Origin of the sequence: Streptomyces sp. NPDC088746, assembly GCF_044751065.1 — a bacterium.
Lineage (GTDB): Bacteria > Actinomycetota > Actinomycetes > Streptomycetales > Streptomycetaceae > Streptomyces.
Map to the genome: position 1 here is coordinate 284,212 of NZ_JBIVLA010000008.1, position 54,363 is coordinate 338,574.

General features: G+C 70.6%; 59 protein-coding genes and 1 pseudogene (2 of these 60 cut by a window edge). 25 read left to right on the forward strand and 35 right to left on the reverse strand.

Annotated elements, in window-relative coordinates; genetic code table 11:
• From ACIP63_RS30900 to ACIP63_RS30910, 3 genes are all read right to left on the reverse strand, one after another.
• Window positions 1-1,027, reverse strand: the 5' portion of a protein-coding gene (locus ACIP63_RS30900) for an APC family permease (RefSeq protein ID WP_401522194.1). It extends 542 nt beyond the left edge of the window; 1,027 of the gene's 1,569 nt are visible here — the first part of the coding sequence; the start codon lies at window positions 1,025-1,027; the stop codon falls past the left edge of the window.
• Window positions 1,028-1,279: 252 nt separating this feature from the next.
• Window positions 1,280-3,202 carry an AMP-dependent synthetase/ligase gene (locus ACIP63_RS30905; RefSeq protein WP_401522197.1) on the reverse strand — a complete coding sequence of 641 codons (1,923 nt, stop codon included), beginning with the start codon at window positions 3,200-3,202 and terminating at the stop codon, window positions 1,280-1,282.
• A 122-nt stretch (window positions 3,203-3,324) separates the two neighbouring features.
• Entirely contained in the window at window positions 3,325-4,602 is a 1,278-nt protein-coding gene (locus ACIP63_RS30910; protein WP_401522484.1) for an acetyl-CoA C-acetyltransferase, read from the reverse strand.
• A 74-nt stretch (window positions 4,603-4,676) separates the two neighbouring features.
• On the opposite strand from ACIP63_RS30910, the gene ACIP63_RS30915 reads away from it, so the two are divergent.
• Window positions 4,677-5,999: a 3-oxoacyl-ACP reductase gene (locus ACIP63_RS30915; protein ID WP_401522200.1), complete on the forward strand. Its 1,323-nt coding sequence runs from the start codon at window positions 4,677-4,679 to the stop codon at window positions 5,997-5,999.
• 4 nt (window positions 6,000-6,003) lie between these two features.
• The gene (locus ACIP63_RS30920; RefSeq protein ID WP_401522203.1) at window positions 6,004-6,846 is read left to right on the forward strand and encodes a MaoC family dehydratase; all 843 of its coding nucleotides are present in this window, start codon (window positions 6,004-6,006) and stop codon (window positions 6,844-6,846) included.
• Window positions 6,847-6,857: 11 nt separating this feature from the next.
• Here the strand turns inward: ACIP63_RS30920 and ACIP63_RS30925 are convergent, their stop codons facing one another.
• From ACIP63_RS30925 to ACIP63_RS30940, 4 genes are all read right to left on the reverse strand, one after another.
• Complete coding sequence (locus tag ACIP63_RS30925) at window positions 6,858-7,478, reverse strand: TetR/AcrR family transcriptional regulator (RefSeq protein WP_401522487.1); 621 nt, start codon at window positions 7,476-7,478, stop codon at window positions 6,858-6,860.
• A gap of 160 nt (window positions 7,479-7,638) precedes the next feature.
• Entirely contained in the window at window positions 7,639-7,962 is a 324-nt protein-coding gene (locus ACIP63_RS30930; protein WP_401522205.1) for a helix-turn-helix domain-containing protein, read from the reverse strand.
• A gap of 61 nt (window positions 7,963-8,023) precedes the next feature.
• Window positions 8,024-8,386 (reverse strand): hypothetical protein, encoded by a 363-nt coding sequence (locus ACIP63_RS30935; protein ID WP_401522208.1) that lies wholly within the window; start codon window positions 8,384-8,386, stop codon window positions 8,024-8,026.
• The gene (locus tag ACIP63_RS30940) at window positions 8,383-8,634 is read right to left on the reverse strand and encodes a hypothetical protein (protein WP_401522211.1); all 252 of its coding nucleotides are present in this window, start codon (window positions 8,632-8,634) and stop codon (window positions 8,383-8,385) included. Before ACIP63_RS30940 ends, ACIP63_RS30935 begins: the two co-directional genes overlap by 4 nt.
• Before the next feature lie 338 nt (window positions 8,635-8,972).
• Here ACIP63_RS30940 and ACIP63_RS30945 point away from each other — a divergent pair, with 338 nt between their 5' ends.
• Window positions 8,973-9,950 (forward strand): helix-turn-helix transcriptional regulator, encoded by a 978-nt coding sequence (locus ACIP63_RS30945; protein WP_401522213.1) that lies wholly within the window; start codon window positions 8,973-8,975, stop codon window positions 9,948-9,950.
• A gap of 62 nt (window positions 9,951-10,012) precedes the next feature.
• On the opposite strand, the gene ACIP63_RS30950 is transcribed toward ACIP63_RS30945, so the two are convergent.
• Genes ACIP63_RS30950 through ACIP63_RS30960 form a run of 3 tightly spaced genes read right to left on the reverse strand, consistent with a single transcriptional unit; the run spans window position 10,013 to window position 13,412 of the window.
• The gene (locus ACIP63_RS30950; RefSeq protein ID WP_401522216.1) at window positions 10,013-11,284 is read right to left on the reverse strand and encodes a cation:proton antiporter; all 1,272 of its coding nucleotides are present in this window, start codon (window positions 11,282-11,284) and stop codon (window positions 10,013-10,015) included.
• 20 nt (window positions 11,285-11,304) lie between these two features.
• Complete coding sequence (locus ACIP63_RS30955; RefSeq protein WP_401522219.1) at window positions 11,305-12,471, reverse strand: ABC transporter permease; 1,167 nt, start codon at window positions 12,469-12,471, stop codon at window positions 11,305-11,307.
• A complete protein-coding gene (locus tag ACIP63_RS30960; protein WP_401522222.1) occupies window positions 12,468-13,412 on the reverse strand; it encodes an ABC transporter ATP-binding protein in 945 nt (314 codons plus the stop codon). The genes ACIP63_RS30955 and ACIP63_RS30960 overlap by 4 nt, the downstream gene beginning before the upstream one ends.
• A 103-nt stretch (window positions 13,413-13,515) precedes the next feature.
• On the opposite strand from ACIP63_RS30960, the gene ACIP63_RS30965 reads away from it, so the two are divergent.
• Both ACIP63_RS30965 and ACIP63_RS30970 read left to right on the forward strand, forming a co-directional pair.
• Window positions 13,516-13,932 (forward strand): hypothetical protein, encoded by a 417-nt coding sequence (locus tag ACIP63_RS30965; protein WP_401522225.1) that lies wholly within the window; start codon window positions 13,516-13,518, stop codon window positions 13,930-13,932.
• Window positions 13,929-14,243 (forward strand): transcriptional regulator, encoded by a 315-nt coding sequence (locus ACIP63_RS30970; RefSeq protein WP_401522228.1) that lies wholly within the window; start codon window positions 13,929-13,931, stop codon window positions 14,241-14,243. The genes ACIP63_RS30965 and ACIP63_RS30970 overlap by 4 nt, the downstream gene beginning before the upstream one ends.
• A gap of 290 nt (window positions 14,244-14,533) precedes the next feature.
• Here the strand turns inward: ACIP63_RS30970 and ACIP63_RS30975 are convergent, their stop codons facing one another.
• From ACIP63_RS30975 to lxmK, 6 genes are all read right to left on the reverse strand, one after another.
• Window positions 14,534-14,698, reverse strand: a complete 165-nt coding sequence (locus tag ACIP63_RS30975) for an LxmA leader domain family RiPP (RefSeq protein WP_401522230.1) — start codon at window positions 14,696-14,698, stop codon at window positions 14,534-14,536.
• Window positions 14,699-14,749: 51 nt separating this feature from the next.
• Complete coding sequence (locus tag ACIP63_RS30980) at window positions 14,750-14,905, reverse strand: LxmA leader domain family RiPP (protein ID WP_203729111.1); 156 nt, start codon at window positions 14,903-14,905, stop codon at window positions 14,750-14,752.
• 56 nt (window positions 14,906-14,961) lie between these two features.
• On the reverse strand, window positions 14,962-15,117 hold the full coding sequence (locus tag ACIP63_RS30985; RefSeq protein WP_401522233.1) for an LxmA leader domain family RiPP: 156 nt from the start codon (window positions 15,115-15,117) through the stop codon (window positions 14,962-14,964).
• 196 nt (window positions 15,118-15,313) lie between these two features.
• Window positions 15,314-16,669: an NAD(P)/FAD-dependent oxidoreductase gene (locus tag ACIP63_RS30990; RefSeq protein WP_401522236.1), complete on the reverse strand. Its 1,356-nt coding sequence runs from the start codon at window positions 16,667-16,669 to the stop codon at window positions 15,314-15,316.
• Between the two features lie 29 nt (window positions 16,670-16,698).
• The gene (locus tag ACIP63_RS30995; RefSeq protein ID WP_401522238.1) at window positions 16,699-17,658 is read right to left on the reverse strand and encodes a T3SS effector HopA1 family protein; all 960 of its coding nucleotides are present in this window, start codon (window positions 17,656-17,658) and stop codon (window positions 16,699-16,701) included.
• Window positions 17,658-18,776 carry a class V lanthionine synthetase subunit LxmK gene (gene lxmK / locus ACIP63_RS31000; RefSeq protein WP_401522241.1) on the reverse strand — a complete coding sequence of 373 codons (1,119 nt, stop codon included), beginning with the start codon at window positions 18,774-18,776 and terminating at the stop codon, window positions 17,658-17,660. Before lxmK ends, ACIP63_RS30995 begins: the two co-directional genes overlap by 1 nt.
• Before the next feature lie 158 nt (window positions 18,777-18,934).
• Here lxmK and ACIP63_RS31005 point away from each other — a divergent pair, with 158 nt between their 5' ends.
• The 9 genes from ACIP63_RS31005 to ACIP63_RS31045 all read left to right on the forward strand — a co-directional run bounded on the left by ACIP63_RS31005 (window position 18,935) and on the right by ACIP63_RS31045 (window position 27,908).
• Entirely contained in the window at window positions 18,935-20,212 is a 1,278-nt protein-coding gene (locus tag ACIP63_RS31005) for a M16 family metallopeptidase (protein ID WP_401522243.1), read from the forward strand.
• Window positions 20,209-21,477 (forward strand): M16 family metallopeptidase, encoded by a 1,269-nt coding sequence (locus ACIP63_RS31010; RefSeq protein WP_401522246.1) that lies wholly within the window; start codon window positions 20,209-20,211, stop codon window positions 21,475-21,477. Before ACIP63_RS31005 ends, ACIP63_RS31010 begins: the two co-directional genes overlap by 4 nt.
• Window positions 21,478-21,534: 57 nt before the next feature.
• Entirely contained in the window at window positions 21,535-22,524 is a 990-nt protein-coding gene (locus ACIP63_RS31015; RefSeq protein ID WP_401522249.1) for an LLM class flavin-dependent oxidoreductase, read from the forward strand.
• Complete coding sequence (locus ACIP63_RS31020; RefSeq protein ID WP_401522252.1) at window positions 22,521-23,138, forward strand: flavoprotein; 618 nt, start codon at window positions 22,521-22,523, stop codon at window positions 23,136-23,138. The genes ACIP63_RS31015 and ACIP63_RS31020 overlap by 4 nt, the downstream gene beginning before the upstream one ends.
• Window positions 23,135-24,115, forward strand: coding sequence for a hypothetical protein (locus tag ACIP63_RS31025; protein WP_401522255.1), 981 nt, complete (start codon window positions 23,135-23,137; stop codon window positions 24,113-24,115). The genes ACIP63_RS31020 and ACIP63_RS31025 overlap by 4 nt, the downstream gene beginning before the upstream one ends.
• A 37-nt stretch (window positions 24,116-24,152) precedes the next feature.
• Window positions 24,153-24,458 carry a transposase gene (locus ACIP63_RS31030; protein WP_401522258.1) on the forward strand — a complete coding sequence of 102 codons (306 nt, stop codon included), beginning with the start codon at window positions 24,153-24,155 and terminating at the stop codon, window positions 24,456-24,458.
• A 37-nt stretch (window positions 24,459-24,495) separates the two neighbouring features.
• A complete protein-coding gene (locus ACIP63_RS31035) occupies window positions 24,496-26,292 on the forward strand; it encodes an ABC transporter ATP-binding protein (protein WP_401522261.1) in 1,797 nt (598 codons plus the stop codon).
• Between the two features lie 80 nt (window positions 26,293-26,372).
• Complete coding sequence (locus ACIP63_RS31040; RefSeq protein ID WP_401522263.1) at window positions 26,373-26,522, forward strand: hypothetical protein; 150 nt, start codon at window positions 26,373-26,375, stop codon at window positions 26,520-26,522.
• A gap of 183 nt (window positions 26,523-26,705) precedes the next feature.
• Entirely contained in the window at window positions 26,706-27,908 is a 1,203-nt protein-coding gene (locus ACIP63_RS31045; protein ID WP_401522266.1) for an alpha/beta hydrolase family protein, read from the forward strand.
• Window positions 27,909-27,974: 66 nt separating this feature from the next.
• Here ACIP63_RS31045 and ACIP63_RS31050 read toward each other — a convergent pair whose 3' ends face one another.
• The 5 genes from ACIP63_RS31050 to ACIP63_RS31070 all read right to left on the reverse strand — a co-directional run bounded on the left by ACIP63_RS31050 (window position 27,975) and on the right by ACIP63_RS31070 (window position 32,525).
• Entirely contained in the window at window positions 27,975-29,330 is a 1,356-nt protein-coding gene (locus ACIP63_RS31050) for a dicarboxylate/amino acid:cation symporter (protein WP_401522269.1), read from the reverse strand.
• Window positions 29,331-29,724: 394 nt separating this feature from the next.
• Window positions 29,725-30,021, reverse strand: coding sequence for a DUF4229 domain-containing protein (locus ACIP63_RS31055; RefSeq protein WP_401522272.1), 297 nt, complete (start codon window positions 30,019-30,021; stop codon window positions 29,725-29,727).
• Between the two features lie 85 nt (window positions 30,022-30,106).
• Window positions 30,107-30,670 (reverse strand): GNAT family N-acetyltransferase, encoded by a 564-nt coding sequence (locus tag ACIP63_RS31060; protein WP_401522275.1) that lies wholly within the window; start codon window positions 30,668-30,670, stop codon window positions 30,107-30,109.
• A gap of 143 nt (window positions 30,671-30,813) precedes the next feature.
• Window positions 30,814-31,977, reverse strand: a complete 1,164-nt coding sequence (gene mqnE, locus ACIP63_RS31065) for an aminofutalosine synthase MqnE (RefSeq protein WP_401522490.1) — start codon at window positions 31,975-31,977, stop codon at window positions 30,814-30,816.
• Window positions 31,978-32,069: 92 nt separating this feature from the next.
• Window positions 32,070-32,525 (reverse strand): Lrp/AsnC family transcriptional regulator, encoded by a 456-nt coding sequence (locus ACIP63_RS31070; protein WP_104786757.1) that lies wholly within the window; start codon window positions 32,523-32,525, stop codon window positions 32,070-32,072.
• Window positions 32,526-32,646: 121 nt separating this feature from the next.
• Between ACIP63_RS31070 and ACIP63_RS31075 the strand changes: the two genes are divergently transcribed.
• A complete protein-coding gene (locus tag ACIP63_RS31075) occupies window positions 32,647-32,796 on the forward strand; it encodes a hypothetical protein (RefSeq protein WP_393758489.1) in 150 nt (49 codons plus the stop codon).
• Between the two features lie 10 nt (window positions 32,797-32,806).
• Here ACIP63_RS31075 and ACIP63_RS31080 read toward each other — a convergent pair whose 3' ends face one another.
• Entirely contained in the window at window positions 32,807-33,472 is a 666-nt protein-coding gene (locus tag ACIP63_RS31080) for a UbiX family flavin prenyltransferase (protein WP_401522493.1), read from the reverse strand.
• 113 nt (window positions 33,473-33,585) lie between these two features.
• Here ACIP63_RS31080 and ACIP63_RS31085 point away from each other — a divergent pair.
• A pseudogene (locus ACIP63_RS31085) lies at window positions 33,586-34,190 on the forward strand (rhomboid family intramembrane serine protease).
• 3 nt (window positions 34,191-34,193) lie between these two features.
• On the opposite strand, the gene mqnP reads toward ACIP63_RS31085, so the two are convergent.
• Entirely contained in the window at window positions 34,194-35,117 is a 924-nt protein-coding gene (mqnP, locus tag ACIP63_RS31090) for a menaquinone biosynthesis prenyltransferase MqnP (protein ID WP_401522280.1), read from the reverse strand.
• Window positions 35,096-36,553, reverse strand: a complete 1,458-nt coding sequence (locus tag ACIP63_RS31095; protein ID WP_401522283.1) for a menaquinone biosynthesis decarboxylase — start codon at window positions 36,551-36,553, stop codon at window positions 35,096-35,098. Before ACIP63_RS31095 ends, mqnP begins: the two co-directional genes overlap by 22 nt.
• An 88-nt stretch (window positions 36,554-36,641) precedes the next feature.
• Here ACIP63_RS31095 and ACIP63_RS31100 point away from each other — a divergent pair, with 88 nt between their 5' ends.
• On the forward strand, window positions 36,642-37,082 hold the full coding sequence (locus tag ACIP63_RS31100; protein ID WP_401522285.1) for a PLD nuclease N-terminal domain-containing protein: 441 nt from the start codon (window positions 36,642-36,644) through the stop codon (window positions 37,080-37,082).
• Window positions 37,083-37,115: 33 nt separating this feature from the next.
• On the opposite strand, the gene ACIP63_RS31105 is transcribed toward ACIP63_RS31100, so the two are convergent.
• Window positions 37,116-37,556, reverse strand: a complete 441-nt coding sequence (locus ACIP63_RS31105; RefSeq protein WP_033301617.1) for a MarR family winged helix-turn-helix transcriptional regulator — start codon at window positions 37,554-37,556, stop codon at window positions 37,116-37,118.
• Between the two features lie 167 nt (window positions 37,557-37,723).
• Between ACIP63_RS31105 and ACIP63_RS31110 the strand changes: the two genes are divergently transcribed.
• A complete protein-coding gene (locus ACIP63_RS31110) occupies window positions 37,724-38,419 on the forward strand; it encodes a type 1 glutamine amidotransferase domain-containing protein (protein ID WP_401522289.1) in 696 nt (231 codons plus the stop codon).
• Window positions 38,416-39,741, forward strand: coding sequence for an aldehyde dehydrogenase family protein (locus ACIP63_RS31115; protein ID WP_401522292.1), 1,326 nt, complete (start codon window positions 38,416-38,418; stop codon window positions 39,739-39,741). Before ACIP63_RS31110 ends, ACIP63_RS31115 begins: the two co-directional genes overlap by 4 nt.
• Before the next feature lie 64 nt (window positions 39,742-39,805).
• Here ACIP63_RS31115 and ccsB read toward each other — a convergent pair whose 3' ends face one another.
• The 7 genes from ccsB to hemL all read right to left on the reverse strand — a co-directional run bounded on the left by ccsB (window position 39,806) and on the right by hemL (window position 47,460).
• Entirely contained in the window at window positions 39,806-40,888 is a 1,083-nt protein-coding gene (gene ccsB, locus ACIP63_RS31120) for a c-type cytochrome biogenesis protein CcsB (protein WP_401522295.1), read from the reverse strand.
• A complete protein-coding gene (locus ACIP63_RS31125; RefSeq protein WP_401522298.1) occupies window positions 40,885-42,579 on the reverse strand; it encodes a cytochrome c biogenesis protein ResB in 1,695 nt (564 codons plus the stop codon). The genes ccsB and ACIP63_RS31125 overlap by 4 nt, the downstream gene beginning before the upstream one ends.
• A 4-nt stretch (window positions 42,580-42,583) precedes the next feature.
• On the reverse strand, window positions 42,584-43,348 hold the full coding sequence (locus tag ACIP63_RS31130; RefSeq protein ID WP_401522496.1) for a cytochrome c biogenesis CcdA family protein: 765 nt from the start codon (window positions 43,346-43,348) through the stop codon (window positions 42,584-42,586).
• A gap of 5 nt (window positions 43,349-43,353) precedes the next feature.
• The gene (locus tag ACIP63_RS31135; protein ID WP_401522300.1) at window positions 43,354-43,959 is read right to left on the reverse strand and encodes a TlpA family protein disulfide reductase; all 606 of its coding nucleotides are present in this window, start codon (window positions 43,957-43,959) and stop codon (window positions 43,354-43,356) included.
• 67 nt (window positions 43,960-44,026) lie between these two features.
• Entirely contained in the window at window positions 44,027-45,280 is a 1,254-nt protein-coding gene (locus ACIP63_RS31140) for a hypothetical protein (protein WP_401522302.1), read from the reverse strand.
• 186 nt (window positions 45,281-45,466) lie between these two features.
• Window positions 45,467-46,156, reverse strand: coding sequence for a histidine phosphatase family protein (locus ACIP63_RS31145; protein ID WP_401522304.1), 690 nt, complete (start codon window positions 46,154-46,156; stop codon window positions 45,467-45,469).
• Window positions 46,153-47,460 (reverse strand): glutamate-1-semialdehyde 2,1-aminomutase, encoded by a 1,308-nt coding sequence (gene hemL / locus ACIP63_RS31150; RefSeq protein ID WP_401522307.1) that lies wholly within the window; start codon window positions 47,458-47,460, stop codon window positions 46,153-46,155. Before hemL ends, ACIP63_RS31145 begins: the two co-directional genes overlap by 4 nt.
• Window positions 47,461-47,752: 292 nt before the next feature.
• On the opposite strand from hemL, the gene ACIP63_RS31155 reads away from it, so the two are divergent.
• Entirely contained in the window at window positions 47,753-48,349 is a 597-nt protein-coding gene (locus ACIP63_RS31155) for a hypothetical protein (RefSeq protein WP_362927964.1), read from the forward strand.
• Between the two features lie 43 nt (window positions 48,350-48,392).
• Here the strand turns inward: ACIP63_RS31155 and ACIP63_RS31160 are convergent, their stop codons facing one another.
• Complete coding sequence (locus tag ACIP63_RS31160; protein ID WP_401522310.1) at window positions 48,393-49,895, reverse strand: SulP family inorganic anion transporter; 1,503 nt, start codon at window positions 49,893-49,895, stop codon at window positions 48,393-48,395.
• A 343-nt stretch (window positions 49,896-50,238) separates the two neighbouring features.
• Here ACIP63_RS31160 and ACIP63_RS31165 point away from each other — a divergent pair, with 343 nt between their 5' ends.
• The gene (locus ACIP63_RS31165) at window positions 50,239-50,649 is read left to right on the forward strand and encodes a MerR family transcriptional regulator (protein WP_401522313.1); all 411 of its coding nucleotides are present in this window, start codon (window positions 50,239-50,241) and stop codon (window positions 50,647-50,649) included.
• 153 nt (window positions 50,650-50,802) lie between these two features.
• Window positions 50,803-51,114, forward strand: a complete 312-nt coding sequence (locus ACIP63_RS31170; protein ID WP_401522316.1) for a hypothetical protein — start codon at window positions 50,803-50,805, stop codon at window positions 51,112-51,114.
• Here ACIP63_RS31170 and ACIP63_RS31175 read toward each other — a convergent pair.
• The gene (locus ACIP63_RS31175) at window positions 51,047-51,619 is read right to left on the reverse strand and encodes a TIGR03086 family metal-binding protein (protein WP_401522319.1); all 573 of its coding nucleotides are present in this window, start codon (window positions 51,617-51,619) and stop codon (window positions 51,047-51,049) included. The two genes, ACIP63_RS31170 and ACIP63_RS31175, sit on opposite strands and share 68 nt — an antisense overlap.
• A 73-nt stretch (window positions 51,620-51,692) precedes the next feature.
• Between ACIP63_RS31175 and ACIP63_RS31180 the strand changes: the two genes are divergently transcribed.
• Both ACIP63_RS31180 and ACIP63_RS31185 read left to right on the forward strand, forming a co-directional pair.
• Window positions 51,693-52,529, forward strand: a complete 837-nt coding sequence (locus ACIP63_RS31180; protein ID WP_401522322.1) for a DUF6597 domain-containing transcriptional factor — start codon at window positions 51,693-51,695, stop codon at window positions 52,527-52,529.
• 213 nt (window positions 52,530-52,742) lie between these two features.
• Complete coding sequence (locus tag ACIP63_RS31185; protein ID WP_401522499.1) at window positions 52,743-53,492, forward strand: Mut7-C RNAse domain-containing protein; 750 nt, start codon at window positions 52,743-52,745, stop codon at window positions 53,490-53,492.
• A 21-nt stretch (window positions 53,493-53,513) separates the two neighbouring features.
• Here the strand turns inward: ACIP63_RS31185 and ACIP63_RS31190 are convergent, their stop codons facing one another.
• A complete protein-coding gene (locus tag ACIP63_RS31190; protein ID WP_401522325.1) occupies window positions 53,514-54,086 on the reverse strand; it encodes a TetR family transcriptional regulator in 573 nt (190 codons plus the stop codon).
• Window positions 54,087-54,194: 108 nt separating this feature from the next.
• On the opposite strand from ACIP63_RS31190, the gene ACIP63_RS31195 reads away from it, so the two are divergent.
• On the forward strand, window positions 54,195-54,363 hold the 5' end (the start) of the coding sequence (locus ACIP63_RS31195) for an FAD-dependent oxidoreductase (RefSeq protein WP_401522327.1). It continues 1,319 nt past the right edge of the window; the window shows 169 of its 1,488 coding nt (coding positions 1-169); it begins with the start codon at window positions 54,195-54,197; its stop codon lies beyond the right edge, outside the window.

Sequence of the window (54,363 nt, forward strand, 5' to 3'; positions counted from 1 at the left end):
TCTGCAGGCTCGCGGCGGCCGAGGCGAGCACCGCGACGAAGAGCAGGATGCCGAGGCCGGGGCCCATGACCGGTCCGGCCAGGGCCGCGAAGACGTTGTCGGAGGTCTCCGGGTTGGCGAGGCCGAGGCCCGCGTCGCCGGTGCCGACGGCCATCTGGGCGGCGATGCCGGTGGCGAGGTAGGAGCCGACCAGGACGACCATCGCGATGAGTGCGGCACGGCCGGGGGTCTTCTCGCTGCCGGTGGTCTCCTCGTTGGCGGTGAGACAGGTGTCCCAGCCCCAGAACATGAAGATGGAGAGGGACAGCCCCGCGGTGAAGGCGCCGAAGGACTGGACGGCGAACGGGTTCAGCCAGGACCAGGAGAAGTCCGTCGAGGTCGCGGCCAGTTCGCCGCTGCCCGCCTTCTGCACGGCCATCGCGACGAACACCGCGAGGACCACGAGCTGGAGGGCCACGAGGGTGTACTGAATGCCCTTGGTGGCCGTCATCCCCCGGTAGCTGATGGCCGTCGCCACGGCGATCAGGAGGAGGCACGTGAGGATGTGGACCGGTTTGCTGTCGTCCAGTGCGGCCACCGAGCCGCTGCCGGTGATCTCACCGGCCAGCAGCCAGAAGTAGGAGGTGGCGACGCCCGCGAGGTTCGACAGGACGATGATCGTGGCGATCACCAGGCCCCAGCCGCACATCCAGCCCAGGCGCGGCCCGAAGGCCTTCACCGTCCAGGTGAACGAGGTGCCGCAGTCCGGCACGGCCTTGTTGAGCTCCCGGTACGCGAAGGCGACCAGCAGCATCGGGAGGAACCCGGCCAGGAACACGGCGGGCATCTGCGCGCCGACCTCACCGGCGGTGGAGCCGAGGGTGGAGGTCAGGCAGTACACCGGGGCGACGGTGGAGATGCCGAGGACGGCACTGCCCATCAGGCCGACGGAGTTCCCGCCGAGCCCCTTCTCGCGTACGCCACCGTCGGCCGGGGCACTTCCCCGTACCGTGTCTCCGGCCTGTGGCCGCGCGTCCAGCTCTGTCATGGAGAGGACGCTATGCGCTGCGTTTTCCACATCCGGAGGATGAGACTCCGACGTCTCACCCTTGATTACGCACACCACGGCGGGACTTGAGCACATGGATCGAAAGCTTCAGGTGAACATGACCTTGCATTCAATGACCCACACGAGGACGAGCAAGCGTACGGGAATCGCACCACCGTCCCTTTTGTGGTGATTCAAAATTTGTCCGTCGCGTGGTTGCGCCCGGGCCGGCCGGACGCCCCCACGGCCTCGCTACCGCTTGCGGTACAGCTCCTCGATCTCCGCGTCGAAGTCCCGGAGGATCGCGTCGCGCTTCAGCTTCAGCGACGGCGTGAGGTGACCGCTCTCCTCGGTGAAGTCCTTGGGCAGGACCGTGAACCTACGGATGGACTCCGCGCGCGAGACCAGCCGGTTGGCCTCGTCCACCGCACGCTGCAGCGCCGCGCGCAGCTCCTCGTCCTCGACGAGCTCGCGCAGGGGGACGCCCTCCTTCTTCCGCATCCGGCGCCAGTGCGCGAGGCCGTCCGGCTCCAGGGTGATCAGGGCGCTGATGAACGACCGGTTGTCCCCCACGACCATGCACTGGCTGACCAGCGGGTGGGCGCGCAGCCAGTCCTCCAGCGGGGCGGGGGTGACGTTCTTGCCGCCGGACGTGATGATGATGTCCTTCTTGCGGCCGGTGATCGTGAGGTAGCCGTCCTCGTCCAGAGCCCCCAGGTCGCCCGTCGCGAACCAGCCGTCCTCCAGATACGGGGTGGCCTCGCCGCGCTCGGTGTCCCAGTAGCCCCGGAAGACCTGGCCCCCGCTGAGCAGCACCTCCCCGTCGTCCGCGATGCGCACGGCGGTGCCCGGCAGCGGCCATCCCACCGTGCCCAGGCGGGGCTTGAGCGGCGGGGTGACCGTGGCGGCGGCGGTGGTCTCGGTCAGGCCGTAGCCCTCGAAGATCTGCATGCCGGCCCCCGCGTAGAACGCGGCGAGCCTGCGTCCCAGCGGGGAGCCGCCGCAGATCGCGTACCGGACGTGGCCGCCCAGCGCGGCCCGGATGCGCCGGTAGACCAGCGGGTCGTAGAGGGCGCGGGCGGCGCGGAGTCCCAGGCCTGGGCCGGGGCCCGTGCCGTGTTCGGCGGCCTCGACCGCCTCGCCGTAACGCCGCGCGATCCGGGCCGCACGGTCGAAGGACGAGGCGCGCCCCATCTTCTCGGCGGTGGCCCGGCCGGTGTTGAAGACCTTCTCCAGGACGTACGGGATGGCCAGCAGGAACGACGGCTTGAAGCCTGCCAGGTCCGCGAGCAGGTCCTCCGTCCGGATGGACGGCGCGTGCCCGAGCCGTACCCGTGCCCGCATGCAGCCGATCGCGACCATCCGGCCGAAGACGTGCGAGAGGGGCAGGAACAGGAGGGTGGACGCGGGGTACTTGGAGACCGACTTGAAGACCGGGTGGAGCAGCTCGATGGCGTTGTCGACCTCGGCGAAGAAGTTCCCGTGGGTCAGGACGCAGCCCTTGGGCCGGGCCGTGGTCCCGGAGGTGTAGATGAGGGTGGCGGGGCTGTCCGGTTCCAGGGCGCTCCGCCGGGCGGTGACGGCCGCGTCGGGTACGTCCTTGCCGAGCGTCTTCAGCCGGCCGATCGCGCCCGTGTCGAACTGCCACAGATGGGCGAGGTCCCCGAGCTGCTGCCTCTCCTGGCTGACCAGCCGCCCCTGCTCCTTGGTCTCCACCGCGCAGGCGACGGCGCCGGAGTCCTGGAGGATCCAGCGCGTCTGGAAGGCCGACGAGGTGGGGTAGACGGGCACGGTGACCAGCCCGGCCGCCCAGGACGCGAAGTCGAGCAGCGTCCACTCGTAGGTCGTACGGGCCATGATCGCGACCCGGTCACCGCTCTGCAGGCCCTCCGCGACCAGGCCCTTGGCGACGGCCAGCACCTCGGCGGCGAACTCGGCGGCGGTCACGTCCTGCCAGCTGCCGTCGGCCTGCTTGCGGCTGAGGACCGCCTCGGACGGGGCCTCCCGGGCGTTGTCGAAGGGGATCTCGGCGAGCGAGCCACGTCGCACGGCCGGCGCGAGCGGCGGCACGGAGACTTCCCGTACGGAGCCGTCGGCCGCCCTGACCTTGGTCGGCTCGACCAGGACCGGAACGGTGGGCGCGGCGGGTACGGCGGCGGGGGCGGGCGTGGTCACGAGCGGCTCCTCGACGTGGGGTACGGCGCCGGGCCCCGTCCCTGGGGTCCGGCGCCGAGGCGGCTGCTGGGTGCGCGGGGTCGTTCACGTACGGATGGCGGCTGAGGGGGCTGCGGTTGCGGTCAGGGGCGTTCCAGTACGGCGGTGACCCCCTGGCCGCCCGCCGCGCAGATCGAGATCAGGCCCCGGCCTGGCGCCCCCCGCTCGCCGAGGAGCTTGGCCAGGGTCGCCACGATCCGGGCGCCGGTCGCGGCGAAGGGGTGGCCGGTGGCGAGGGACGATCCGACCACGTTCAGCTTGTCCCTGTCCACGGGCGCGAGCCCCTGCTCCTCCCAGGACGCCAGGGTGGCGAGGACCTGGGAGGCGAAGGCCTCGTGGATCTCGACGAGGTCGAAGTCCTCCATGGTGAGCCCGGCGCGCTCCAGCATGCGCGGCACGGCGTACGCGGGCGCCATCAGGAGCCCGTCCTCGCCGTTCACGTGGTCCACTGCGGCCGTCTCGTACAGCGACAGATACGCCAGCGGTTCCAGGCCGTGCGCCTCGGCCCACTCCTCGCTCGCCAGCAGGACGGTGGCCGCGCCGTCGGTGAGCGGGGTCGAATTACCCGCGGTCATCGTCGCGTCGGGATGATCCGCGCCGAACACCGGCTTCAGCGTGGCGAGTTTCTCCACCGTGGAGCCGGGACGCAGGTTCTGGTCGCGGTCCAGGCCGCGATACGGGACGACGAGGTCGTCCAGGAAGCCGCGTTCGTAGGCCGCGGCGAGCCGCTGGTGGCTGGTGGCGGCCAGCAGGTCCTGGTCCTGGCGGCTCACCGCCCACTTCCGGGCGGTGACCGCCGCGTGCTCGCCCATCGAAAGGCCGGTGCGGGGCTCGGAGTTGCGGGGGATGTCCGGGACGAGGTGCCCGGGGCGTACGGCTGCGAGCGCCTTGATCCTGGCCCCCGCCGACTTGGCGCGGCGCGCCTCCAGCAAAATCCGGCGCAGCCGGTCGTTGACCCCGAGGGGCGCGTCGCTGGTGGTGTCCGCGCCTCCCGCGATCGCCGAGTCGACCGCACCGAGCGCGATCTTGTTGGCCGCGGCGACGACGGCCTGCAACCCGGTGCCGCACGCCTGCTGGATGTCGTACGCGGGCGTGCGCGGGTCCAGGGCGGAGCCCAGGACGGTCTCACGGGCCAGGTTGAAGTCCCGGCTGTGCTTGAGGACCGCGCCGGCGACGAACTCGCCGACCCGCTGTCCTCGCAGGCCGAAGCGCTCGACGAGTCCGTCCAGCGCGGCGGTCAGCATGTCCTGGTTCGACGCCTGCGCGTACGGGCCGTCGGAGCGTGCGAACGGGATGCGACTGCCACCGATGACCGCGACCCGGCGCGGCTGCGGAAGTGCGAGGGGAATCAACTCGACCAGCTCATCTCGACAACTCCTGACCCTTGAGTAACCTTACTCTGGAGTAAATCTACGACCGAGCAGGAGTCCAGACAATGGCCGATCGCTATCTGCACTTCACCGGCACGGCACCCGGCCGCTTCCTGACCCGCACGCTCGGCCTGCCGCAGCCCGCCCCGCTGCGCCGCTGGACACTGGAAACCCCGTCCCTCGACGGGCCGTTGCTCCACCTCACCGCAGGCAGCTCCGCCCACTCCGGCACACTCGGCCCGGTACTCGCCGCGACCGGGCTGAAGGTCACCGACCGGGCCGAACGCCCGGCCGCCGTCGTCCTGGACGCCACCGGAGTGACCACGGCCGCGGGACTCGCCGACGTACACGCCGCCCTCCACCCCGTCGTCCGCTCGCTGGCCGGCGGCGGCCGCGTCGTCGTCCTCGGGACCACGCCGTCCCCCGACGACCACCACCAGGCGGCGGCACAGCAGGCCCTCGAAGGGTTCGTACGCTCGCTCGGCAAGGAGATCGGCCGGGGCGCCACGGCGCAGTTGCTGCGGCTCGCGCCCGGTGCGGGCGCCGCCTCCGCGGAGTCCACCCTCCGCTTCCTGCTCTCCCCCCGCTCCGCCTACGTCAGCGGCCAGGTCGTCGAGCTCACCGCCGACGCGCCCGGCGAGGTCGCCGACTGGGCGGCGCCGCTGTCCGGGCGCACCGCCCTGGTCACCGGCTCGGCGCGCGGCATCGGCGCGTCCGTCGCCTCCGTCCTCGCCAGGGACGGCGCCCAGGTGATCTGCCTGGACGTCCCGCAGGCCCAGGAGGAGCTCGTCCGCACCGCGGACCGCCTCGGCGCCACCGCCCTGCCGCTGGACATCACCGCACCGGATGCCGCCGAACTGATCGCCGCCGCCGTCCCCGACGGCCTCGACATCCTCGTCCACAACGCCGGCATCACCCGGGACCGCAGGCTCGCCAACATGCCGGCCGACCGCTGGGCCTCGGTCATCGACGTCAACCTCGACAGCGTCCTGCGCACCACGGACGCCCTCATCGGGTCGGGCACCCTGCGCCGCGGCGGCCGGATCGTCGCCACCGCGTCCATCGCCGGGATCGCGGGCAACAACGGCCAGACCAACTACGCGGCCAGCAAGGCCGGAATCATCGGCCTGGTCCGCTCCCTGGCCCCGCGCGCCGCCGCCGAACACGGCATCACCGTCAACGCCGTCGCACCGGGCTTCATCGAGACGAAGATGACCGCCGCCGTACCCCTCTTCATCCGGGAGGCCGGGCGCCGGATGAACTCCCTGTCCCAGGGCGGCCTTCCGGTCGATGTCGCGGAGACCACCGCCTGGTTCGCCCAGCCCGCGTCCGGAGCGGTCAACGGCCAGGTCGTACGGGTCTGCGGCCAGAGCCTGCTGGGGGCGTGACGCCATGAACGGCCTGAGCCTCTCACTCGTCCGCGGAGCAGTCACCTCACCCTTCAAGCGGGCCGGGCGCCCCGGCGCCCCCCTGCCCCCGGCCCGTGAGGTGATCCCGCCCGGACGCATCGCCCCCGGCCCCCTCGCCGCGTACAGCAGGCTCTGCGGCTTCGCCGAATCGGGCCCGCTGCCGCTCACCTACCCGCACGTCCTGGGCTTCCCCCTGGCCATGCGGCTGATGACGGGCCGCGGCTTCCCCCTGCCGGTGCTCGGACTGGTCCACACCTGGATCGAGATCACCGCACACCGGGCGTTGCAGCCGACGGACGCGCTCGAACTCACCGTGTACGCCGACGGGCTCACGCCGCACCGGCGCGGCACGGAGGTCACGATGGTCACCGAGGCGCGGATCGCCGGGGCACTCGTCTGGGAGTCACGCAGCGGCTACCTGTCCCGGCACGCGACCGGAGCGGAGGCAGCACCGCCGCCCCCTTCCCATGCCTCACCCCCGGAGCTGCCCGCCGTGGCCGAATGGCGGCTGCCCGCCGACCTCGGGCGGCGGTACGGGGCCGCTTCGGGCGACCGGAACCCCATCCATCTCCACCCTCTGACAGCACGGCTCTTCGGCTTTCCCCGGCACATCGCGCACGGCATGTGGACCGTCGCCCGCTGCCTGGCGGAGGCCGAGGGCGGGAGCGACTCCGTCGGGACGGGCCGGATCCGGTCCGTGCGGGCGGACTTCAAAGCGCCCGTCCTGCTGCCCTCCACCGTCACGTACGCCACCGACGGCACCGCCTTCCAGGTGCGCGGCGGCAGCCGCGTCCACCTCACCGGCAGCGTGGTCCGGGAGGGCTGAGAAGCTTCCGCTCAATCCCCCCGGGACTGCCAGCCGCGCCCGTGCATGAGGTTCTCCAGGCCCGCCCACGAGAAGTTCATCAGGGTGGAGGCGGCCTCCTTGGCCGAGACTCCGGGAGTGGCGTTCGCCCACCCGGCGAGCGCCTCCGCCGCCCCCACCAGCGCCTGCGCGAGTCCCGCCACATCCCGGTCGGGCAGCGCCGGATCGCTGTGCGCCTCACGTGCCGCCGCGCCGATCAGACCCGTCACGAACGCAACGATCTCCTCACGCAGGGCCCCCACCTCGCTGACGAACGGCTCCCCGTGCGAGCTCGCCTGCTGGTGGAGGACCGCCCATCCGTCCGGGTTCTCCGCGGTGTGTGTGAAGAACCCCCGCAGCCCCGACCACAGTTGCCGGTCAGCCGGAATCCCCGGCTCCACAGCGGCCTGCACGGCCTCCACCAGCGCTTTCGACTCCCGGCGGATGCACGCGGTGAAGAGCTCCTCCTTGGAATTCAGGTACAGATAGACCAAGGGCTTGGACACACCGGCCAGTTCCGCGATCTCGTCCATCGAGGCGGCCCGGTACCCGCGCTGCGCGAAAATCCGCACGGCCGCGTCCATCATCTGCTGCTCACGCACCGCGCGCGGCATCCGTTTGCTCTTCACTGCACTCACGTCAGACGTCCCTCCCGCCCCCCACTGCCTACTCCTCGGTAAGAGTACGGCGCGGCCCCGCCCGCCGTCGTAGGGGCGGAACGGGGCCCGGCCACGATGGCCGGTAGTCGTCCCACCGGGCCGGCGGGGGCGGGGCTCAGCCCGCGAGGAGCGGGCGTCCGGAGCCCGGGGCCTGCCGCTGCTGGAGGTGGACGGCCGGGCCCTGCCGGGCGGCCGGGCGGGCGAGTGCCCGGCGCATCGCCTGGTACTGCAGATAGGAGTCGCTCAGGGCCTTACGGAGCTGGTCGACCTCTGCCGCCAGCTCCTGCTCCCGTACGGCGGTGGGGGCGGGGGCCGCCTCCAGGCCGGTCCTGCCCGCTTCGATGAAGCGCTTCTTCCAGACGCTGATGGCCTGGGCGGACACGCCGGCCCGGCGGGCCGCGTCGGCTGCTGTGATCTCACCGGCCAGTATGGCGAGCAAGATCGAGACTTTCTCCTCCGGAGGCAACGCGGGCGGCCTCGGCATGCCACGTCTCCCTTGTCTAGGCGTCGTGTTCTACGGGGGAACTCGTCCATCCGGTCAGTGCCCGGCCGCGCACGATCTCCTCGACGGTGCGCTCGACCTCGGGCGCGGACACCGCGCCCGGAGGCGTGACCGCGATGACGGCCGCGCCGTCGGCGCACTCCACGATGGCCCCCGTCCATGGCGCGGGCAGCAGGGTGATCAACCGGACAGCGGCGGTCTCGGGGGCGGCGCCGGCGGGCGCGGCTGCCGAGACCGCGATGCGGAAGTGGTGGGCAACGGTCACGTTGCTCTTGCCCTCTCGGTATGGCCTCTCGGGGCAGGCCGTGCCGGGCAGCCGGCCCGCGTCGTCGCGGGCCCGGCGGCTCCGGGGACGGCTCATCCCCAGTCGTGCACGTCCCCGGTGTCGATCACGATCTCGCCCAGGAGGTCCTCGATCAGGCCGATGGCGGGCCCGAACGGGACGTCGCAACAGAGAGCGGTGGCATCCGGCCCCGGTGCGGCTCCCCCGTCGGCGGCGGCCGTCCCCGCGCCCAGGAGGCACAGGGCGAGCGCCGCGGTGACCGAGGTGACGACTCTGCGCGTGCGGACGTGCGTACGGACCAAGACGGTGCGGTGTGACTGCTTCATGATTCCCCCTGGGTAAGACTCTCATCCGGCACCCGTGCGGTGGGGCCGTAGCCAGAACTCTGCCGTTTCGCACGGTGCTTGTGCCGCTGCCGAACGTGCACCTTGATGCATCTCGGGGTGCCGCATGCTGCATGCCGGCCCGTCTCCGGGAGGCGCTCGCTCAGACCCTGCCCTGGCACTTCATCAGCTGGGCACGTCGTGAAGGTTGTAGTGAGCACGTGGGTACGTAACCTGTCGGTGCGTACCCGATGCGGACATCTGCGTTCCGCACCGGTGCGTGCACATGCACGCGAGTGAAGCCGGGGGTGGCCGTGCGGCAGGATTTGGGATTTCTCGGTGTGGACACCGAAGTCGAACGGGCCTACCGGGCGCTGCTGAGAACCGGGCAGGCGTCGCCCGACGAACTGGCCGGACAGTGCGGCTACGGCACGGAGCAGGCCGAAGAGGTCTGCCGTCAGCTGGTCGAGCTCGAACTGGCGAACACATCGGCCTCCGGGGTCCTCACCCCGCTGTCACCGGCGAAGGCGGTCGAAGGGCTGGTGGCCGCTGCGGTCAGGCGTCTCGAGCTGCGCCTGCAGAGCGAAGTCCACGCCGGCGGCATCGTCGACGCCCTGATCGCGGAGCGCCGCGCCCCTTCTCCGGTCGGGCACCTGGGAGACGGGCAGTCCGTGCAGCTGACCGGCATGGCTGCGGTGAGGGCGGCCATCGACGAGCTGACGTTCTTCACCTGGGACGAGAGTCTGACCACGAATCCCACCGGGGTGCTCAGCAAGGAGAGCATCTCGCACGCCCGTCCCATCGACGAGCGGGTGCTGCGCCGCGGTGTGCGTATGCGCACGGTGGTCGGTCACGCCGCCCGGGAGGATCCGCCGACCATGGCCTACCTGCGTGAACTGGTGGGCAAAGGGGCCGCCATCCGCATCGCGCGCGATCCGATCGAGCGTCTGATCATCTGCGACCGGGCCGCCGCTCTGACACCTCTGGACCCGGCGCACACCGCGAAGGGCGCGATCCTGACGCGCGAGCCCGGCCTCGTCGCCGCGCTGGTCTCCCTGTTCGAACGCATGTGGAGCAGCGCGGATCCGCTGTGCGTTCCGGAGGGCGAGCCCGCCGACGAGCCCGAAGGCACACTGACGGAGCTGGAGCGCAAGATCCTGCACTCGTTGTGTACGGCGGACAAGGACGAGGTCGGGGCGCGTGAGGTGGGCATCGCGCTGCGGACCTACCGCAAGCACGTGGCCGCCCTGATGCGCCGGCTGGACGCGAGCAACCGCTTCCAGGCCGCCCTGCTCGCCCGCGAACGGGGCTGGCTCTAGCCAGGGCGGCTCCGGAAGGCGGGCCCGTCCTCACAGGGCGGCTCCGGAAGGCCGGTCCGGCCTCACACGGCCGCCACCGGTGTCCGGGCCGGCTCCGGGACGGGCGGCGGGGCCTTGCGCTCCAGCAGCGACAGCATGGGGCCGGTCATCGCCGTCGTGGCCAGGGCCATGACGACCAGGGCCAGGGTCATGGGGCCGGTGAGGATGCCCGCGCTGACCCCGGCCTGGAGCACGATGAGCTCGGTGAGCCCGCGGGTGTTCATCAGCACACCCACCTCCCGGGCCACCGCGGGCGGCCGGCCCGCCAGCCGGGCCCCCGCGTAACCCCCCAGGGTCTTGCCCGCGACTCCCAGGACGACCGTCGCCAGGAGCAGATACCAGGACACCGATCCGTAGGCACTGCTGAGGACGTTCACACCGGTGACCACGAAGAACACGGGGACCACGAAGCGGCCGGCGCGCGAGACGCCGGCCACGGCCGCGTTCCATGGTGTGCCGGCTCCGCCCGGCACGGCGAAGCCCACCATCGCGGCGCCGAGAATGGCTGTCATGCCCAGGTGCTCCATGGCGTAGCCCATGGAGCAGGCTGCGACGGCGAGGAAGACGGTCATCGTCCGCTTCCGGCCGACTACCAGCAGCCGGGCGGTCCGGGAACGCAGGGCGGCCCGGAGGACGAGCATCAGGACCACGCCGACGGCCAGTGCGGTGAGGCAGCCGACGAGATTGCTCACCGTACGTGCGTTCAGGCAGATGGCGAGGGTGAGCAGCAGCCATCCCACGCTGTCGATCACGACGGCGGCCGCCATGGTCAGGGTGCCGCTGGGGCTGTCCTGCATCCGGCGGAAGGTGAGGATACGGGCCATGACGGGCACAGCACTGATCGACATGGAGACGGCGGTCATCAGGACGAACGCGGGTGCCGGGGCGGCGCCTCGTACGGCCTGGTCACCGAAGGCGATGACTCCCCAGGCGAGCAGGGCTCCCGTCAGCATGGCCGGGATCAGCGAACCGGCCGCCACCCAGCCGACGGTGGCCTTGCCGGGACGTTCGGCCCGTCCGCGCAGGTGGTGGGCGAGACCGACCAGGTAGAGGGCGAGTGCGCCCTGGCCGATCACCGTCAGCCCCCGGACGACGTCGGCGGGCAGGACCGCGTCGAAGGCGGAGCGGCCCAGCACCGCCAGCAGGAGCGGTCCCGCCAGGAGCCCGACGCCGATCTCGCCGATGACGTCGGGCTGGCGCAGGCGCACCGCCGCGCGGCGGCCGACGGCGGCCAGGGCGAGGGCGACCAGCAGAGCTGCGGCGCCGTGCAGCAGGGTGAGCAGATGCGGCATCATGTCCGGTCCTTTTCGTGTGGTCAGGCCGCGAGGGCGTGACGCCAGCGCACCGCGGAGCCGATCTTCAGAATGCTGTTGGAGTAGATGCGTGCGGCCAGCCAGACGCAGCCACCGGTCGCCCCCGCCATGAGCGCCGCCGCGGCGAGCTGCTGGAGCAGCGAGACGTTGCCCACGCTGGCCTGCAGCGGCATCAGGAGCCCGGAGAAGGGCGGGACGTACTGAACGATGCCGACCCAGCCGGCGTTCAGGTCACCGGCCGCCGCCGCGGCGACGCCCACGGGCGCCAGGGCCAGAACCATGACGGGCATGAGGACCGACTGGAGGTCCTCGGGGCGTGAGACCAGGGAGCCGGCGGCGGCGAACAGGTAGGCGAACAGGGTGAAGGTGAGCAGGAACCACAGGGCGGCGCTGATCAGGGCCGCCGTCGAGGGCAGCCCCTCGGTCCTGTCCCCGAACATCGACCGTGCGCCGACCACGGCCGCGACCAGCACGACTATCTGCAAAACAGCGGCCGTGCCGATGCCCGCGACCTTCCCCATCATGAGCCGCAGAGGGGTGAGGGTGGCCAGGAGCACCTCGACGACACGGGTGGACTTCTCCTCCACGACCCCCTGGGCGACCAGGGAGCCCTGGCCGATGATCTGCATGAACAGGACGACGACCATGCTGATGGCCGCACCGATCTCGGTGCCGTTGGGGCCGCCACCGCCGACGGTGACGAGGGCCGGGCCCGCTGCGGCGACGTCACGCTGCAGCGCCGCGGTGTCGATCCGCTGCCGGTCGTAGGCGCGCTGCGTGGCCCATGCCTTGGCCAGAGCGACCGCCGAGGCCTGCGCCTGGGGCGGCGAGTCGGAGCGGCTCAGCACACTGACGCGGGAGCCTGAGACGGTGACCGCGGCGTCCGCGTCCTTGTCGGCCACGCGGTCGCGGCCCGCCGCCTCGTCCGTGCACGCGCTGAGGCTGATGCCCGGCGGTGCGGGTCCGAAGGACTGCGCGGGAGCGCCGCAGACGGCGACGGTGTGCGTCTTGGGGGCGTTCGCGTAGTAGAGGCCGGCGACCAGGCCGAACACGGCGATGACCATGAAGAGCATGCCGATGAAGTAGCCCTTGGACCTCAGGCGCGCGTCGATCTCACGGCGGTAGACCAGCCACACGTCGCTCAGGGTGCTGTTGCGGGGGGTGCTCACTGGGAGTTCTCGCTCTCGTTCCGGGGGGTGGTGGAGCCGTGCGGCTCCACGAGGTCGCGGAAAAGCTGGGTGAGGGTGGGGCGTTCGCGGGTGAGCCGGCGCACGGTGCCGTGCTGCGTCGCGGCGTGCAGCACGCTGTTCTCGTCGTGGCCGGGTGCCGCCTCGACGACGAGGGAGGTCCCGTCCTCGTGCGTCTTGAAGGCGCTGATCGTGTCGGGGTGGTGCAGGGCCCAGTCGGGTTCGGCCCCCTCGACCTGGAGGACCAGCGGTGCGTCCTGAGGGCGGCCGCGCAGGTCGTCGAGGGTGCCGCAGGCGGCTAGGCGCCCCGAGCGCACGATCGCCACCCGGTCGCAGAGCCGCTCGACGAGCTCGAGCTGGTGGCTGGAGAAGAGCACCGGGATCCCTTCGGCGGCCTTCTCCTGGAGGACCTCGCTCATGGCGTCGACGGCCAGCGGGTCCAGCCCGGAGAAGGGTTCGTCCAGGACCAGGACGCCGGGATCGTGGACCAGGGCGGCGGCGAGCTGCACCCGTTGCTGGTTGCCGAGGCTCAGGGAGTCGACGGGGCTGTCGCGGTGCTGGGTGATGCGCAGCCGGTCGGTCCAGCTCAGCATCGCCCGGCGGGCCTGGAGCGAGGTGAGTCCGTGCAGCCGGGCGAGGTAGGTCAGCTGGGCGGCGACCGTCATCTTCGGGTAGAGACCGCGCTCCTCCGGCATGTAGCCGAAGCGCACTCCCGCGGCCGGAAGCGTCTCCTCGCCCCAGCGCACGTGCCCGCTGTCGGCTGCCAGCAGGCCGACGACGATGCGCATGGTGGTGGTCTTGCCCGCGCCGTTGCTGCCCACGAAGCCGAAGAGGTCGCCGCTCTCGACGCGCAGGGAAAGGGAGTCGAGCGCGAGGTGGGGGCCGTAGCGCTTGGTGAGGTTGTCGACTTCGAGTGCTGTCATGGGAGTTCACTCCTGCTGGTAGTGGTGTGGGGCGCCGGGGAACACTCGTCTTTCCCTGGCGGAACTACTTGCCTAAATGGAAACTGCCTGCCAAGATGGAAACATGGACGCTGAGGAAGCACAGAAGAACCTGGCAGCTGCCCGAACCTCCTACGAGGCCTCGGTCACCCCCGCTCTGCCCGCCTGGGCGCCGCCGCTGTGCGGGCTGATGGTGGGCGGGGGAGTCGCCCTGGCCGGCATCGGCGCCGAGAGCGCGTGGGTCCGCGTCGCCGGCGTCGTCGTCGGCGTCGGGCTGGCCCTCGGCGCCCGGGCGCTCCTCAACCGCATCCGTGCGCGTCGGGGCGTGACCGGAGTGCGCGGCCCGGCCGCGCGCACCCAGTCCACGCTGGTCGTCGCGGGAGCGGCGTACGTGATCGGTGCCATGAACGCCACACCGCAGACACGCTGGGTCTTCCTCGGCATGGGGGTCGTGGTCGGCGCGATCGTCTGGGTGTCGCTCGCAAAGAAGGTGCGCCGGTGACCGACGGCCTCGACGAGGCCTTTCGCTCGTCCACCCGGCTGAGGATCGCGGCGTTCCTCTCCGGGTGCGACGAGGCGGAGTTCCGGGCCGTACAGGAGTACTGCGCGCTCACCGCCCCGACCCTCTCCAAACACGCGGCGGCGCTCGAGGGAGCCGGTTACGTGGAGGTCCGCAAGGGGCATGTCGGCAAGACCCCCCGCACCTGGCTCGCCCTCACGGAGCAGGGCCGGGCCGCCCTCGCCGGACACCTGGCCGAGCTGCAGCTCATCGCCGACACCGCGGCACGGCATGGCAATGGCCACCGCGCCTGAGGCATCGCCCGGACGGGTGGAGAAACACGGCTGCGGTGCGGCCGCCCGGTGAGAACACCGGGAGGCCGCACCACGTGTGGCCATCAGGAGATGACCGATAGAGGCAGGATGCTCGCCGCGAGGCCGCTGTCACGGCCGGCGGGTCGCGTCGTCACGCGGGCGTGTGCCGCTCCCTCACCCGGGTCGCCGAGTTCGGTGAACCCGTCGGCCCGGAGGCAGTGCGCACACCCGGAGAAGGACTTCTCTGTCACGATTCGACACATCCTTGAAGCGAGGCCGCTGAAGGGAATTCAGCAGCCGTTCTGCACGGTCAGCGAGATGCTCGCCCCTACGGCCGCGCCGGAGACGGCCCAGCTGACGGACTCGATCGAGGCAGGGGCCTCGCCGGTGGCGGCGGTCCCGTACTCGTCCGCGGTGGTGTAGGCGGCGTAACCAGCGATCAGCTGCTCGTTCATTTCGGTATCTCCCGGTGTCGGTTGGGAGGCCGAACCGGCTGAGTCACATGATCAGCACTTGTCGACGACCGACATGATGGAGAGGGCCACCGAGGCGATGGAGATACCCACGGTCTCCACGGACGCGGGGGCCTCGCCGGTGGCGGCGGTGCCGTACTCGTCAGCGGTGGTGTAGGCGGCGTAGCCAGCGATCAGCTTCTCGTTCATTTTCGGGTTCCTTCTCCGTTGTATGTCGGTAGTCGATTTCGGGCCGGGTCAGGCGATCAGCACTTGTCGACGACCGACATGATGGAGAGGGCCACCGAGGCGATGGAGATGCCGACCGTCTCCGCGGACGCGGGGGCCTCGCCGGTGGCGGCGGTGCCGTACTCGTCAGCGGTGGTGTAGGCGGCGTAGCCAGCGATGAGCTTCTCGTTCATGTCGAACTCCCAGTTTGTTTTATCTCCTTGGTATCAGCGGCCGCTTTCCTTTCGGGCTGCGGTTGCTGACAAATGAGATTCCATCACCATGGAGATCGGCAGTCGACAGGAGTTTTCACGGCGCTTGACGGAAGAACCGCTCCACCTTCGGAGTTCGCCGCCCAGGAGAAACTTTCGCCCGTTAATTGATGCCGGATCAGCCGACCGGAGCGGCCACCGCGGCCGCGTCGGTCTCGGTGCCGGGCTCCGCCGGCTCTCCGTCCCCGCCCTTCGCGGCCTTCGCGGCCTCGGCCCTGGCCGCCCGGTCCTGCATGACCTCCTGGATCCCCTCGACGCCCATCGGGTCGAAACTCACCAGCTCGGGCAGCGCCTTGATGCCCGAGATGAGGCTGATGAAGCCCACCCGCGAGTTCTCGATGTACATGCGCCCGACCCCCTGGGCCCGCTCCATGTACTCCTCACGCAGCCGGTTGGGATCCATGAAGAACCGCACATAGGCCAGGATGTCGTTGTAGAGCTGCTGGTAGGTGGCCTCGAAACGCCCCAGGGCCTGCTCCTCGGACCCCGGCTCGTCGAGAACCGCGTCCAGGGCACGGGACGCCATCCAGGCACCGGAGGTCCCGAGCCACACACCCGACGAGAACAGCGGGTCGATGAAGCACGCCGCGTCACCGACCGCGACCCAGCCGGGCCCGTGGAACCGCTCACTGATGTGCGACCAGTCCCGGGCGGTACGCATCTCGCCGGCGTCGGCCGGGTCGACCATCGTCCTGGCTATGCGGCTGCCCGCCAGGCCCTCGAGGAAGACGTCGGTGCGGGAGCGGCCCTGCGCCGTGGCCTCGGCGAGCTGCGTGGCCGGCAGCACGTAGCCCAGGCTGAGCTCGGTGTCCGACAGCGGGATGCCCCACATCCACCCGCCGCCGTCGATGGCCTCCACGAGGATGTCCTCCGGGGCCTCCAGCGGCGTGAACCTCTCGAAGTAGGTCCACACCGCCACGTTGCGCAGGTCCTCCTGGAACGTCACGTCGGTGAGCTTGCGCGTCACGACCCGGTTCTGCCCGGACGCGTCCACCGTGTACGCGGCGGAGACCTGCTGCTTCTTCCCTCCGTGGGTGTACACGACGCCGGTGACCGTGCCGTCCGCGTCCTGGACGACGTCGTCGACCCTGGCCTGCTCCAGCACCGTCGCACCCAGCTTGCGGGCGTTCTCCAGCAGGATCTGGTCGAACTCGTCGCGCCTGACGTGCCAGGAGTGGTCGTACACACCACCGGTGGCACTGAAGTCGGTGCGCCAGGGCTGCGGGTCCTTGCCCCACACCAGGTTGATGCCGGTCTTGCGCTGGAAGCGTGCCTCCAGCTCGTCCACGACACCGAGCTCCTCCATCACCGGGATCATTCCGGTGACCAGGGACTCCCCGATGTGGTAGCGCGGGAAGGACTCCCGCTCGAGTACCAGCACGCTGCGGCCGCGCTTGGCCAGCAGGCCTGCCAGGGTGGAGCCGGCGGGGCCGCCGCCGATGACGACGACGTCGTAGCGGGTTGTCTCGGACATGAGCGATTTTTCCTTTCGTCGATGACGGTTCAGAAGGTGTGCAGGATGTCGACGAGGGGGGACGAGAGATTGCGGGCCGGCTCCGCCGGGTCGATGCCCGCATCGATGAACGCCGCGGTCAGGCACTCCTCCCGTGACTCCGTAGCCCCGGGCGGGAGCGTGGCGTGGCGTACCAGCGCCTCGGCCATCACGTGCGTCCGGTGCTGGCCGAAGCTCATGCCCCGGCGTGAGGGACGCTGGTCGTCCGGCTCGAACGCACAGCCCACCGACTCGGTCAGCGGGCGGACGAAGGGCGAAGTCCCCGGTGCGAGAAGCCCGGTGGCCTGGAGGTGCTCCGCACAGGCCCGCGCCTGCTTCCAGCCGGGACGCGGGAGATAGACAACCAGCGCGTCGGTGCGCGGGTACAGCAGCAGCGACGAGGAGATCTTCGCCCGCCACGGGGTCCGGGCGCCGTCGAGGAAGTCGACCACCGCACGCCAGACCTGGGGGGCGGCGTCGGGGTCCGCCACGTGCGCGTACAGCCTCAGCGTCGCGCCGGACCCTGCGGTGGCCTGCGAACCGGCGAAGAAGAAGCCGGGCGACAGACCCGGCCGCGCCGCGGGCAGGACGACCTCCGCGCCCCCGGCAGGGGTCTCCCGCAGGGATTCCGGGGGCACGGCCACCCGCACCCCGTCCAGCACCACCACGGAATGGTCCTCACCGGCCTGGAGCACCGTCGCCCCCCGGGTGACCGTGCGCCCCTCCAGCGTCAGGCGCAGGCGCTCGTCGAACGCCGCGTCACGCCACGTGCGAGGCGTGGACTCCATCGCGGAAGCGCGCCCGGTGTGCAGCGTCTGGTACATCACGGAAGCGAGCTTCTGGACGAGCGCCTGCGGACTGCCGGTCTCGTAGCTCTCCCCGCCGGTCTCGGCGCGGTGCCCTCCGTCGCTCACCCGCACCTGGTCCAGCAGACCGGCGACACGGGAGGACAGATTCAAGGTCGCGGGCATCATGCCTCCAGGCCGAGAGAGGTGGTGAACTCACCCGGGGACAGCAGGACCGTACGGCCGATGCCGGCCGCGGCCTTGTTGATGGGCGAGAGCCGGGCGGAGGACTCCGCCGCGGCCAGCATCCGGTCGAGCATGTGCCAGCCGGCGTACGCGGCCGCCCGGCTCGCCAGACCCTCGTCGGCACGCACGTGCTCCGGCGCCGCGGCCGTGTACGAGCGGTAGAACGCACGCACCAGCGGCGCACAGCGCTCGACCTCCACCGCTCCGGTGGCCACGATCTCCTCGTGGGTGACCGTGTGCCCCACCGGAGAGGCCTCCGCGAGGCTTCCCGGGATCCGGTTGGCCGCCTGGTACAGCCACTCACCGGCGAAGGCGCCCAGGTCACGGGCCGGGTCCCCCAGGCGGGTCTCCTCGAAGTCGGTGAGGAAAAGACGGCTCCCCGACCGCAGGAACTGATCGGTGCGCAGATCGCCGTGGACCGGGCAGCGGGCAGCGTCCGTCCCCTCCCGGTCGGCTGCGCGCAGTGCGTGCAGCGCCTCGATCAGAGGCGTGTCGGCGTGCAGCAGACGCCACATCTCCAGCTCCGCGAACGAAGCGTCGGCGTAGCGCCGCAGCGGCAGCGCGGACAGCAGACCGAGCGGCGGCAGCGGGTGCTCGGTGGTGTCGAAACCGGCCGCGTCGAGGCCGTGCAGCCGTGCGACGAGGGTGCCGGCCTGCGCGGCCAGATCCTCGTCGAACTCCTCCGAGGCCACCAGTTCGGCGCCGTTGTCGGCGTCCTCCAGGTAGGCGAAGGCGATCAGTCCGTTGTCCATGTCGCTGCCCAGCACCTCGGGGGTGGCCAGGCTCCCCCGCCCGGCCTCCCACACCAGCTGGGTGCGGCGCATACGGGCCGACCGGTTCGCATCGGCCGCCGTTCCGAACTGCTTGACGAACACCTGGGCGCCGCTCGCGGTGGTACCGGCCCAGTTGTTGTTCCGGCCACGTGGGCTGGTGACCGTGTGGGGATCGAAGGCTCCCAGCTCCAGCCGACTCAGCAGCGCGTCCACATGCGGAACGGCCTGAAGGTCGACCGGCTGGAAACGGGGTACCCGTTCTCGAATGCCGATGCTTTTCGCCATGCCACGGACCATAGAGAGCCGTTCGAGGCAGCCGCAATGCTCAACTATCCGCGTTAGTTGACTCTCAACCATAAAAATCCCGCACGCGCTGCGGTCACAGGGCGCACCGCACAACAAAAAGTTGCCACACCGCTTCCGGCGAGCTTGAATCCTGGGCCATGGCCGACTTGAGGACGCGTCAACTTCCGAACGGTCTCCGGATCGTCGCCCAGCGAATACCAGGCGTATCGGGTGCGGGAATATCCGTGAACTACCGTGTGGGTTTCCGCAGCGAACCCCCTATGCGAAGCGGTTTCGCGCATCTCTTCGAACACATGATGTTCCAGGGGTCACGGAACATTCCGCGCGGAGAACATTTCGCGCGTATCCAGGCCTCGGGCGGCACGGTCAACGGGCACACGTTTCCCGACCACACCGACTACTACCAGGTGGTGCCCGGCCCCATGCTCGGCCAGGTGCTGTCCATGGAGGCGGACCGCATGACGCACCTGCGGATCGACCGGGACAACCTCGACACCCAACGCGACGTCGTCAAGCAGGAGATCGCGCTCCAGGTCGACGGGAAACCGTACGGCGGCTTCCCCTGGACCGTCCTCCCGCAAGCCCTCTACAGCCTCTGGCACAACGCGCACAACGGATACGGCGAACCCGTCGACCTCGACACCGCGACCGTGGAGGACTGCCGGTCCTTCTACGACGCCCACTACGGTCCGGGCAACGCCGTGCTCGCCCTGTGCGCGGACACCGACGCCGAGGGCCTACTCGACGCCGCCACCACACACTTCGAAACTCTTCCGGCCCGCCCCCTGCCACCCCCCGTACCACTGGAGGAACCACTGCGCGGACCGCAGCACCTCACCCGGTGGGACAGGCTGGCGCCCCGACCCGCCCTGGCACTGGGCCACCGCATGCCGCCGGCCGGTGCGGAGCTGAGGGAGTACGCCGCCCACCTGGTCCTCTCCCAGGTCCTCACCGGTGGCACGACCGGGCGCCTGAAGCAGCGTCTGGGCGCGCAGGGAGCGCGCAGCGACTCGAGCGTCGGATTCTTCGGTCCGCTCATGGCCACCGACCCGGACACCTTCGTCCTCGTCGTCCACCGGCCCGACACCCTCTCCCCCTCGGCGACCCTCGACGTCGTACGTGACGAACTGCGGGCCGTCGCCGGCGGCCTGGCACCCGCTGCCCTCAGCCACGCCGTCCACTCCGTGCGGCGCGGCCTCTATCAGGCCATGGACTCCCTGGCCCACCGAACCCGTGCCCTGGCGCGCGGCGAACTCCTCTTCGCCCGCCCGCTGATCCTCGACGACCTGGCCCGGGCGCTCACCGCCGTGACCGTCGACGACGTGCACCGGGCCGCCGCCCACCTCGCCGAGGAGGACGGCAGCGCCGTCGTCGACCTGCTGCCCGGTACCGCCCCCCTGGAGGCCGCGGCATGACACCGCCCACCGGACTCGCCCTGCCGCCCGTCGACATCGTCGGCACCCACCACAGCAACGGTGCCGACCTGGTTCTCTCACCGCTGCGCACCGTGCCCCTGCTCCAGGCACACCTGGCCGTCGAGGCCCCCCTGCGCACCGCCGCGGAGACGGCCGCCCTGGACGTCCTCGCCGCAACCGTTCCCGCCCTGGACGCCTGCACCGCCTTCGAGGCCGTCGGCGGGCAGGTCGCCGTCACCCGCCGGCAGCAGTGGCTCATGGTCTCGCTGACCTGTGTCAGCGGACAGGCCGGCCCGCTCGCCGACGCCCTGGCCGCCGTCGTCTCCCTCCACGCCTCGGACCACATGGTCGACCAGGCCCGCGCCAAGGCCGCCCAGCAGGCGACGCTCGTCTCCTCCGTGCCGGCGGTCGACTCCGCACGACAGCTGTGGGAGGCCTACTACGGCCACATCCCGCTGTACGCCGAGCCGACCGCCCCCGCCCAGCACGTCGAGCAGGTCACCACCGACGACGTCCGGCGGGCCCACCGCGCCCTGCGCCCCGACCGGTCCCACCTCGTCGTCGTCGGAGACCTCGACCCCCGGACCCTCCTCACCCGCCTGGAGAACGCCCTCGCGGACTGGCGGCCCGCCTCACCCCGGCAGGACGGGACGGCGACCGCCGTCGCACCGGCCCGGGACCGGGGGCCGCATCTGCGGCACCGGCCGGGTTGGTCCCAGACCCACCTGCGGTACGCCGCCCCCTGCACCACCCGCCAGGACCTGCCCCGCTTCGCTGCCGCCCAGGTCGCCTCGCTCCTGCTGGGCGGCAACTTCTCGTCCCGCATCAACACCGAACTCCGCGAACGCCACGGACTCGCCTACCGCACCTCCGCCGCCCTGACCGACCACCTCGACAGCGACGTCATCGTCGTCGAGGCCGACGTGTCCCCCGGCAACGCGGCCCGCGCCCGGCGCCACCTCGACGCCGTGCTCGAGGACTTCGCCGAGAACGGCCCCACCGACGACGAGCTCCGGACAGCGGTCCGCCACACCGTCGGCAAGTACACCCTCGGCCTGGGCGAGCAGACGACACGAGCGGCCTGCCTGATGTCCTACCTCACCTCCGGACTCGGTCCCTCGGGCGTCACCGGCATCCCCCAAGCGATCGCCGCCCTCACCCGGGACGACGTCCGCGACATCGCCCACAGATGGCACCCCACCGGGATGCACCGCCTCCTGTGCGGCGACCTGACCGCCGACCCAGGCATCGCCGACCCCTCCTGACCGCAGCCCGGACACCCACGCCTCACCCGGGCGCGGCCGGCCCTCGAAGGAAGCACCATGCCCACGACCAGCGTCATCTACTCAGCCATGCCCACCGAACTCGGCAGCGTCGTCTCCTACGCCCGCCTCGCCGAACAGACCTCGGGAAACCGTCTGTGGTGCGGCCAGACCCTGACCATGGAGAGCCACCACCTCTTCGCCGCACTGAGCACCCTCGGCCTGGACCTCTCCTACGGCACCGCCGTCTCGGTCATGCCCATGCGCCACCCGCTCACCGCGGCCCTGAACGCCCGCTCGATCGCCGCACTCTCCCAGCGCCCCTTCGTCGCGGGCATAGGCCCCGGCGCGGCGGTACTCCAGGAACGCCTCCTCGGCGCGCCCTACCGCCGGCCGGTGCACACCACGCGCTCGTACGCCACGATGCTGCGGACCCTGGCCAACAACGGCACCGCCGAAGCACCCGACGGCCCATGGGAGACCACCGGCATCACCCTGCCCACCCTGGGGACGCCCCCCGTCGAAGTGGGCATCGGCGTCCTGCGGGAGTCCATGGCCCGCCTGGCCGGCGAGGTCGCCGACTGGGCCATCACCTGGCTCACCCCCGCACCGTGGATAGCCCGGCACATCGCACCCGCCCTGCGCGAGGGCCACCGGCGCTCCGCCGACCCCTCCCGCCCGCTCCCGAGAATCGCCGCGGTCGTCCAGTGCGCCGTCGCCCGGCCGGGGCGCGACCTCGTCCACATCGCACGGCGCGCCGCCGGGACCCACCTGAGCGCCCCTCACTACACCGACATGCTGCGGCAGGCGGGCGTCCCCGCGCACGCCGACGACCCCGACACCGGCGCGCGCCTGCTCGTCGAACACGGGGTCCTCGCCCACGGCACCCCCCAGGAGATCGCCACGCAACTCGCCGCCTACCACGCGGCAGGCGTCGACGAAGTCGTCGTCAACGTCGGCGGTGTCCACCTGGCCGAAGGAGCCGGCGCCGCACTCGGCGACCTGAGCGCCATCCTCGACGCCGTAGAGGAGCGGGAGCAGCAGCGATGACCTTCACTCCGCAGCCCTTCGTCCCCGACACACCCCCGCCGCTGCACGCCGAACGCCTGCTCTACGTCGCCACCGGTGGGGTACAGACCATGTTCATGCCCATGTGGCTGCGATGGCTGCACAACAGCTACCCCCACATGGACATCCGTTGCGTCATGACCCACTCCGCCCGCCGCTTCGCCGGCGTCACCGCGGTCGCCGCCGCCAACGACGGCCGGCCACCGATGATCGACAACTGGCCCGAGGAACCCCACACCGCACTGCACGTCGAGCTCGCCGCCTGGCCCGACGCGATCCTCGTCCACCCCGCGACCCTCCACTTCACCGCCCGCCTGGCCCTGGGACTCGCCGACACACCCACCCTCCTGGCCCTGCAGTGCACCCAGGCCCCGATCGTCGTCTGCCCCGCCCTGCCCCCCGGCGGGCACCTCAACCCCGCCTACCGACAGCACGTCGAAGCACTGTCCCTGCGCGACAACATCAGCGTCCTGCCGCCCATCAGCGGCATCAGCATGTCCACCGGCGAGGAAGGCCTGGGCACGGCGGCTCTGCTGCCGCACGCGGTGGCCGCCCTGGAGGACCTCCGCTCCTGGCAGCAGGAGGCAGCCGCATGACCGCACCCGCACCGGCCGGCAGCGTCGTCATCGACGAGTCCGGCACCGGGAACCAGATCACCCGCGTCCTGCGGACACCGGAAGGCCATCTTCTCTGGCAGCGCGGCCCCGGACGCGACAACCCCGACCCCTACCCGCCGCTCCCCGACGCCCTCCTCCCTCAGCTGGCCGCACTCGACACACCCGCACTCCGCTTCGTACCCCCGGTCCACGCGACCCCCACCCTCCACACCTGGCGTGTGCACGGCCGCCACAGCTTCGCCGCCCTCATGACACCCGCCCAGGCCGACAGCGACGGCCATCTCGACCAGCTGATCACCACCCTCGGCAAGCAACTGCGCCGGCTCCACACCAGCCCGGCACCACCCGCCGGCGACGGCGAACTCCCCCGCACCCCGCACAGCCACCTCCGGCTGCACCGCTACCTCACCACCGGACGCGGCCCCCGCGCCGCCACCGCCTTCCACTACCGCCTGCGCACCCGGCTCGGGCCCACGCGCTTCAGCCGGCTCCAGGAGGCCACCGCCCACCTGTGCACCGCCCCCGACCCGCACGACGCCGTGACCCTGCACGGATGGTGCTCCCTGGGCAGCCTCGTCGTGGCGGACCCACCGCGCGAGCAGCCCTCCTCCGGCCCCCGCCCGGCCGCCCACATGCTCACCGGCAGCGAGGCGTACACCGGCCGCCGCGAATCCGATCTCTCCTGCCTCCTGGGCGAGCTCACCGAATACACGGCCGCGGCCCGCGGCGCCGGGCTCGACTGGCCCCTGCCCGACCGGCTGCGCACGAGCTTCCTCAGCGCGTACGGCGACGGCTTCGACCCCTCGGTCCTCGCCGCCGGCTGCACCGTCCGCATCGCCACCCACGCCCTGGCCGTCGCCGCCTACCACGGCTGGAACGACCAGCTCCACGGCTACGTACCCATGCTCGCGGAGCTCCTCGACAACGACGGCCTCCCCGCATCCACCAGCGGCTGAACCGACCCACCGAACCCAACCCGCAGAGGGGACAGCCATGCCACGAGTACCTGTGCTGCCGGCCGAGGAGAAAGCACGCATCGTCCTGGACCTGCTCTCAGGACACACCACGCTGTCGCAGGCAGCTCTGCAGGCCGGGGTGTCCACACAGTCCATATCCGTGTGGCGCCGCCAGTTCATCGAAGCCGGCCACACCGGACTCCAGCCACCCGCGCAGAGATCGGACGCCGCCCGCCGTGAACGTCAGCTCCTCGGCGAGATCAAAGGGCTGAAGGCCGCCCTGGGCGAAGCCCACCTCGCCCTGCGCGCCACCGCCCCACGCCGCATGTACAGCCTCCGCTGACGACATCCCTCCACCGAACACCGCACCCGGGAGAGCCATGTTCCGCAGACCACCTCCTTCACCCGACCGACCCGAGACCACCCTTCGGCTGCGCCGCGAACTGCTGGCCCACCCGGGCCCGTTGGCGGCCGCCGTACTGCTCGCCCTGATCGCCACGGCAGCCGGCCTCTCCGTGCCGCTCCTGGTCAAGGACATCATCACCCGCTTTGCCACCGACCGGTCGCTGACCACACCCATCACCTGGATGTGCGTCGCGGCGGTGGTCGGCGCGGGAGCTCAGGCGGCCTCCGGGTTCCTGCTGGCCCGCATCGGCGAGCAGATGATCTACCGCATCCGCACCCGCGTCATGGACCACGCCCTGCGCCTGCCCATGACCCGTATGCGCACCGAAGGCGTCGGCAACCTCACCACCCGCATCACGTCGGACGCACTCCTGATGCGTCAGGTCGTCGACGTCGGCGCGCAGCTCCCCCTGTCCGCGCTCACCGTCCTGTTCACCCTCGGTGTCATGGCCTGGCTCGACTGGGTCCTCACGCTGGTGACCGTCGCCTCCCTCGCGATCGTCACCGTCGTCCTCACCATGATCATCAGCCGGGTCAAGGACAACGTCGCCGGACAGCAGAACGCCATCGGCCGCATCGCCCAGCGTTTCTCCGCCAGCCTGGAATCGCTGACCACCATCAAGGCCTACCGAGCCGAACGCCTGGCCATGCGCGGGCTCTCCGACGACGCCGACGAACTGCGCGCCGTCTCGGTCCAGGGCGCGAAACTCCTCACCGCCATCCCGGCGGTGACCGCCCTCGGCAACCAGTTCGCCATGATCGCCGTGATCCTCACGGGAGGCGCCCGCATGGCCGCGGGCGACCTCGGCATCGCCGACTTCGCCGCCTTCATCCTCTACATCCTCCAGGCCATCCCGCCGGCCACCGCACTCACCCAGGGATTCGGCCGCCTCCAGGCGGGCTTCGCCGCCCGCGACCGCTGCAACGAACTCCTGGCCCTGCCCCAGGAAGCGGACGCCACTCGCGGCCTTCCCGAACCCGAGCCCACCCCCGGCCAGGACGCCGTCACCCTGCACGACGTCACCTACACCCACCCCGGCGCCACCGCCCCGGCCCTGCGCACCGTGTCCCTCACCACCCCACGGCGGGGCCTGACCGCGATCGTCGGCGCCTCGGGCGCCGGGAAGACCACCGCGCTCTCACTGATCGACCGGTTCGACACCCCGGACGAAGGCCACATCACCGTCCTCGGACATCCCCTCGACCGCTGGCCGCTCGACGCCCTCCGCTCACGCATCAGTTACGTCGACCAGAGCTTCACCCTGCTGGAAGCAACGGCCCGGGAAAACCTCCAGCTCGGCCGCACCACCCCGATCAGCGACGACGACATGCAGCGAGCCCTGGAGTCGGTCGGACTCCGTGACGAGTTGGCGCGCCTGCCGCAGGGGCTGGACACACCGCTGGGACGGGCCGTCAATCTCTCCGGCGGCCAGCGGCAACGCATGGCCCTGGCCCGGGCCCTGCTGTCCCAGGCCGAGATCGTCCTGCTCGACGAACCCACCAGCCAGCTCGACGGCATCAACGAGCAGCGATTCCGCGCCGTCGTCGACGACCTCGCCGAGGAACGCGGCGTGATCGTCGTCGCCCACCGGCTCTCCACCGTCCAGCACGCCGGTCACGTCGTCATGATGGACGAGGGACGGGTCCTGGACGCCGGCCCGCACCACACCCTCATGGAACGCTGCGAGCCCTACCGCGCACTCGTGAACTCCCAGATCATCGCGGGCGAGCGCGGGGCCCCCGCGCGCGACACCGTGCCCGCGGCCGCGTGAACACCCGGGCCGCCCGGCCCCGTACCGGCACACCCGGTACCCGCCCACCCCGTATCGGCACACCGTCAGGAGGAGACGCCATGGAAACCGCTCCCACGAAAGCACTCGCGTACGCCGCGCTGGCCCTGGGCGCCACCACGGCCCTGCTCGCCAACCGGCTCACCGATCACCGCGCGCACCGGGCGCGGCTCCTGGTCCGCACGATCGCCACCTTCAGCCGCCCCGCCTGACACACCCGCCCGGGTGCGGGGCAGTTGACCGCTCCGCACCCGGGCGCAGAACCGACACCCCTGCCACAGCGGCCGGTTGTCGTCCCCATACCTCCGGAGGAGCAGCATGTACGCCCCGGGTAGCCACAGGATCACTCCAGGGTCCGATGCCCTGCCCCCGCTCCGCCGCCTAACGTCCCTGGCATGACACTGAGACTCCGCAGACGAACGGCCGTCGCCGCCCTGTCGGCCACGCTCCTGCTGGCCACGCCCGTCGCCACCGCCCAGGCCTTACCTGGGCCGGCAACGGCCGCGACCGCCGCCGACACCACGCTCGAACTGCCCCGCCCCACCGGCCGGTACGCCGTCGGCACCGAGGTGCTGCACCTCACCGACCACGCCCGTACCGACCCCTGGGTGCCCGAGGCCGGGGACCGCGAACTGATGGTCTCCCTGTACTACCCCGCCCGCCCCGGCCGTCCGGGTGACACCGCTCCGTACATGACCGTCGGGGAAGCCCGGATGGTGCTGGCGAACACCGGGCTGGAAGACACCGTGCCACCGTCGGCGTTGAGCGCGCTGGGCACCCACGCCCGCACCGGTGCCCGGACAGCCCCTGGGCGCTTTCCCCTGGTGCTGCTTTCCCCCGGATTCGGCAACCCCCGGGCGACGATGACCTCGCTCGCGGAGGACCTGGCGAGCCGCGGTTACGTGGTGGCGAGTGTCGACCATGCCCACGAGGCATTCGGGACCGAACTGCCCGACGGCCGGGTACTGACCTGCGTGGCCTGCGAGAAGATGGAGTCCGCGCCGTCCGACGAAGCCCGGGAGGAGCTGGGCAGGCTCGTCTCCACCGGACGGGCCGCCGACCTCTCCTTCGTGCTGGACCGGCTGACCGGCCACCGCCCCGCCTGGAAGAGCTCCCGCATGATCGACCCGGGCCGGGTCGCCGTGGCCGGCCACTCCATCGGGGGCAGCGCGGCCGCCTCCGCGATGCTCGACGACCCGCGCTTCGACGCGGGGATCAACATGGACGGCACGTTCCAGGAACGCGTCCCCGCGTCCGGTATCGGCGAGCGCCCCTTCATGATGCTGGGCACCGCGTCCTTCCACTCCCCCGGCGGCGAGGACGAGTCCTGGGACGAGGGCTATGAGCGGCTGGACGGCTGGAAGCGCTGGATCGGCGTCGAGGGCTCCGGCCACTCCAGCTTCACGGACGTACCCGTCCTGGAGGACCGGATGGGCCTGACGCTGGACCCCACGGTCACCCTCTCCACCGACCGCCAGGTCCGGATCACCCGCGACTACGTCGGCGCCTTCCTCGACCAGCACCTGCGTGGCCGGCACCAGCGCCTGCTGGACGGCCCCACCCCCGGCAACCCCGAGGTCGTCTTCCAGAGCCCCTGACGACCCCCGCCGCACACAGGAGCGCCCCCGGACACAGAGGTCCGGGGGCGCTCGGGCGAGTGCGGGTCACGCCGTGACGGGAACGCCCTTCGGCTCCACGTCGTGCACCTCGGGCTCCTCGACCGGGGAGGCCGACGCCGAGTTGTACGCGTCGTGGTCGAGGATCTTCTCGCGGGCCGCGACGATCACCGGGACCAGAGCCTGTCCCGCCACGTTCGTGGCGGTGCGCATCATGTCCAGGATCGGGTCGATGGCGAGGAGCAGGCCCACGCCCTCCAGCGGGAGGCCCAGCGTCGACAGGGTGAGGGTCAGCATGACCGTGGCACCGGTGAGACCGGCGGTGGCCGCCGAGCCGATGACCGAGACGAACGCGATCAGGATGTAGTCACCGATGCCCAGCTGGACGTCGAAGATCTGCGCGATGAAGATCGCCGCCAGCGCCGGGTAGATCGCGGCGCAGCCGTCCATCTTGGTCGTGGCACCGAACGGCACGGCGAAGGAGGCGTACTCCTTCGGGACGCCGAGGCGCTCCGTGACCTGCTGGGTGACCGGCATGGTGCCGACCGAGGAGCGGGAGACGAAGGCCAGCTGGATCGCCGGCCAGGCGCCCTTGAAGAACTGCAGCGGGCTGACCTTGGCGACCGTGGCGAGCAGCAGCGGGTAGACGCCGAACATCACCAGGGCGCAGCCGATGTAGACGTCCGCGGTGAAGGTGGCGTACTTGCCGATCAGGTCCCAGCCGTAGTCGGCGATGGCGTAGCCGATGAGGCCGACGGTGCCGATCGGGGCGAGGCGGATGACCCACCACAGGGCCTTCTGGAGGAGCTCCAGGATCGACTCGCTGAGGGAGAGGATCGGCTTGGCCTTCTCGCCGAGCTGGAGCGCGGCGATACCGGCGACGGCGGCCATGAAGACGATCTGGAGCACGTTCAGCTCGGTGAACGGCGTGATGACGTCCGTCGGGATGATGCCGGTGAGGAAGTCCAGCCAGGAGCCCGCGCTCTCGGGCTTGGCGCCGTCCTTCGGGGTGAGGCCGGTACCGGAGCCCGGGTTGGTGATCAGACCGATCGCGAGGCCGATGGCGACCGCGATCAGCGACGTGATCATGAACCAGAGCAGGGTGCGGGTGGCCAGCCTGGCGGCGTTGTTGACCTTGCGCAGGTTGGTGATCGACACCAGGATCGCGAAGAAGACGAGGGGCGCGACGGCCAGCTTCAGCAGCTGGACGAAGATGTGGCCGACCTGGTCGAGCGTGGTGTAGAGCCAGCCGATCTCGTAGCTGCGGGTGATCCAGCCGAGCAGGACACCGAGGACGAGACCGGCGACTATCTGTATCCAGAACGGGATTCTGGGCAGGCGGAAGCCGGAGCCGGACGGCTTGCCGGCTTCGGTCTCGGCGGTGGGCGCGGGATTCGCGGACACGGACACACTCCAGATGTGACGCATCGGGACGTACGAGGGACAGACGTACGGTCGTGCGGTCGAACAGGGGGACGGGGGTGCGGCGCCCGCGTCAGGGGCGGCGCCGCTGCATGATGCCGGTTCAGACGTTGCGGCAACAGACCGCGGACATACAGCGGCAGAGATCGACGTGCAGGCGCGCCACGAGCGGGACGCTCAGAGCGTGATGGGTGCGCACTGCGGTAATCATGTCGAATACGTTAACACTGCAACTTTGAGAACCTCAAAGGTACGCTTCTTGATCATCTTGGGGGCGCGCTCGCCCGGGCACGCGGAAGCCCCGGCACGGGAGCGGCTGCTCCGGTCCGGGGCTTCGTCTGTACGTGCGTGCGGTGTGAGGAACCTTACGCGGCGCCTACCGGGCGATGCTGTCCTCGCGCGTGCGGTTCGCCTCGAGCCTGGCCTTGGTCCGGTCGACCGTCGAGATGAGCTGCTCGGACATCTCGTCGCGCTGCTTGCGCAGCAGGATGAAGCTCAGGGGGGCGGAGAGCAGCAGGCCGAGGAGGATGACCCAGACGACGTTGGAGCCGCCGACACCGGAGGGGAGCACACCGAAGTGGACCGCCACGCCGGCGACGAAGAAGCAGCCGACGAAAATCAGCAGGCGCATGGCGGTGTACCGGATCGTTGCGCTCGGCTTGGCAGCGGACACGGCTGGCCTTCTCTCTACGTCCGACGTTCCTGCGGTCGTGCAGTCTGGAATCCTGCCCGACCAGTGAAGCATGCCCCGAATTCGATCAGTTCGCAGGGTTGCCCGGTGTCGTGGAATCCGCCTGGCGGAAGAGCGGGAGCAGCATGATGACGTCGTCGCGGTAGTCGTCCTCGGCGACCCGGATGGCGTTCGGGACCCGGCCCACCTCCTTGTATCCGCAGGACTCGTAGAAGCGGTCGGCACCGGTCCCGCCCCGGCAGGTGAGGCGGATGGCGTCGATGCCGTCGAGCGCCAGGGCGGCGTCGGCCGTGGCCGCCATCAGCGCGCGCCCGAAGCCCTTGCCCTGGTGGCGCGGGTGGACCATCACGGTGTACGCGCCGATCCAGTGCCGCATGAGCCGGTGGGTGTTGTGGGTGAGGAAGGCGGTGGCGGCCACCGTGCCGTCCTCGTCGCGTCCGACGACCAGATGGGTACGGCCCTCGGCCATCCCGGCGAGGTGCTTGACCAGCTCCGGCCGGACCTCCTCGTCGGTGACGGGCGGCACGAAGCCGACGGCTCCGCCGGCGTTGCTGACGTCGGCCCAGAGCGCGGCGATGCCGTCCCGCAGGGCCCGGTCGAATGCGGGATCCACTTCAAATGTAAGCGCCATATGAGCAGATTAACTATTACCAGAAGCCTTCTTCAACCGGCGTCCACCACGCGAGAAAGCCCCGGCCGGGGGACGGCAGGCCGGGACTTTCAGTACAGCGGGAGGCCCGCTACGGGCGCGGGGCGTCGGGCGGGCGCGAGGCCTCAGACGCGCATCGGCTGCGGCGTCTCGCGCCGGCCTGCCTCCGGACCCGGGTACTCGCGCAGGATCTCGTACCGGGTGTTGCGCTCCACGGGCCGGAAGCCCGCGTCCCGGATGAGGTCCAGCAGGTCCTCGCGGCCGAGCTTGTTCGGCGTGCCGTAGTCGTCCGCGTCGTGCGTGATCTTGTACTCGACGACCGAGCCGTCCATGTCGTCAGCACCGTGCTGGAGTGCGAGCTGCGCGGTCTGCACGCCGTGCATGACCCAGAAGACCTTGACGTGCGGGACGTTGTCGAAGAGCAGCCGCGAGACCGCGAAGGTCTTGAGCGCCTCGGCGCCGGTCGCCATCGACGTCCGCGCCTGGAGGGTGTTGCGGACCTTGCCGTCCTTCATGTCCACGAAGTCGTGCTGGTAGCGCAGCGGGATGAAGACCTGGAAGCCGCCGGTCTCGTCCTGCATCTCCCGCAGCCGCAGCACGTGGTCGACGCGGTGACGGGGCTCCTCGATGTGCCCGTACAGCATCGTCGCGGGGGTCTTGAGACCCTTCTCGTGCGCGAGACGGTGGATGCGCGACCAGTCCTCCCAGTGGGTGTTGTGGTCGACGATGTGCTGGCGGACCTCCCAGTCGAAGATCTCGGCGCCGCCGCCGGTCAGCGACTCCAGACCGGCCTCGATCAGCTCGTCGAGGATCTCGGAGGCCGAGAGCCCCGAGATCGTCTCGAAGTGGTGGATCTCCGTCGCCGTGAACGCCTTGAGCGCCACCTCCGGCAGGGCTTCCTTGAGCGCGCTGAGCGAGCGCGGGTAGTAGCGCCACGGCAGGGTGGGGTGCAGCCCGTTGACGATGTGCAGCTCGGTGAGGTTCTCGCCCTGCATCGCCTTGGCGAGGCGGACGGCCTCCTCGATGCGCATCGTGTACGCGTCCTTCTCGCCCGGCTTGCGCTGGAACGAGCAGTACGCGCAGGACGCGGTGCACACGTTGGTCATGTTGAGGTGACGGTTGACGTTGAAGTGGACGACGTCGCCGTTCTTCCTCGTACGCACCTCGTGGGCCAGCCCGCCGAGCCACGCCAGGTCGTCGGACTCGTAGAGCGCGATCCCGTCCTCGCGGGTCAGCCGCTCGCCGGCCCGGACCTTCTGCTCCAGCTCGCGCTTGAGTCCCGCGTCCACTAGGGCGCCTCCCATGTCTCTCTGTAGCCGTTCCGGCAGCCCACGGTACTCCCCCGCCCTCCGGGCGGAGGCACCCCCGTCACCGCTCGGCGTCACTCCTCCTCGGGGAGCTCCCCGACCCGGTTCTCCCACTTGGTGGAGAGCACGACCGTCGTACGGGTCCGGGAGACCCCCCTGGTGCCGCTGAGCCGCCGGATGGTCTTCTCCAGGCCGTCCACGTCGCCGACCCGCACCTTGAGCATGAACGAGTCGTCGCCCGCGATGAACCAGCAGTCCTCGATCTCGGCGAGGTCCTTCAGCCGGTGCGCGACGTCCTCGTGGTCGGCGGCGTCGGAGAGGGAGATGCCGATCAGGGCGGTGACGCCGAGCCCGAGCGACGCGGCGTCGACGGTCGCGCGGTATCCGGTGATGACACCGGCGGTTTCCAGCCGGTTGATGCGGTCGGTGACGCTGGGCCCGGAGAGCCCGACGAGCCGTCCCAGCTCGGCGTACGAGGCCCTGCCGTTCTCTCTGAGGGCCTGGATGAGCTGCCTGTCCACCGCGTCCATGTGACTGAAACCTTCCATTGTTCAGCAGTACCGCGAGCTTACGTGTAGAATCTAAGGCACAACAGGGTCAGTCCCTGCAAATCTTTCTCAGTATCCAAGAAATGCTTTCGAATCTTCAGGAGTGAACTTCACCGTGTACTCGATCGAGATGGCCTACGCCCGGATGCGCGAGCTGCAGGACCTGGCCAACCGCTCGCGTGCCCACCAGCCCGCCGCCGCCCACCGCGTCGACCGCGCCCGCGCCCCGCGCATCGGCAGGAAGAAGCGCTGACCCCACCGGTTCAGCTCCGGGAGGCGCCACCGAGCTCCCCCTCCCACCGGCGGTACAGCTGGTGCGGCACCCCCGCCGCGTCCAGCACCCGCCCGGCGACGAAGTCCACCAGGTCCTGGATGTGCGTCGCCCCCGCGTAGAACGCCGGAGAGGCGGGCAGCACCACGGCGCCCGCCTCGTCGAGCGCGACCATCTGCTTGAGCGTCTGACCGCTGAGCGGCGTCTCGCGCACCGCCACGACCAGCTTCCGCCGCTCCTTGAGCGTCACGCTCGCGGCCCGCTGGAGCAGGTCCTTCGAGAGCCCGAGCGCCACTCCCGCCACACACGCCGTCGACGCCGGGACGATCAGCATCCCCTTCGCCGGATACGAACCCGAGGACGGCCCTGCCGCCAGATCGCCGGCCGCCCAGTGGCGTACGCCGTCGATGCCGGGCCGGAAGGTTTCCGGCTTCCCGTCCGCGCCACGCGCCAGCCAGCTCCGCAGGTCCTCCTGCCAGTGGGCGTCACGGAAGGCGATCCCCGTCTCGTCCAGGAGCGTCAGCCGCGAGGCACGGCTGACCACCAGATCGACGCTCTCCCCGGCCGCCAGCAGTCCGCGCAGCACCGAGGCCGCGAACGGCGTGCCCGATGCGCCCGATACCCCGACAATCCAAGGCCTGCGCTCCTGCTGACTCATCGAAGTCCCGGCTGTCACACCGCCGAGCCTATCCGGCACCCCGTCCCAGGAACTGAGCCAGGGGCTCCGGACGTTGCAACGGATGAGGGAACAGCCATGGACAGGGGGTGACCATGACGGGAACACGCACCACCGCCACCGCGCGGGCCGTCACGGCCGGCGCGGTCATGCCGCCTGGGTCGCGCTGCTGTGGCTGCTGGAAGGCATCGACATGGCGACGGGCCATTCCCTCGACAGCTACGGCGTCAGCCCGCGCGAACCCGCCGAGCTGGCCGACGTCGTCCCGTCCGCGTTCCTCCACAGCGGCTGGGAGCACGTGGCGTCCAACAGCGTCCCGCTGCTGGTGCTCGGCTTCATCGCCGCGCTCGGCGGGATACGCAGGTTCGCCGCCGTGGTGCTCGTCGTGATCGTGACGGCCGGCGTCGGCGTCTGGCTCACCGCGCCCGCGAACACGGTGACGCTCGGCGCGTCCGGCGTGGTCTTCGGCCTCTTCGGCTATCTCCTGGTCCGCGGTTTCGTGGACCGGCGCCCGCTGGACATCGTCGTCGGCGTGATCATCGCCGCGGTCTACGGCTCCCTGCTCTGGGGCGTGCTGCCGACGGATTCCGGCATCAGCTGGCAGGGCCACCTCTTCGGCCTCATAGGCGGGGTGGCGTCGGCGTTCTTCTTCCGCCGCCCCCGCCGCCCGCAGGAGCCCAAGGGCTACATCACGGTATGAGGGTCAGGGCGTGAGGCCCCGCACCAGCAGATCGAGCAGCGCACACGCGAAGAGCGCGATCCCGATGAAGCCGTTGACCGAGAAGAAGGCCCGGTTCAGCCGTGACAGGTCGTGCGGCCGCACGACCCGGTGCTCGTACACGAAGGCCACGGCGACGACCACCATGCCGATCCAGTAGAAGATCTCCGCGTCCGTGGCCAGTCCGAACCACACCAGCAGCCCGGTCGTCACCACATGGCAGACCCGGGCGCCCCAGAGGGCGGCCGGGATCCCGAAGCGTGCGGGGAAGGAGAGCACTCCGTGGGCCCGGTCCGCCTGCACGTCCTGGCAGGCGAAGATCAGGTCGAAGCCGCCGATCCAGATGCCGACGGCGAGCCCGAGAATCACCGCGTCCCACGACCAGCTCCCGGTCACCGCCAGCCAGGCGCCGATCGGCCCCATGGCCTGGGCGATCCCCAGGATCGCGTGCGGGAAGTTCGTGAACCGCTTGCCGTACGGATAGACGACCATCGGCACGACGGCGACCGGGGCGAGCGCCAGACAGAGGGGGTTCAGCAGGGCGGCGGCGCCCAGGAAGACGACGACGGCCACGATCGCGCCGGTCCACGCGGACCTCACCGTGACGGCGCCGGTCACCAGCTCCCGGCCCTCCGTGCGCGGATTACGGGCGTCGATCTCCCGGTCGATGATCCGGTTGGCGGCCATCGCGAACGTGCGCAGCCCGACCATCGCGACGGTCACGAGCAGCAGCGTGCCCCAGTGGAACGTGCCGTCCAGCTGGAACATCGCGGTCAGCGCGGCGATGTAGGCGAAGGGCAGCGCGAAGACCGAGTGCTCGATCATCACCAGCCGCAGGAACGCGCGGGGCTTGCTGCGGGGCTGCGGCACAGCGGCGGCTGAGGCACTCACAGTCCGTACTCCTTCCATCGGCGGTCGACCTTCGCCGCCGTATCCGGGTCGGACTCGACCATGGCCGGCCAGCCGCCGTCCCGGGTGTAGCCCTCCTCGGGCCATTTCCTCGTCGCGTCGATGCCGGCCTTACCGCCCCAGAACTGCTGGTAGGAGGCGTGGTCGAGATGGTCGACCGGGCCCTCGACGACGGTGAGGTCGCGGGCGTAGTCGGTGTTGCCCAGCGCCCGCCAGGAGACCTCGTGCAGGTCGTGGACGTCGCAGTCGGAGTCCACGACCACGATCAGCTTGGTCAGCGACATCATGTGGGCGCCCCAGACGGCGCTCATCACCTTCTGGGCGTGCTTCGGGTACTTCTTGTCGATCGAGACGATCGCGCAGTTGTGGAAGCCGCCCGACTCCGGCAGGTGGTAGTCCACGATGTCCGGGACGATGATCTTGAGCAGGGGCAGGAAGAACCGCTCGGTGGCCCGGCCCAGCGGACCGTCCTCGGTGGGCGGCCTGCCCACGACGATGGACTGCAGCAGCGGGCGCTTCCGCATCGTCACGCAGTCGATCTTCAGCGCGGGGAAGGGCTCCTGGGGTGTGTAGAAGCCCGTGTGGTCGCCGAAGGGCCCCTCGGGCAGCATCTCGCCCGGCTCCAGCCACCCCTCGATGACGACCTCGGCCTGCGCCGGGACCTGGAGCGGCACGGTCTTGCAGTCGACCATCTCGATCCGCTTGCCCTGGACGAAGCCGGCGAAGAGGTACTCGTCGATGTCCCCGGGCAGCGGTGCCGTGGAGGCGTACGTGACCGCGGGGGGCGCACCGAACGCGATGGCGACGGGCAGCTTCTCGCCGCGCCTGGCTGCGACCTGGTAGTGGTTGCGGCTGTCCTTGTGGATCTGCCAGTGCATCCCGATGGTGCGCTTGTCGTGGCGCTGCAGCCGGTAGAGCCCGAGGTTGCGGATCCCCGTCTCGGGGTCCTTGGTGTGGGTGAGGCCGAGGTTGAAGAACGAGCCGCCGTCCTCGGGCCAGGTGAAGAGCGCGGGCAGCTGCTCCAGGTCCACGTCGTCGCCGGTGAGGACGACCTCCTGGACGGGGGCGCTGTCGGACTTCACCTTCTTCGGCGGCAGGTGGGTCACCGCACCGAGCTTCCCGAAGGCCTCGCGGATCCCGACGAAGCCCTGCGGCAGTTCCGGTTTGAGGAGTCCGCCGATCTTGTCGCTGATCTCGGCGTAGGACTTCAGCCCGAGCGCCTTGAGCAGCCGCCGGTCGGTCCCGAAGACGTTCATGGCCAGGGGCATGGACGCCCCCTTGACGTTCTCGAACAGCAGCGCGGGCCCGCCCGCCTTGTTCACCCGGTCGACGATCTCGCCGACCTCCAGATACGGGTCGACCTCGGCCTTGATGCGCTTGAGATCGCCCTCGCGCTCCAGAGCCCGGAGCAGGGAGCGAAGATCGTCGTAAGCCATACGGTCAAGTATCGGACACCCGCTACCCTGGGCCCGTCACCGGGGGCGGTCCGTGCGCCTCCCCACCTCACCTCGGGGGACCTCCACCATGCTCAGGGCCTTGATCTATCTCCTGCCGCTGGCACTGACGATCTACGCGTTCATCGACTGCCTGAACACCCCGGAGGACGAGGCCAAGCACCTGCCGAAGATCGCCTGGGTCTTCATCATCCTGCTGTTCTGGATCGTCGGACCGATCGTCTGGCTGGCCGCGGGCAAAACGCGCCACGCGCCCGCGGGGGGCCGTACTCCCTCCGAATGGCACCGCGGCCGCCGCACGACGTGGGTGGCGCCCGACGACAACCCGGACTTCCTCAATTCGCTGAGGGACGAGAAGGCGCTGAAGGACGAGGCCAGGAGCGACGAAGTCAGGAGCGACGAGGCGCGCCTCGACGAGCGGGAGGCCGACCTGCGCCGCCGCGAGGAGGACCTGAAGCGCCGTGAGGGCGGCGCCGGCCCCGACGACTCGGCTCCGCCCGCCACCTCATGAGCCCTGTCCTCACGGGTTCATGAGGTCGTGAGGTCAGGAGGACAGGAGCCGCCCCAGCCGGTCGAGCAGGGGCAGCAGGGCCGTGCGCTCCTCGGGGGTGAGTGCCTCCAGCGCGCCGTGCACCACGCGCATCTCGGCGCGGATGCGGTGCGCCAGCTCGGTGCCCTCCGCCGTGCGGGAGGCCACCTTGGAGCGGCGGTCACCCGGCGCGGGGGTGCGCGTCACCAGGCCGCGGGCCTCCATACGGCCGATCAGACCGGTCGCGTTGGACGCGTCGCACACCAGATGACTGGCCAGCGCGCTCATGGGCATGGGTTCGTTGAGGGCGATCAGCGCCCGGGCCTGCGAGGTGCTGAGACCGTGGCGGCCGGCGACGGCGGTGAGGTCGTCGTGGTGGCCACGGACGACGACTGCGAGAGGTTCGAGCAGTTCGTCCGGAGTAGGGACGGCGCGGGGTGCCGGTTCCGTCGTCATGGTCGGTCATCCTTCGATCGGTGCGCGTGGTCCGGAGGCCCGGACGCTGTCCGCCACGCACCCGCATTCATTTGACATGCTCAACTTTGACCCGTTACATGAAGGGTATTGCTTGAGCATATCAAGCTTCATGTTCCACGCGCCTCGCGTCTCGTAGGGAGCACCCCATGTCCTCCGTACTCTTCGTCCTCACCGGTGCCGACCACTGGACACTCAACGACGGCACCGCCCACCCCACCGGCTTCTGGGCGGAGGAACTCGCCGCCCCCCACCGCGTCTTCTCCCAGGCCGGCTTCGACATCACCATCGCCACCCCCGGCGGGGTCGCCCCCACCGTGGACAGCGTCAGCCTCACCGCCGAGTACAACGGCGGCCAGGACCAGGCCGACGCCGTGGCCTCGTACCTCGCCGCCATCGACGAGACGCTCCGCATCCCCGCCCGGCTCGAGGACGTCGTGCCCACGTCGTACGACGTCGTCTTCTACCCCGGCGGCCACGGCCCCATGGAGGACCTGGCCGTCGACGAGACGTCGGGCCGGCTGCTCACCTCCGCCCTGGACTCCGGCACCCAGGTCGCCGTCCTGTGCCACGCCCCCGCGGCCCTGCTCCCCGCGCGCCGCGAGGACGGCAGCTGGCCGTTCGCCGGCTACCGCATGACCGGCTTCAGCAACGCCGAGGAGACCCAGGCCGGCCTGGCCGACAAGGCACCCTGGCTGCTGGAGGACCGCCTCGTCGAGCTCGGCGCCGACTACACCGCCGCCGACGCGTGGTCGGTGCACACCGTGCACGACCGCAACCTGCACACCGGCCAGAACCCGGCCTCCTCCGAGCAGCTGGCCCGCGAGATCCTGGCGGCCCTGTGAGCGCCGCCGAGGCCGTGCGGGAGACCCCGGCCGATGTCGTGGCCCGGCTCCGTGGAGCCTTCCGTACCGGCCGCACCAGGGACCTCGCCTGGCGCACGGACCAACTGACGCGCCTGCGCGCCCTGCTCACCGAGCGGGGTGACGACCTGGCCGAGGCGCTTCACGCCGACCTCGGCAAGAGCCGCAAGGAGGCATACCGGACCGAGATCGACTTCACGGTCCGCGAGATCGACCACACCCTGGAGCGCCTGGCCGGCTGGCTGGAGCCCGAGCCCGCCCCCGTACCGGCCGTCCTCGCCGGGGCCACCGCCCACACCGTGCAGGACCCGCTCGGCGTCGTCCTCGTCATCGCGCCCTGGAACTACCCGGTGCAGCTGCTGCTCGCACCTGTCGCCGGCGCGCTGGCCGCGGGCAACACCGTCGTGGCGAAGCCCAGCGAGCTGGCGCCCGCCACCTCCGCCGCCCTCGCCCGGCTGCTGCCGGAGTATCTGGACGCCGACACGCTCGCCGTGGTGGAGGGCGGGGTCCCGGAGACCACCGCGCTGCTCGCCGAGCGTTTCGACCACATCTTCTACACGGGCAACGGCACGGTCGGCCGCATCGTGATGGCCGCCGCGGCGAAGCACCTCACGCCGGTGACGCTCGAACTGGGCGGCAAGTCACCCGCGTTCGTCGACCGCGGCACGGACCTGAAGACGGTGGCCGCCCGGCTGGTCTCCGGGAAGTTCCTCAACACGGGTCAGACGTGCGTCGCCCCCGACTACGTCCTGACGGACCCGGAGACCGCGCCCGCCCTCACGGAAGCGCTCGCGGCGGCGGTGGAGGAGCGGTTCGGCCCGGACGCCTCGCTCTCCCCGGAGTACGGCAGGATCGTCAACGAGCGTCACTTCGACCGGCTGGTGGGCCTCCTGGACTCCGGCCGTACGGTGACGGGCGGCGCACACGACCGGGACACGAAGTACATCGCCCCGACCGTGCTGGCCGATGTCGCCCCGGACTCCCCCGTGATGCGGGAGGAGATCTTCGGCCCGGTCCTGCCGGTCCTCACCGTGGACGGCCTCGACGCGGCCGTCGACTTCATCAACGCCCGGGACAAGCCCCTCGCGCTGTACGCGTTCACGGAGTCCCCCGCCGTACGGGAACGGCTGCTGGCCGAGACGTCCTCGGGCGGGGTCGGCATCGGCCTGCCGCTGGCCCATCTGACCGTGTCGGACCTGCCGTTCGGCGGGGTCGGCGAGAGCGGCATGGGCAATTACCACGGCCGGTACTCCCTGGAGACCTTCAGCCACCGCAAGGCGGTCCTGGACACGCCGCTGGGCTGAGGCCCGTACATGCCGCAAGGGCGCGACCGCTTCGGTGCGGTCGCGCCCTCGCGGCATGTGCCGGTCAGACTCCGGCGTAGGAGTGCTTGCCGGTGACGAAGATGTTCACGCCGTAGTAGTTGAAGAGCCAGCAGCCGAAGGCGACGAGCGCCAGGTAGGCGGCCTTGCGGCCCTTCCAGCCGGCCGTCGCGCGGGCGTGCAGGTAGGCGGCGTACGCGACCCAGGTGATGAAGGACCAGACCTCCTTGGGGTCCCAGCCCCAGTAGCGGCCCCAGGCGTCGCCCGCCCAGATCGCGCCCGCGATGATCGTGAACGTCCACAGCGGGAAGACGGCCGCGTTGATGCGGTACGAGAAGGTGTCCAGGGTCTTCGCGGCGGGGAGCCGCTCCAGGACGGAGGACGCGAACTTCCCGGGCGTGCCGCCGTTGGCGATCTTGTTCTCGTAGCTGTCACGGAACAGGTAGAGCAGCGTGCCGACCGCGCCCAGGTAGAAGACGGCACCGCAGATGATGGCGGTGGAGACGTGGATCCACAGCCAGTAGGAGTGCAGCGCGGGGACCAGCTGGTCGCTGTCGGTGTACAGCGTGGTGGTCGCGATGCCCAGGTCCAGCAGGACCGTGGTGACCAGCAGCAGGCCGATCCAGCGGACGTTCTTCCTCAGTGCGAGCAGGATCAGGTACGCGCCGACCGCCACGGTGGAGAAGGTGATCGAGAACTCGTACATGTTGCCCCAGGGGGCCCGCTGCACCGACAGGGCGCGTGCGACGACTCCACCCGCCTGGACGGCGAAGGCGACGACGGTCAGGGAGACCGCGATCCGCCCCCACAGGTCGCCCTTGAAGGTGCCGCCCGCGGCGCCGGGGCCGTCCGGGACGTCACGGGTCCCCGCGGCCGAGCGCGTGACGACCTTGGGACGTTCCAGTACGGCGGTGGAGCCGCCCTTCTGCGCGACCTGCACCTTCACCGTGGAACCGTCGGTGGCCGACCCCGTCAGCGCGGCGGCCGTGCGGCCCACCTTGCTGCGGCTGCCGAACACCCACTCCGCGATGTGCGCGAAGAAGGCCAGGGTGTAGACGGCCATCGAGGAATAGATCAGCGTGTTGCTGATGTTCGCCAGATTCTCGTTGGTTGCGGCGGCGAGATTCACTTCTCAGCCCCTTCGGCAGGTTCTTCGGAAGGTTGTTCGGTCTCGGGTTCGGGTTCGGACGCGGTGGGCGCCACGGTGTTGAGCGCGACCGCGAGATCGGCCAGCTCCTCGGGCAGCTTCGCGGACTCGCTGCGGCCCAGGCCGGCCATCTCGACGACGGTGACCCCGTCCGGTCCCTTCACGGCCCGCACCCAGACGCGGCGGCGCTGGATGAAGAGCGAACCGGCGAGCCCCATGATGGCGGCGACGGCGCCGGTGAGCGCCCAGCCGCTGGCGGGCTGGCGCGAGATCTGGAAGCTGGCCCACTCCTCGACGCTCTCGAAGGTGACCGAACCCGCGCCGTCGGGGAGCTTCATGGTCTCGCCGGGACGCAGTCGCTTCTTGAGCTTGTCCCCGTTGCTGTCCTTGAATTCCTTCATCTTGGACGTGTCGAGCTGGTAGACGTTCTGCGGCAGTCCGGAGTCGACGCCGAGGCTGCCGTAGTAGCCGTTGAGCGCGAGGACCGGGTAGTCGAGTCCGGGGTACTGGGAGAACATCGTGCCCTGGCCGTCGCCCGCGAACGTCGGTACGAAGAAGGCCTGGAAGCCCAGCTGGGTCTTCTTGCCGTCGGTCCCCTTGTAGCCGTCCATCACCTTGACCGCGCCGGTCGAGGTGACGTTGTTGTCGATGGGCAGCAGGGGCACGGCGGACCTGTAGACCTCCTTGCCCTTGCCGTCCTTGACGGAGATGACCGGGGCGTAGCCGTGGGCGTTCAGGTAGACCTTCGTGCCGTCGACGACGAGCGGCTTGTTGACCTCGATGACCTTCTTCTTCGGCTCACCGTCGGCGCCCTCGGCGTACGTCACGCGGGCCTCGTAGGTCCTGGGCGTACCGCGCTGCGGGCCGCTCCGCTCGTACGTGCCGACGAAGTCCTCCAGGTCGAAGCTGAAGGGGGTGAGGTCGTCGGTGTCGAAGAGCGAGCCCGACTTGAAGTCGTCGTACTGGGTGATCGTGTTGGCGAAGCCGTCACCCTCCACGATCAGCTTGCCGCCCTCGGACTTGAAGAGCTGGCCGCCAGCGAACGCGACGAGCATGACGATCAGCGCGATGTGGAAGAGCAGGTTCCCGGTCTCGCGGAGGTAGCCCTTCTCCGCGGCCACCGCGTCGCCCACCGTGTGCGAGCGGAAGCGCCGCTTGCGCAGGATGCCGAGGGCGGCCTCGCGGACCTGCTCGGGTTCGGCGTCGGTGCGCCAGGTGGTGTACGCGGGCAGCCGGGTCAGCTTCCTCGGGGCGCCGGGCGGGCGGCCGCGCAGCTGGCCGATGAACTGGCCGGTGCGCGGGACGATGCAGCCGATCAGGGAGACGAACAGCAGGATGTAGATCGCGGAGAACCACACCGAGCTGTAGACGTCGAAGAACTGGAGCTTCTCGTAGATCGGCGTGACGGTGGTGTGGGCCTCCTTGAAGGTCTGCACCTTCAGTTCGTCCACGCTGTTCTGCGGGATCAGTGAGCCGGGGATCGCGCCGAGCGACAGCAGGAAGAGCAGGATCAGCGCGACCCGCATCGAGGTGAGCTGGCGCCAGAACCATCGGGCCCAGCCGATGACGCCCATCGCGGGCACGGAGGAGGCGGACTCTTCGCGCGGGGCGGTGGAGAGCTGTTCCCCGGCCTCGCCGAGGTCGCGCTCGTCCGTGGTGTTCGTGTTGCTCATGGACTCAGATCCCCACAGTGAAGCCGTTGGACCAGACCTGCATCTCCTGGATGAGCACGTCCCACGCGCCCGTCAGCAGGAGTACTCCGGTCACGATCATCATGCCGCCGCCGATCCGCATGACCCACGCGTAGTGGCGCTTGACCCAGCCGAACGCGCCGAGCGCCCGGCGGAAGGCGACCGCGGCCAGGACGAAGGGGACGCCGAGTCCGAGACAGTACGCCACGGACAGGACCGCCCCCCGGCCGGCCGTCGCCTGCTCGAACGCGAGCGCGTTGACGGAGGCGAGCGTCGGGCCGAGGCAGGGCGTCCAGCCGATCCCGAAGAGGGCGCCGAGCAGCGGTGCTCCCACCAGGCCGGTCACCGGCCGCTTGTGGATGCGGAACTCGCGCTGCGTCATCCAGGGCATGAGGCCCATGAAGAAGATCCCCATGAGGATCATCAGTACGCCGAGGACCTTGGAGAGCGTCCCGCTGTACTCCTGGAGCGTCTGGCCGAAGAAGCCGAAGAGCGCGCCGCCGGACACGAACACGACGGTGAAGCCGAGCACGAAGAGCGAGGCCCCGGCGACGGTCCTGCCGCGCCGCCGCTCGGCCAGGTCGGCGCCGCTGACCCCGGTGACGTAGCTGAGGTAGCCGGGCACGAGCGGCAGGACGCACGGCGAGAAGAAGGAGACGAGACCGCCGAGCAGGGCGATGGGCAGCGCCACTACGAGGGCCCCGCTGAGGACCGTCTCGTTTCCGCCGGTGACCGCGGCCAGTTCGAGCACCGGAGTCACTTCTCCGCGACCAGCGGGTCGATCATCTCGCGCAGCTTCGTGGCGTCGAGCGCGGCGAGCGAGCGGGCGGCGAGCTGCCCGTCCCGGTCGATGACCACGGTCGACGGGATGGCCTGCGGGTTCAGCGTGCCCTTCGGGAAGCGCAGGAGCAGCTTCCCGGTCGGGTCGTAGATGCTCGGGTAGGTGACTCCGAAGTCCTTCTCGAAGCTGACCGCGAGGGACTTCTGCGGGTCCCTGGTGTTGATGCCGACGAACTGGACGCCCTGGTCCTCGGTCGCCTTCGCCACCTTCTCGAAGTGCTTGGCCTCGGCGCGGCAGGGGCCGCACCAGGATCCCCAGAAGTTCAGGACGACGACCTTGCCCTTGTAGTCGGCGACGGCGAGGTCCTTGCCGTCCAGGGTCGTGCCGTCCAGCTTCGGCGCGTCGGTGCGTTCGCCCTTGGCGACGGTGGAGATCCCTCCGCTGCCGGTGACGAAATTCGTGTTGCCGCCGCCGCCCGCCTTGGCGCCGTCACCACTGCATGCGGACAGGGTCAGGGCACCGGCCACCGCGGTTGCGGCGAGCAGGGTGAAGCGGCGTCGGGGTACGCGGCCAGAGCTCATGTGAAAAGTTTCGCATGGCAGTTCCGGGGATCTTGGGCACCCCCCTCGGTGACCGTAAAGCCCCTTGTCAAGCCTGTTTAAAGAAGGCGTTCCAGCCGCCTTCGGGGGCCTGTCCCACCTGGAGCGTACGGAGCTTCGCGAGCACCGCGGGGTCCTGTGCGTCGAGCCAGTCGACGTACTGCCGGAAGGAGACGAGGCGCACATCCGGCTTGCCCGCGATGTGTTTGAGCGCGTCCTCCACGGCGTCCATGTAGATGCCGCCGTTCCACTCCTCGAAGTGGTTTCCGACGTAGAAGGGCGCCCGGTTCGTCTCGTAGGCGCGGTCGAATCCGGCGATATACGCGTCGGTGGCCTGGGTGCGCCATCCCGGATAGCGGGAGGGCATGCCATTGGTTGAATTCTTCGACTGGTTGGCGAGGATGTTGTAGTCCATGGAGAGGACTTCGAAGGTGTGGCCGGGGAAGGGAATTCCCTGAAGCGGAAGGTCCCAGACGCCCTGGCGCTTCTCGGGCCACATCTGGCTGCCGCCCGGCGAGCTCGCGTCGTAGCGCCAGCCGAGCTGCTTCGCGGTGGGGAGGAGATTGTCCTGGCCGAGCAGACAGGGCGTACGGCCCCCGACCAGTTCCTTCCGGTAGTCGAACGGCAGCGGTTCGACATCCTCCCACCCGGTGTTGGTCCGCCATTCGGTGACGAACGACACCGCCTGATCGATCTCGCTCTGCCATTGCGCGGGTGTCCAGTTGCCCACCGATCCGGAACCGCCGCAGAAATGCCCGTTGAAATGGGTGCCGATCTCGTGCCCGTCGAGCCAGGCCTGCCGGACGTACTTCAGGGTCTGCTTGACGTGGTCATCGGTGAGATAGCCGATGTCGGAGGCGCCCCGGGGGTTGTTGGGCGGGCGGTAGAGCGACTTCTTCGACTCGGGCAGCACATAGAGCCCGGAGAGGAAGAAGGTCATCGCCGCGTCGTGTTCCTTGGCGAGTTCGAGAAAGCGCGGGAAGAGTCCGTTGCCGACCTCGCCCGCTCCGTCCCAGGAGAAGATCACGAACTGCGGCGGCTTCTGGCCCGGTTCGAGCGGGACGGGGGCGGCGGGCTGATTCGGCTGCTTTCCGGTGTCCGACGTGGAGCCGTCACCGATGAGTCTCACCTGTTTTCCGGGGGCTCCTCCGCCATTCCCGTGCGTTCCTTTACCGCCGCCGGGACTCTTCTCGGGATCCGCCCGGCTGTCCGACGATCCGAGGGAGCCGCAGCCGGCCATCGACAGTGCGGCTGCGGCTCCGAGTCCTGCCCCGAGCAGGCCCCTTCGGTTGATTTCGCGCATAGCGTCCCCATCTGCGGTCGTATTACCTCAAGGCCATACAAACTGGCGATGGCTTAGATGAGGAAACCAACACGACGGTTCCACTGATAATCACAAAAGTTGTTACGTGAACAGACCCTTACAGGTGCCGCACACGGCATACAGAACGGCGGGAAACGCGAGCCCCGGCGCGCGGCATACGGGCGGCTACGCCCCGAACGCCTTGGACTTCCCCTTGACCGGCTTCGCACCCGCGAGGAGATGCGCCGGCACCAGGTCCCGGGCGGGCTCGGTGTATCCGACCGACACGATCTCGTCGCCCTGGTACGTGAAGGTCGTCAGCGAGGCCAGGGTGCACTGCCGCTTGCGCGGGTCGTGCCACAGCCGGCGCCGCTCCACGAAGCTCCGCACGATCCAGATCGGCAGCTGGTGACTGACGCAGACCGCCTCGTGCCCCCGGGCGGCGTCACGCGCCGCGTCCAGGGCGCCCATCATCCGTACGACCTGCTCGACGTACGGCTCACCCCAGGACGGCTTGAAGGGGTTGGTGAGGTGCTTCCAGTTCTCGGGCTTGCGCAGCGCGCCGTCGCCGACCCCGAAGGTCTTGCCCTCGAAGACGTTGGCGGCCTCGATGAGACGCCGGTCGGTCGCCAGGTCCACGCCGTGCGACTTGGCGATCGGCGTGGCCGTCTCCTGGGCGCGCTCCAGCGGGGAGGCCACGACATGCGTGATGTCGCGCTTCTCCAGGTGTTCGGCGACCCGGTCGGCCATCTTGCGGCCGAGCTCGGACAGGCTGTAGCCGGCGCGGCGCCCGTAGAGCACGCCGTCCGGGTTGTGCACCTCACCGTGGCGCATCAGGTGGACGACGGTGATGTCCTTCGCACTGTTCCCGCTCATGCGGTGGCCTCCGATGCGGCACGGGCGGCGGCGGGCAGCGCAGCGGCGATCCGCTCCAGAGCCTTCGCGTCATGGGCGGTGGAGACGAACCAGGACTCGAAGGCGGACGGCGGCAGGTAGACGCCCTGCTCCAGCATCGAGTGGAAGAACGCGGTGAAGCGGAAGGCTTCCTGCTTCTTCGCCTCCTCGTAGTTCCGGACGGGCTCGTCGGTGAAGAAGACGGAGAACATGTTGCTCGCCGCCGACACCGTGTGCGCGACGCCCTCCTTGGTGAACGCCTCGCCGACCAGGGAGCGCAGCTCCGCGGAGACCGCGTCGACCTTCGCGTACGCCGCGTCGTCCAGCAGCCGCAGCTGGGCGAGGCCGGCGGCGGTGGCGACCGGGTTCCCGGAGAGGGTGCCCGCCTGGTAGACGGGGCCGGCGGGGGCCAGGTGCGCCATCACGTCGGCACGGCCGCCGAAGGCCGCGGCGGGGAAGCCGCCGCCCATGACCTTGCCGAAGGTCATCAGGTCGGGCCGCACCCCGTCGATGCCGTACCAGCCGGCCTTGGACGTACGGAAACCGGTCATCACCTCGTCGGAGATGTACAGCGCGCCGTCGGCCGCGCAGATCTCCTTCAGCCCGGCGTTGAAGCCGTCCAGGGGCGGTACGACGCCCATGTTGCCCGGCGACGCCTCGGTGATCACACAGGCGATCTCACCCGGCTGCGCGGCGAACGCGGCGCGTACGGCCTCCAGGTCGTTGTACGGCAGCACGATCGTGTCCCCCGCCTGGGCGCCGGTCACGCCGGGCGTGTCGGGAAGGCCGAAGGTGGCGACCCCGGAGCCGGCCGAGGCCAGCAGCGCGTCGACGTGCCCGTGGTAGCACCCGGCGAACTTCACGACCTTGGCGCGCCCGGTGAACCCACGGGCGAGCCGGATCGCGGACATGGTCGCCTCGGTGCCGGACGACACCAGCCGCACCTGCTCCACGGGCTCGATCCGGGCCACGATCTCCTCGGCGAGCGCGACCTCGCCCTCCCCCGGCGTACCGAAGGAGGTACCCCGGGCCACGGCGTCCTGGACGGCCGCGACGACTTCCGGGTGCGCGTGGCCGAGGATCATCGGCCCCCATGAACACACGAGGTCGACATACTCACGGCCGTCGGCGTCGGTGAGGTACGGACCCGTACCGGACACCATGAACCGGGGCGTACCGCCCACGGCCTGGAAGGCACGCACGGGAGAGTTCACGCCGCCGGGCGTCACGAGGGACGCACGGTCGAAAAGCGTCTGCGAAACTGGGGCTTCGTATGAATACGCCACTTTGGTCCTGATCTGCGATTCGGGTTTCGGGGGGCCTGGCCGGTATTCCCGGCCGCCGGTGAGCAGGGAGCGCGCTCTCCCCGTATGAGGCTCGTACAACGAAAGGGCGTCAGTCTCCTCGCGTCTGCGAAACTGGGGCGTCATAGGGAAAGCTCACACATGCCATGGTGTCAGAGGCGTCGACGGTCTTGCGGACAGGTGTTTCACCGCACGCCCGTGGGGGAGGTCACTGACGATGATCGGGTTGCGCGGCGGGGCTGTGTCTCCTAAGAAGTAGTCGGGTGGATGAGATATGCATCGCGGTGGCGGAGTGGGCGAAGGGACCGACGACCTGGGGCCCGAGCCTGCCCGGCGAGGGCGGCACCGGCGTAAGGCCGAGCGCGAGGCCGAGCGCGTACGGGACGTCCAGGCGGGCGGCGTCGACGGTTCGGGGAGCAGGAGCAGTGGAAGGGTGGGGGTGACCTACAAGTACTTCGGTGCCCCTGACGGGGCCACCGCCGCACGTGTGCCCATCTCCATGCGTCCCGAGGAGCTGGGCGGTGACGAGCTGGGCATGGGCGGCATGTTCAGCAAGATCAAGCCCGAGACGGTGGCGGCCATGGTCCTCACCGGCATACAGGGCATACCCCTGAACAAGGTGCCCCCGCTGGAGCTGGTCGTGCTCCATCCCGACTACGCCGTGGTCAAGCTGCCGATGACGGTGGTCGACCCGCTGCGGGACGTCGGTGAGGAATCGGTCGGCGCGGCGGCCTTCATCTGGTCCACGGTCCCGGACCGCGGCGGCCCGCGTGACGCGTTCAACGTCTACCAACTGCTCCACGAGTGGCAGGACTTCTCCTACCGGCTGCACGACGCGGGCCACCAGGCGTACTGCCTGGTGTGGCCCTGACGGCGGCGGCGGACTCCGCTTCCGCCCATGGGCCCCGAGGTGCTCAGTTGCCCCCGGCGAGCCGGCCGCTGAGCGAGCCGTGGAGATCGGCGCTCCGCTCGTTGAGGCCGATGATCTCCACGCTCTTCCCGCGCTGTTCGTACTTCGTGGTGATGGCGTCCAGCGTCGCGACCGCCGAGGCGTCCCAGATGTGTGCCTCCGCCAGGTCGATGACGACCAGCCGGGGATCGGCGGCGTAGTCGAACCGTCCGACGAGGTCGTTGGACGAGGCGAAGAAGAGCTCACCGAAGACGGAGTAGACGATCCGGCCGCCGTCCCGGTCCGTGACGGACGTGACGTCGGCCAGGTGGGCGACCCTCCTGGCGAAGATGACCATGGCGGTGACCGAGCCGACGACCACGCCGACGGCGAGGTTCTCGGTGGCGACCACGCAGACCACCGTGATCACCATGACCGCGATCTCTCCGGCGGGCATCCTCTTCAGGGTCCCGGGCGCGACGGAGTGCCAGTCGAAGGTGGCGAAGCACACCATGACCATGACCGCGACGAGGGCCGCCATCGGGATGCGCGAGACGAGCGGTCCGAACGCGATGCAGAGCACCATGAGGAAGACGCCCGCGAGGAACGTGGACAGCCGGGTGCGGGCGCCGGAGACCTTCACGTTGATCATGGTCTGGCCGATCATGGCGCAGCCGCCCATGCCGCCCAGGAAGCCGGTCACGATGTTGGCGATGCCCTGGCCGATGGACTCACGGGTCTTGCTGGAGTGGGTGTCGGTGATCTCGTCGACCAGTTTGGCCGTCATCAGCGACTCCATCAGGCCCACGAGCGCCATGGCCAGCGCGTAGGGGGCGACGGTGGTCAGGGTGTCCAGGGTGAAGGGCACGTCCGGCAGGCCGGGGACCGGCAGGGACGAGGGCAGCTCGCCCTTGTCGCCGACCGTCGGCACCGCGATGCCCGCGGCGACGGTGATCGCGGTCAGGATGACGATGGAGACCAGCGGGGCCGGGACCGCCCTGGTGATCCTCGGGAAGAGCACCATCAGGACCAGCCCGCCGACGACCAGCGGATACACCGGCCAGGGGACATCGCTCAGTTCGGGGACCTGGCCCATGAAGACCAGGATCGCCAGCGCGTTGACGAAGCCGACCATCACGCTCCGGGGCACGAACCGCATCAGCCTGGCGACACCGAGCGCGCCGAGGACGACCTGGAAGACCCCGCCCAGGATGACTCCCGCGATCAGGTATCCGAATCCGTGCTCCCTGTTGAGCGGGGCGATCACGAGCGCGACCGCGCCCGTCGCCGCGGAGATCATCGCCGGCCTGCCGCCGACGACCGAGATGACGACGGCCATCGTGAACGCGGCGAACAGGCCGACCGCCGGATCGACCCCGGCGATGATCGAGAACGAGATCGCCTCGGGGATCAGCGCCAGCCCCACCACGAGGCCGGCCAGTGCCTCCGTGCGGAAGACCTTCGGGGACAGCCAGGAGGGCCGGAAGCCGCGCAGCCGGCCGGCCGGGGACAGTACGGATGAGGGCAAGGCGCGACCTGTCGTTGCTCGGGCATACCCGGCGGACCGGGGCGTGCGGGGGGGGGTGCGGAGGCCGGACGGCGTCCTGCGGATCGTCCACGGCGGCGGACGGACGTATGGGGGCGGACAGCGCGCGGCCGTCGCCGGGATCGCGGTGAGCGACCGTGACGGGCCCACGCGCTCCACCGGTCGCAGGCCCCTGGTCGAGCCGACCTTGTCGGCCCGCACCGCGCCGGGGGCATCGGCGGCCCCGGACAGCCGGCACCGAGCAACCCTACCCTAACGTTAGGGTAGGGAACGGAACGCCGTCCTCCCGTGGTCACGGCGGGAGTCGAGAGGGCACGTGGGCACCGTGAGCAACGAGCACATGCAGATCGGCGAGGTCGCCGCGCGCACCGAGCTGTCCCTGCGCACGATCCGGCATTACGAGGACTCCGGGCTCGTGGCTCCCTCCGCCCGCTCCCGTGGTGGGTTCCGGTTGTACACCGAGGCGGATGTGGCCCGGCTGATGGTCATCCGCCGGATGAAGCCCCTCGGCTTCACCCTCGACGAGATGCGGGGGCTGCTGGAAGTGGTCACCCGGCTCGACGAGGACGGGGAACTGACGGCGGGCGAGCGGAACGAACTCCTGGAGCGGGTCAGCGCCTACGAGCGGACCGCGTCCGAGCAGGTCGCCAAATTGCGGGTCCAGCTGGCGCGGGCCGAGGAGTTCGCCCTGGCCCTGCGCATACGACTGGACCGGAGCGGGCCACCGGACGCGTGACCCCTGGGGCCCCTTCCGGCCCGGCGGTGTTGCCGGGCTGTCGTCCTCGGGGTGCTGAGACCATCTTCGGCCATTCATTGGCCGAAGAATGATCTCCAGCCGCACCGCAGGGTCTGCCGATGCAAGGAGCACGACCCCCGAGGAGGCCCCCTCATGGACGACCTGCTGCTGACCCTGGCCGTCCCGGCGGTGGTCATCGCGAGCGGGGTGTACGCCGTCTGCGACAGCCGTCGGCAGCGCCGGAAACCCCCACCGCCGTACACACACAGGGCGGCCCGTCTCGCGGCACGCGACGTGCTGGTCCGGGCCGAGGCCGTCGTCGACAGCGCGTACGCCGGCCTCGGCAGGCTCTACGCCGACCCGGCCGGCCCCCATGAGGCCGGGAGCGCCCCGGCCGTCAGTGGCCGGCCGGGCGCCAGCCGGGATCCCGGCCCGTCACGGCCAGCACCCGCTCGAAAGCGGTAGCTCCGGGCGCCACGGGGAACGGCTCGCCGAACACCTTCATCTCCCGCGCCTGCGGGGCCATCGCCGCCAGTCCCGGCTCCAGTTCCGTCACCACGGCCGGGTCCGGCACGAAGTCCTGGCCCGTGGCCCGGGCCAGGTCCCAGGCGTGCACGGTCAGGTCCCCCAGCACCATGAGCCCCACCGTTCTGGCCGGCATCGCCATGCCTCCGGCCTCGCCTTCCTCCGCTCCCGGCTCGGCCCATGCCTTCACCAGCTGCGCAGTCCCGTCGTCGAACCGGCCGCGCCAGTCCCCCGTGACGACGTCCTCGGTGCCGCTGAAGTCGGGCGTTCCCTTGGCCGCCAGGATCCGGAAGTTGTCGATCACGAGGAAGAGATGGTTCAGCAGGGCCCGGACGTCGTACTCGTCGCACGGCGTGCCGTCGGCCAGCCGGCCGTCGTCGATTCCCCGGACGACGGGGACCGCCTGCGCGGCTGCCTTTTCGAGGAGTTCGCTGATCGTCTTCATGTCTCCGACGATGCCCCCGGCGGGCCACGGCGTCTTGAAGAAACACGACAGTGACACCCCATAGGATCCGGCCATGGCCGGACCCGGACGTGAGACGCGGGGCATCGTCGACGCCCCTGACCTGTTCGCCCGCGTGCATTTCCGCCTCCGCGACCCCGCACCCGCGCTGCGCCCTCATGTGGAGCACTACTGGCTGATCGACTGGGACCTCCGGGAGCCGTACACCTCGCACGTGGTGCCGCACCCGAGCGTCCACCTGGTCTTCCAGCGGACGGAGCCGGGCGGCGAGGCGGGGCAGGAGGACTCCGCCGAGGTCTACGGCATCGTGCAGGGCCTGTTCAGCCGGCGGCTGGAGGGCAGGGGACGGGTGTGCGGCGTGAAGTTCCGGCCGGGAGCCTTCCGGCCGTTCGCCCCGCAGCGGCCCGTGTCGGAGTGGACCGGACGCCGGGTCCCCGCCGACGAGGCGCTGGCCGTCCCGGAGCACGGACGGCCCGCCTCCGCGACGGCGCGGACGGTACTCGCCCCTGACGACGAGGACGCCCGGGTCGCGGCTCTGGACACGTACGCGCTGTCGCTCCTGCCCGCGCCGGACCCCCAGGCGGAACTCGCCACGGAGCTCGCCGAGCTCGTACGCACGGACCGCTCCCTGCTGCGGGTCGGCACCCTCGCCCGCGCGGGGGGCCTCTCCGTTCGCTCGCTGCAGCGGCTGTTCTCCGCCTATGTGGGGGTCGGGCCCAAGTGGGTCATCCTCCGCCACCGCATCCACGAGGCGCTGCAGCGCGCCGGGACGGACCCGGAGCCCGACTGGGCGGAGCTCGCCGCCGACCTCGGCTACAGCGACCAGGCGCACCTCGTCAGGGACTTCACCGCCACCGTCGGTGTCCCGCCGACGGCCTTCGCCCAGCGCTGACAGCCGCACGTGCCCGTCCCACGCGGCTGGGCGACGAGAGGCACGGGACGGGGGTGGACGGTCCTCACCGGTTCCCAGCGCCCCACCATCGCGTCGGCCGCCACCTCGGCCGTCGCGTCGGCCGCCACCTCGGCCGTCGCCGTGCCGGCCCGCTCCGACGCGGCGGCCGGAAAGCTCTCGCCGCCGCGCCTCGCGCAATGGCATCCTGACCAGGTGAACGGACCCGAGATCACCCTCGAAGTAGCCCCGGAACTGCGGCTCTTCGTCGCCCACGACCGCCGACGCGGGCGCACGGCCGTCACCACGGACGGCTCGTCGACCCTCGGACACGTCGTGGAGTCCCTCGGCGTCCCGCTCACCGAGGCCGGGGAGCTCCTCGTCGACGGCCACCCCGTGCCCGTGTCCCACATCCCCGGAGCCGGCGAACGGGTCGAGGTACGGGCGGTACGACGCCCCCAGCAGGTCCCGGGCGCACCGCTGCGCTTCCTGCTCGACGTCCATCTCGGCACACTCGCCCGGCGGTTGCGGCTCCTGGGCGTGGACGCCGCGTACGAGAGCGAGGACATCGGCGACCCGGCGCTCGCCGCCCTCTCGGCCGAGCAGCGACGTGTCATGCTCTCGCGCGACCGCGGGCTGCTCCGGCGCAGGGAGATCTGGGCGGGGGCGTACGTCTACAGCGACCGGCCCGACGAACAGCTCCGCGACGTCCTGGGCCGCTTCGCCCCCGTACTTGCGCCGTGGACCCGTTGCACCGCCTGCAACGGGCAGCTCACCGCGGCCGACAAGGACTCCGTGAGCTCCCGGCTGGAGAAGGGCACTCAGGCGGGCTACGACGTGTTCGCGGAGTGCACCGCCTGCGGCCGGGTGTACTGGCGGGGCGCCCACCACGCCCGTCTGGAATCCATCGTGACGGACGCCGTGCGCGAGTTCGGCGGGGCGGGGAGCCGGACACCGACGGCCTGAGGCGCCGCGCGGGCGCCGCCCTCAGGGCTGCTCGGCCGTCAGATAGCGCTGGACCGTGGGCGCGAGCCAGACGACGACCTCCTCCCGGGACATCGCGACGGCGGGCTCGAACCGCAGGACGTACCGGGCGAGCGCCATGCCCAGGATCTGCGAGGCCACGAGCGCCGCGCGCCGGGGGGCGTCGGCGGGGTCGGGGCAGACGCCCTCGGTGATCGGCCCGAGCTGCTCGGTGAAGACCGACCGCATCCGCTCGGCCGCGGCTTCGTTGGTGACGCCGACCCTGAGCAGGCCCGTCAGCACGTCGTCCTGCTCCCAGCGGTCCAGGAAATGGCCGACGAGCACCGCGCCGACGTGCTTGCCGGGCAGCGCGCCCAGAGCGGGCAACCGCAGGTCGAACGCGGAGGCGGCGGCGAACAGCCCCTCCTTGGAGCCGAAGTAGCGCATCACCATCGACGGGTCGATGCGTGCGTCACGGGCGATGGCCCTGATCGTGGCGCGCTCGTACCCGTCGGCGGCGAACCGCTCACGGGCGGCTTCGAGGATCGCCGCCTTGGTGGCGTCCGAGCGGCGTGGGGAGGGGGTGCGCGCTGTCATGCCAACAACTGTAGGCCAACATCCGTTGACAAGCCATCCGCACCCGCTCTAACGTTGCCAACAAGCGTTGACCAACAAGCGTTGGCATTTGCCATAACGGAGGCCGCCATGACCGGCACGTCCAGCACGCCCAGCACGTCCAGCACGGGATCCAGCCACTCCGCCACCAGGGATGTCGTCGTCGTGGGCGCGGGCCCGACCGGCCTGCTCCTGGCGGGCGACCTCGCCGCCCAGGGCCTGTCGGTCACCCTCGTCGAGCGCCGCCCGCAAGAGACGG

Bases quoted from the DNA above. Each gene is read 5' to 3' on its own strand.
- ACIP63_RS31125 (WP_401522298.1), bottom strand. From the start codon at position 42,579: ATGAGCAACACGAACACCACGGACGAGCGCGACCTCGGCGAGGCCGGG.
- ACIP63_RS31060 (WP_401522275.1), bottom strand. From the start codon at position 30,670: ATGGCGCTTACATTTGAAGTGGATCCCGCATTCGACCGGGCCCTGCGG.
- ACIP63_RS31025 (WP_401522255.1), top strand. From the start codon at position 23,135: ATGACCGCACCCGCACCGGCCGGCAGCGTCGTCATCGACGAGTCCGGC.
- mqnP (WP_401522280.1), bottom strand. From the start codon at position 35,117: ATGGAAGGAGTACGGACTGTGAGTGCCTCAGCCGCCGCTGTGCCGCAG.
- ACIP63_RS30940 (WP_401522211.1), bottom strand. From the start codon at position 8,634: ATGAAGCAGTCACACCGCACCGTCTTGGTCCGTACGCACGTCCGCACG.
- ACIP63_RS30960 (WP_401522222.1), bottom strand. From the start codon at position 13,412: ATGACAGCACTCGAAGTCGACAACCTCACCAAGCGCTACGGCCCCCAC.
- ACIP63_RS30985 (WP_401522233.1), bottom strand. From the start codon at position 15,117: ATGAACGAGAAGCTCATCGCTGGCTACGCCGCCTACACCACCGCTGAC.
- ACIP63_RS30950 (WP_401522216.1), bottom strand. From the start codon at position 11,284: ATGATGCCGCATCTGCTCACCCTGCTGCACGGCGCCGCAGCTCTGCTG.
- ACIP63_RS31095 (WP_401522283.1), bottom strand. From the start codon at position 36,553: ATGGCTTACGACGATCTTCGCTCCCTGCTCCGGGCTCTGGAGCGCGAG.
- ACIP63_RS31175 (WP_401522319.1), bottom strand. From the start codon at position 51,619: ATGAAGACGATCAGCGAACTCCTCGAAAAGGCAGCCGCGCAGGCGGTC.
- ACIP63_RS31180 (WP_401522322.1), top strand. From the start codon at position 51,693: ATGGCCGGACCCGGACGTGAGACGCGGGGCATCGTCGACGCCCCTGAC.
- ACIP63_RS31040 (WP_401522263.1), top strand. From the start codon at position 26,373: ATGGAAACCGCTCCCACGAAAGCACTCGCGTACGCCGCGCTGGCCCTG.
- lxmK (WP_401522241.1), bottom strand. From the start codon at position 18,776: ATGGCGAAAAGCATCGGCATTCGAGAACGGGTACCCCGTTTCCAGCCG.
- ACIP63_RS31140 (WP_401522302.1), bottom strand. From the start codon at position 45,280: ATGCGCGAAATCAACCGAAGGGGCCTGCTCGGGGCAGGACTCGGAGCC.
- ACIP63_RS31030 (WP_401522258.1), top strand. From the start codon at position 24,153: ATGCCACGAGTACCTGTGCTGCCGGCCGAGGAGAAAGCACGCATCGTC.
- ACIP63_RS31035 (WP_401522261.1), top strand. From the start codon at position 24,496: ATGTTCCGCAGACCACCTCCTTCACCCGACCGACCCGAGACCACCCTT.
- ACIP63_RS31110 (WP_401522289.1), top strand. From the start codon at position 37,724: ATGTCCTCCGTACTCTTCGTCCTCACCGGTGCCGACCACTGGACACTC.
- ACIP63_RS31190 (WP_401522325.1), bottom strand. From the start codon at position 54,086: ATGACAGCGCGCACCCCCTCCCCACGCCGCTCGGACGCCACCAAGGCG.
- ACIP63_RS30980 (WP_203729111.1), bottom strand. From the start codon at position 14,905: ATGAACGAGAAGCTGATCGCTGGCTACGCCGCCTACACCACCGCTGAC.
- ACIP63_RS30925 (WP_401522487.1), bottom strand. From the start codon at position 7,478: ATGCCGCGCGCGGTGCGTGAGCAGCAGATGATGGACGCGGCCGTGCGG.
- ACIP63_RS31080 (WP_401522493.1), bottom strand. From the start codon at position 33,472: ATGAGTCAGCAGGAGCGCAGGCCTTGGATTGTCGGGGTATCGGGCGCA.
- ACIP63_RS31135 (WP_401522300.1), bottom strand. From the start codon at position 43,959: ATGAGCTCTGGCCGCGTACCCCGACGCCGCTTCACCCTGCTCGCCGCA.
- ACIP63_RS31015 (WP_401522249.1), top strand. From the start codon at position 21,535: ATGCCCACGACCAGCGTCATCTACTCAGCCATGCCCACCGAACTCGGC.
- ACIP63_RS30990 (WP_401522236.1), bottom strand. From the start codon at position 16,669: ATGTCCGAGACAACCCGCTACGACGTCGTCGTCATCGGCGGCGGCCCC.
- ACIP63_RS30920 (WP_401522203.1), top strand. From the start codon at position 6,004: ATGAACGGCCTGAGCCTCTCACTCGTCCGCGGAGCAGTCACCTCACCC.
- ACIP63_RS31105 (WP_033301617.1), bottom strand. From the start codon at position 37,556: ATGACGACGGAACCGGCACCCCGCGCCGTCCCTACTCCGGACGAACTG.
- ACIP63_RS31145 (WP_401522304.1), bottom strand. From the start codon at position 46,156: ATGAGCGGGAACAGTGCGAAGGACATCACCGTCGTCCACCTGATGCGC.
- ACIP63_RS30935 (WP_401522208.1), bottom strand. From the start codon at position 8,386: ATGAGCCGTCCCCGGAGCCGCCGGGCCCGCGACGACGCGGGCCGGCTG.
- ACIP63_RS30965 (WP_401522225.1), top strand. From the start codon at position 13,516: ATGGACGCTGAGGAAGCACAGAAGAACCTGGCAGCTGCCCGAACCTCC.
- ACIP63_RS30975 (WP_401522230.1), bottom strand. From the start codon at position 14,698: ATGAACGAGCAGCTGATCGCTGGTTACGCCGCCTACACCACCGCGGAC.
- ACIP63_RS30995 (WP_401522238.1), bottom strand. From the start codon at position 17,658: ATGCCCGCGACCTTGAATCTGTCCTCCCGTGTCGCCGGTCTGCTGGAC.
- ACIP63_RS31005 (WP_401522243.1), top strand. From the start codon at position 18,935: ATGGCCGACTTGAGGACGCGTCAACTTCCGAACGGTCTCCGGATCGTC.
- ACIP63_RS31100 (WP_401522285.1), top strand. From the start codon at position 36,642: ATGCTCAGGGCCTTGATCTATCTCCTGCCGCTGGCACTGACGATCTAC.
- ACIP63_RS31045 (WP_401522266.1), top strand. From the start codon at position 26,706: ATGACACTGAGACTCCGCAGACGAACGGCCGTCGCCGCCCTGTCGGCC.
- ACIP63_RS31170 (WP_401522316.1), top strand. From the start codon at position 50,803: ATGGACGACCTGCTGCTGACCCTGGCCGTCCCGGCGGTGGTCATCGCG.
- ACIP63_RS31155 (WP_362927964.1), top strand. From the start codon at position 47,753: ATGCATCGCGGTGGCGGAGTGGGCGAAGGGACCGACGACCTGGGGCCC.
- ACIP63_RS30915 (WP_401522200.1), top strand. From the start codon at position 4,677: ATGGCCGATCGCTATCTGCACTTCACCGGCACGGCACCCGGCCGCTTC.
- ACIP63_RS31010 (WP_401522246.1), top strand. From the start codon at position 20,209: ATGACACCGCCCACCGGACTCGCCCTGCCGCCCGTCGACATCGTCGGC.
- ACIP63_RS31070 (WP_104786757.1), bottom strand. From the start codon at position 32,525: ATGGACGCGGTGGACAGGCAGCTCATCCAGGCCCTCAGAGAGAACGGC.
- ACIP63_RS31020 (WP_401522252.1), top strand. From the start codon at position 22,521: ATGACCTTCACTCCGCAGCCCTTCGTCCCCGACACACCCCCGCCGCTG.